Raw genomic sequence first — 57671 nt, 5'->3', positions numbered from 1 at the left:
ACACTGTCGTTACCCCACACCGCGATCATTGTCGGCGCATGGGACATCGAAAAAGCGGTGAGCAGGGCACCCGAAATCGTGCAGTGGGTCGAAGCTGCGGCAGGCCGAATGGCACGGACAGCCGCGCTCTGCTCTGGAGCATTCTTTCTGGCTGCCGCGGGGCTGCTGGACGGAAGACGGGCAACGACGCATTGGGCAGTCGCGGACGCACTGAAAGAGAAATACCCCTCAGTGCGCGTCAATGCCGACTGCATCTTCATTCGTGACGGCCGTATATGGACTTCGGCCGGCGTGACGGCCGGAATCGATCTCGCGCTTGCGCTCGTTGAGGAAGATTTTGGTCTGGATATCGCACTCGCCGTTGCCAGAGACCTCGTCGTCTATCTCAAACGGCCTGGCGGTCAGTCACAATTCAGCGCCCATCTCGTCAGCCAGGCAACGCATCATCCGGGTATCAGGGACGTACAGGCCTGGATTCTCGCCAACACGCAAAAAGAGCTCTCCCCGTCCGAGATGGCGGAACGTCTGTCGATGAGCGTGCGCAGCTTTAATCGCTGTTTCAAACGGGAAACGGCCATGACGCCGTCGACTTTCCTGACGCGCGCTCGTATTGAAGCCGCTCGCCGGATGCTGGAAGAAGGAAACTCGCCGGCAAAGACTATCGCTGCACGGTGTGGCTTCAAGACATACGAAGCAATGAGAAAGGCGTTTCACCAGACGCTGGGCGTCACTCCACTCGCCTACCGTGATCACTTCGGTCTTCATCATGGCGACGACCAGGCAGAAGAGCATCTGAGGTGACGGCTTGTCCAGGCGCTGCTATTACGTCGACCGCCGCAAGCGTAGCGTCCCCAGCCAGGCGCTGCCTCGCGATGCGATGGGTCGCCACACGCGGCTTAGCGAATTATTCGGGTTTAAAGCAGTAAACCGCCAACTTGTTGCCATCCAGATCACGGACATAGGCGGCGTAAGCATTCGGTGCCCACCCGCGCGGACCCGCCGCGCCCTCGTCCTTCGCCCCCTCTGCTAGCGCAGAGTCGTAAAAGGCGCGGATCGAAGCGCGGTCCGGTGCTTCGAACGACACGGTAACACCATTGCCCACCGTCGCCGGCTGGCCATTCGCAGGCTTCAGCACAAAAAATGACGGGGAATCCTTGCCCCAGATAGACCCATTATCTCCAAGGTCCGCCAGTCGCAGCAGGCCGATCTTAGCAAGGATATTGTCGTAAAAAACCCGGGCTGTGGCGAGATCATTGGTGCCTACCGTGACGTGGGTGAAAGCTGTCATATTGCCTCCTTTAAAGAACCTACCCGGCTCCCGCGTTGCGAGCGGTTCGAGGTTCCGCTCATTCATCCGGGTGCCATGTGTTGCTACTCAACGCGTTGCGGAATCAGCAGACGCGGTTGAGAGTCGTGGCGTGATGTCTGATGTGATCTTCGACGAACGTTGAGATGAAGAAGTAGCTATGGTCGTAGCCTTCATGCCGACGCAGCGTCAGCGGTTGGCCCGCAACCTTGCACGCGGCTTCGAACACCGTTGGGTTCAATTGCGCCACGAGAAACTGATCATCCAAGCCTTGATCGATCAGAATCCCTTCCGTAAATTTGCGCGTCGCCTTGCCGACGAGCTCGCTCGCGTCATACTGCTTCCAGACTTCGCGAGCCGCGCCGAGATAACCGCCGAATGCCTTCTCACCCCATGGACTGTGCATCGGCGCGGCAATCGGTGCGAAGGCAGATACCGACCGATAGATGTCCGGATTGCGCAGCGCGAGTATCAGCGCGCCGTGTCCGCCCATCGAATGACCGAATATGCCGAGTCGTTCGCCATCGACGGGCAGTTCATTCACCACCATCTCGCGTAGTTCGTCCCGCACGTACGAGTACATCCGGTAATGCTTCGACCAGGGCTCCTGCGTCGCATCGACATAGAAGCCCGCGCCGACACCGAAGTCCCGCGACTCGCTCTCGCCCGGCAGGCCTGCGCCTCGCGGGCTGGTGTCGGGCGCGATCAGTGCGATGCCGTGCTGCGCGGCGAAGCGCTGCGCGCCTGCCTTGATCGGGAATGTCTCTTCCGTGCAGGTTAGCCCGGCAAGATAGAACAGCGCCGGCACCTTCTTCTGCGACGCCTCTTTCGGCATGAAGACGGAAAAGCGCATCGGCAGTCCGGTCGCCTTCGACTCATGCTTATAGATGCGCTGCGTGCCGCCGAACGACGCGTGCGATTCGATCAGTTCCAGCATCGCGCGCCCCTTTAGTAGATGACGACCGAGCGGATCGACTCGCCCTTCTTCATCAAGTCGAAGCCTTCGTTGATCTGGTCGAGCTTCAGGTGATGCGTGATCAGGTCGTCGATATTGATCTTGCCTTCCATGTACCAGTCGACGATCTTCGGCACGTCGGTGCGGCCACGCGCGCCGCCGAACGCCGAACCCTTCCACTCGCGGCCCGTGACCAGCTGGAACGGACGCGTGCTGATTTCCTGACCGGCCGCCGCCACCCCGATGATGAACGACTGCCCCCAGCCCTTGTGCGTGCACTCCAGCGCCTGACGCATCACCTTCGTATTGCCGATGCACTCGAACGAGTAGTCGGCACCGCCATCGGTGAGCTGCACGATGTGATCGACCACGTTCTCCACCTCATTCGGGTTGATGAAGTGCGTCATGCCGAACTTCTTCGCGAGCTCGATGCGCCCTGGGTTCAGATCGACACCGATGATCTTGTCGGCGCCCACCATCCTGGCGCCCTGGATCACGTTCAGGCCGATGCCGCCGAGACCGAACACGACGACGTTCGCGCCCGCCTCGACCTTCGCCGAATACACGACCGCACCGACACCCGTCGTCACGCCGCAGCCGATATAGCAGATCTTGTCGAACGGCGCGTCTTCACGCACCTTGGCGACCGCGATCTCCGGCACGACGATGTAGTTCGAAAACGTGGACGTGCCCATGTAGTGAAACAGCGGCTTGCCATCCAGCGAGAAGCGCGAGGTCGCATCGGGCATCAGGCCGCGGCCCTGGGTCGAGCGGATCGCCTGACACAGATTGGTCTTGCGCGACAGGCAGAACTTGCACTGGCGGCATTCCGGCGTGTAGAGCGGAATGACGTGATCGCCCTTCTTCAACGTGCCGACGCCCGGACCGACGTCGACAATCACGCCTGCGCCTTCATGACCGAGAATCGCCGGGAAGATGCCTTCCGGATCGGCGCCCGACAACGTGTAGTAGTCGGTGTGGCAGATGCCCGTCGCCTTCACTTCGATCAGGACTTCACCGGCGCGCGGCCCTTCGAGGTCGACTTCTTCGATCGTCAACGGTGCACCGGCTTTCCACGCGATTGCTGCTTTCGTCTTCATATTTCCTCGACACTCACTTTACGACTGGTAGCAATCATCGACTAAGGTCCTGAACGAGGAGTTTCACTTCCCTCGGATTGACTAAAATCGAGTGCATATTGGCCCAAAGTCGGTGGCCTCAACCGATGAAGAAAGGGCGCTGCGCGATCTGACTTGAGCTCGCAAGGACATGAAGTATCAGCGACGCGTCAGGCCAAGCAACGGCTGTTATCGAGTCAGCCCCGCCGAAGGGACAAGATGGTGATGCAGGAATATATCGACGCAGCGCATGCCTGCGGCACACGCGTGGCTAGTCGTGACGGCAAAGTCGGGACTGCGTCGCACGTCAGTGCGCTCTGCCCGCGATGATCGAGGCGTTGATGGCGCTGCGCGGTATCAGTCTGCTCGCGGCTGTAACGGTGATCGCAGAGCTGGGTGATTTCGCACGGTTTGCGAACGCGCGCTAACCCCAACTACCTGCCTGTCCAGGTCTCGTGCTGTGCCCAGTGAACACTCCAGCGGCAAGCGCGAGGGCCGCGGTGGAATCACCAAGACCGGCGACAGCCACGTTCCGCGGGTATAAGTTGAAGCAGGTGGACCTATCGTCATGCTGCCGCAAAAGACCGCAATTCTGCAGCGGCTCGCGGACCGCACGGCACTCGAAGTCCAGGTGATCACGTGATCGGCATACAAGCGCCCGCGTCACAGTTTCGCGAGTTGATGGCATGCGGCAAGATCAAGAACCAAATCTGTGCCGCCGTTGCGCGGGTGCTCGTCGGCTATATCTAGGCTATTGGGCCACACATTCGTCGACACCAGACTGGGGGCAGCTGCCCGACGTTTCGTTTGTCATGAGGTAGCCAACCCGCGCATATCAGAATGATCAACTGTCGGATAACCGCCTCGTCCTGGCCTGGCAGCCTGTTGTTGACGACCATCGAAGACGCCCGGTTTCGTATGGTCGTGAGCGCGCATACGCTCACGACCAATGCATTGCATGGAAACCGCGTCACGACAGGCTTTGGAGAACCGATTTTGATACTTGACACGGCCCATACATATCAGCGTCGCGCCCGGCAAATACTGAAAAAAATCGATGCGCAACGCGACGACTTCTTGCCGGCAAGATCTCGCTAACGGCCCAAACTTTGACTCAGGACGCGAAGATAATTTTCGCCCCTAATGCGCGGCCTTGGGCAAAGCAGAGCGTCGGCGAACGCTATCGGGTCTTGTTAGAGAGGTGTTCGACCGCATCCCAGTCGACAGCGACTCCAAGACCAGGCCCTGCGGGCACCTCGATATTCCCGTCTCGATACACAATTTCCGTCGAGAGGATATCGGAGCTCATCATCAATGGTCCGGGTAACGCGGCTCCGTAGGACATGTCCTTAAGTGCGGACGCAGTCTGGAGATACGCCGCGGTCCCGAGCCCGGTATCCATCATGCAGCCCATGTAATACGACAGACCCGCTGCGTCCGCGACTGTAGCGCTTTGCAATGTCGCCAATATGCCTCCGGCCTTCGCCAGCTTCAGCGCAATCATGTCTGCCGAAGCACTGCGAATAATGTTGAGAACATCGTTCGCGTTCATTGCCGATTCGTCCGCCATAATGGCAACACGGCTCTGCTTTTTCAGGCGTGCCATTCCGGCCAGGTCCCATTTTGGCAAGGGTTGTTCGAGGACCGTGATGCCCAGATCCTGCAGTCTTGGCAGTGCCCAGTTTGCGGTCATCTCGTTCCAGCCTTGATTCGCATCGAGGCGGATCTGGAAATCTTCGGGAACATTGCTAACCAATGTGCGAACCCGCTGTATATCTGCTGCGGCTTCAAGGTGGCCAACCTTCACCTTGAAGCGAGAAATTCCAAACCGCTCGTTAACGTCCCGGGCCTCTTCGATTTCCTGTTCAACAACGCCTGATGCCAACGACCACACCATCGGCACACTCGAACGCCGCCGGCCGCCCACTAGTTGTGCAACAGGTACCCCAAGCGCCTGACCGGCGACGTCAAAGCATGCCATCTCGATCGCCGCGCGAGCGAAGGGATTGCCACGAACCGTTTTGCTCATGACGGCGGCAACATCCGAGCACTGAAGAGGATCCCGTCCGAGGATGGCAGGAGCGAGGTATTCTTCGATCACGGCACGTGCAGAGCTGACAGACTCCTCACTCCACACGGGCCCACCTGGAATCGACGCTTCGCCTGCCCCGACCAATCCCTCATCCGTTTGCAAACGGACGATGACGGAGTGAGCACCATAAAGCGGCCCGGAACTCAAGGTATGGTTCCGTCGGTAAGGAATACGAATTTCAAATGTTTCTACAGCAGCTATCTTCATAGTTAACCTCAACGTTTTCGTCCTGCATATCGGGGCTCACAGTCCGAGCCGCGAGGACCGAGCATGGCACCGCATCTTTTCGAGCAACGCCTCACAGGATCTTCCCGCGCCTCTCTGCCACCGAAGTTCGGTCGCACAAATCAAAACCCGTCGTCACCAGCTCGCCTTTCCCGCCCGATCCCCATGCTCGTCAGTTCGCTAACCCCGAAGCGTGCCCCGATGTGGTCTGTTGCGTGGCAACTCGCTCATGCTTCTCAGTAGCGTAGGAACAGCAATCAAGGAAATTTCCGGTCCGACAAAACGGACCCGTCCTGATGGTTCTCACAGGCGAGCCACCCAATACGGCGTCTGGAGAACATCGGGATCACTCAAAGATTACTGCGTGGGAGTCACATCCATATGGAAAGTCGGCTCCGAAAGCCTCTTGATTGTACCGTCCGCCTTTGCGGCACGAATAGCCTGATCAAACATCGCTTTCAGTTGTGTGTCCCCCTTGCGGAGCCCCACCGCAGATCCCTGCCCAACTACACCGCCCGCAAAGCATGCACCGGCCAGCACCATGTTTTCATTGCCTGGTTTCGCAGCCGTTCCAATCAGTGAATCCTTCGAACCGAGCACCGCATCCACCCGGCCGGCTACCAAATCCAGGTCACGTGATTCCTGCGTCTTATATTGCCGAATAGAAATGCCCTTCAGATGGGTGTTCGCAAATTCTACCGACGTCCCAGCCGCTATCGTGCCTACCACTTTTCCCGATAGCGCAGCCCTCACTTCCCCAAGGGCTTTTTCGGACGCGGCTGCATCGCTCAATGAAAACGTTCTGTCCTGCAGCGGCAGTTTTTTGGCGACGTCACTGCCTTTCAGTGTTGCGAACGTATAGCAGAGCGTCGCGTACGGTATCGAGAAAGCAATCGATTCTTCGCGCTTCGGTGTAACTGCGAGATCATCCATGATTGCGTCGTACTTCCCTGCGTTCAGCGCCGGAATCATGCTGTCAAAGGACTGCGCCGTAATCGTGCATTTGACCTGCATCCGGTCACAAAGATTGCGCGCCAGATCGATTTCAAAACCGGCCAGAGTCCCGTCGGGTTTAGTATAGTTCCACGGAACGAACCCGCCCTCGGTGACAATTCTCACCTCTTTTTGAGAATTCTGGGCATTCGCCTGTCCGAGCCCCAAAGCGACGATGCCTGAGGCCATCATGGCGAGTAGGATGAAGCGCGAGTGGTATTTCCTCAAACTATTCATTTTCACCCTGCAAAAGTTGTTGATTGCGCACAAGCGAAGCCTATCGGGCCAAAAACTGCTGAAGACGCACGGAACGCCCGGAACCGAACACTTCATCCGGTGTTCCTTCTTCCTTTACTGTTCCTTGATCTACAAACACTACGCGGCTCGAAACTTCCCGAGCAAAAGCCATTTCATGAGTAACGATCAGCATAGTTCTGCCCTCCTCTGCAAGCCGACGCATCACCCGAAGTACCTCACCAACAAGTTCCGGGTCTAATGCTGATGTGGGTTCGTCGAAAAGCATTAGCAAAGGATGCATCGCCAGTGCGCGGGCTATCGCTACACGTTGCTGCTGTCCACCTGAAAGATGGGACGGATAGAAGTTCTCCCTATTCGTTATTCCAACCTTGTTGAGGAGTTCCCGCGCTTCTTCGACGCATTCCTTGCGCGGTCGACCATGAACATGGATGGGTGCCTCGATGACGTTCTCAAGCACCGTCATGTGAGACCACAGGTTGAAGCTCTGAAAGACCATGCCAACATTTGCGCGAATACGGTCAACCTGTCTATGGTCGTAAAGTCGTTGCCCTGCCGCCCGATGGTTTGACATCTTAATCTGCTCGCCAGCGACCGCAACTTCCCCGACGTCAGGAACCTCAAGCATGTTGATACAACGAAGTAGCGTTGATTTGCCTGAACCTGAAGAGCCGAGTATCGAAATCACCTCACCTTCGCTCGCCTCGAGCGAAATACCCTTGAGGACCTCAAGAGTGCCGTATCGCTTACGGATGTCCGTGAGTTGCACGGCCTTCGGACGTGCCCCACTACTCGCGTTCATATTGTCTTTTCCCTCAAGAAGCCTGTTTGTTCATCGCCGGAACACCTAGATGAGGATCGAGACTTCGCTCAATCCACAGCACCAGCCGAGTCAGAAGTAAGTTAATGGCAAGACAGATAATTCCTGTCGACACACAGGCTTCGAACGGGGCGTTCCATTTCAGTGACAGTGGTCGACGCGATACCAGTTACATCCATGAAACTTACAAAGGATGCCAAAAACATAGCCTTTACCATGGCGATGATTTCGCTTACCGTTCCCAGGAAACGTCGGTCTGGCTGCAATCGGTACGGCAATCCATTCGCATCAGCAACAATCTCCGGGGAATCCCCCAGGCGGATCATGCTTCGAATTCCGTCTTACGAACGGACCACGACGCGCCACGAATGATCTCGCTCGGAAGCCTACCAATACGATTTCCGTAGGAAAAGCCATAGAAACATCTACCTGTTCCTGACGACCGGCCCTGACGGCGACTCGCCAGAACGAATATCATCAATCCATGCATATAAGAATAAAAGTATTCATTCATCTATGGAAGAGAGTTAACCCTGAAGCGAGTTGCCGACCTTGCGCAGATGGAATGAGAGCATGAGGGCACCGCACGAAAAGGTTAGCGCACCATCGAGCCACGAAGGGATTGCTGTGGTTCGTGCGGGGCTACAACCGTCCGTGGGCGTTTGCTGCCACGTCTCACCGGACCACCCGCCGTGCGCGGGCACATGCCTCGATGCTGAAGAAAGGGGCTAATGCCGCTTAAAGAAGCCGCACGAAAAGCTACTGAAGCAGACATAGCGTGCGGGCAGAAGGTCGATAACTGTCGCGCCATGCCAATCAATGTAAGCACCGGTGGGTAACGTAGACGATCCCGCAGGGACGGTCGCCGCCTCAGCCTGTGCAGAAAGCGCTGTTGCGAAAACAGGCCCTCATGCCCGATCATCAGGTGGTTGATATGCACTGCCTGAAACAAGATAACGATCGGCGACCACCGCCTGCTTGACCCGTACCGACGACGTCGACGGGGACGGCGGGGCCCCCCGTTTGCCAAGAAAAGCTTGCGTTCCGACGGTTATGCTAGATCAGTTGCATCCTTATTCGGCCCGTTGAAATGGCCCCGGCCTTGAAGGAACATGCCGGCAAGGTTCTGATCTGACACGGGAACCTCGGCAAGACGTTGACCGGGGGCGCAGTGCCGATGCCATTGGCCGATCTACTCGATCTGACGTTCACGAAACACGGTAACCCCGATGCGTCGCCGGCGAGAGCAGCCCAAGAATGGGGTGGCGCCGCAGATAAGGGGGGCCGGTGAAGGAAAGCCGTTGCCGTCCTGCACTCGGGCTGATAAACGGCCTTCTACACGCTTGACTGCAGAGGTAGAGGCGTTCCAGCTCGCTGCTGTGCAGGTCACCAAGCAGTCGAAGTGGCGGCGCCCTCGAAAAGTTTACACGACGCCAGTCGGACACCCGCACCAGTTTCGCCTGAGCAATTGCAGCCTCGATACGGCACCTCTCGCACCAGACTATCGCGTCAACCGTCAGGCGGGGCCATCGGACGATCTCTCTCGCGTCGACAAGCCCACGATGTGCGACCAGGCATCTATCCGCAAAAACCCGAACCAGCAATATGCATGCATAATTTCATTCTTGCATTTTATTTATGTATTGTTACCATCATGCGCATTGGCCCAGCGGTTGACGCTGGACCGGTGGCCCAGACGGAATATTACATTCACACAACATGAGACAGGTTTTCTATGAAAGCCTCGAGAGAACGCGTTGATCGAAACGATCCCGTTCCCTCGGGTCGGGGGTGTCATGCTCGATTTGTATTCCTTTTTGTCTGAGGCAGGAGTTGACCGACGTCTCACATGCGGTTCGCCCGCAAGTACCTCGGTGTGGACCTTTGTAGCGTTGTCGTCAGTTTTTGATCTATTATAAATTTGGAGTACAAATGAATAGTTATAAGGTCATTCTCGTCGCTGCTGGGTCGTTTGCAGCCTGCTCTCCCGCATTCTCTCAAAGCTCGGTTACGCTCTACGGAGAGCTGGATGAATCGATACAGTACGTGCACAACACCGGAGGCCAGCACTCGCAGATAAGCCTTCAGGGGGGGCAAATTGGAACCAATAAGTGGGGGCTTAAAGGAGCGGAAGACCTGGGCGGCGGACTCCAGGCCGTATTTCGGCTGGAGAACGGCTTTGACATCAACAACGGCAAAGCTAAACAGGGTGGCGCATTGTTTGGTCGCTATGCCTATGTCGGCATGAAGTCGGATTCCTATGGAACGATCCTCGCCGGACGTCAATATGATACGTTGATGGACTTGGTGTACCCCGTGCAGCCAAACAATTACCTCTATTATTTCACCACTCCGGGAGATGTAGACAACTCTGACGGAAACGCACGTATCAATAGCCAGGTGAAATGGCTGAGTCCAGTTTGGTCAGGGTTTCGAGTGGCGGCAGCGTATTCGTTCGGTGGAGTTGCTGGCTCCATGGGGTCTGGGCAGACGTATAGTTTCGCGACTTCGTACACTGCCGGGCCACTCATGTTGGCGGCAGGCTACTCCCACGCTGACCAGGGGAACCCCACCCTTTCTACTCGTGGAACATCAACATACGGCAGCTTGTTCCTGAGCCCTGTCAACGAAGCTTATTCGACGGCAAAAGCGATCAACATCGCTCGCGCTGGGGCAAAATATTCGATCGGTCCCGTGACGCTTGGTGGATATTATAGTTATTCGGAATATCTGCCCGACGCCTACTCCAAATTCCGAATCGCTGAGCGATACAACAATGGCTCGATCTACGCAAATTGGAATATCACACCATTCGTGCTGGTACAAGTGGGTTACGATCTCCTGAAATCTCATGGTGATTCGTCGGCCACGTACAACCAGGTAACACTCACCGGCGATTATCTGTTGTCGAAGCGTACCGATGTTTACGCATCCGCGTCATACGGACATGCTTCCGGTCATAACGGATTGGGGGTCGCACAAGCGGTGATTGCTGATTCGTTTCCGGCCGCTGGCAACGCTAGCCAGACACTCGTTTTCTTAGGGATGCGTCATCGCTTTTAATAGTGCCGAATGAAGGCACGCAGACGCAGTAGGCCCGCTCCCGGGGCGGCGCCGGCATGCGCCGCCGCGATCTCGCGCGTGACGTCGCCGCCCTTCCTCCACGGCGACCCCACCAGATTTGCGCCGCGCAGCCCTGTCTGCCGCGCGATACACATTCCGTCTGCCTGAGTCATCGGCGCAGCACCGGCAGCTTCAGGTCCGCTTTACGCGCCGTCTGGTGTGCGAGATCTTAGCCAGCGTCTTCATGGCGCGCCACGCCCGTCGCCGGAGCGTTTTGCAGTACGCAGCTCAGACGCTTGTGCCCCGCCGCCGTGCCTTCGGCCACATTCACTACGCCTCCATGCTCGATGGAGTGCACGCCCACGGCGCCGCCGTGATGCAGCGACGCCCACGACACCCCGCCCGTCGGGTTCAGCAGCGACCAAGGGTCCGTTCCGCTGGGTGGCACTCTCGGGCGATCCTGTAGATGTACACCGGCACGAAGCGTGGGAAATCAAACCCGCTATCCACCCTCCATTTCCAGTGGCACCTGGTGGATGTTGTTGTCGTAGTCAAGCCTGGCCGCGCCGCGCTCCTGCAAAGTCAGCATGGCACGCACCCGATTGGCCAATAGACTACATCGCGGGCTTGATAATGGCCCCGCGCGCGACTTTGCGAACTTCACGCCGTTGCTCCACCGTCAAGCTCTGCGGCAGGTAGCTGTTGATCGGGTCGTGCGCGCTCGTGTGGTCGGTCACGCAGCCGGGCGCGATGCCGCACTTCACGAATTCGGCAAATGTGTCCGCGGCGTTGCCCAGCCGCCCAACAAGGCCGACTTGCCCGTGCGCTTCGCCCGCCTCGACGATGGCAAGCGCCTCACCGATCGCCTTCGCCTTGCGGTCTACGCAGCGCGTTTTCAGGCGGAGTCGACACACGTCTCGTGGTATTGCACCGCGATCATCGAAAAGCCCGCCATGGTCGTTGCGAGCGGCTGCGCGCACTGATGCCGCCGAGACGGCCCGTCAGGACCCAATGGCCTTCCGGGTCGCCGTTGAAGCGCTGGCTCACCACGAGTAGAACCTCTCGTAGGCACCCTGCACGATGCCCTGTGAGCGGATGTAGATCCAGCTGCCCGCCGCTATCTGGCCGTACGTCATCAGGCCCTTGCGGTCCGGCTCGTGAAAATGCTCCCACGTATTCCGGTGCGGCACGGGGTTGGAGTTCGCGAGCAGCACGCGCGGCTCATCAGCGTGCGTGCAGAACACGCGCACGGGCTTGCGCCGACTGGATAAGCAGCATCACATTCTCGTTCTAGTCCTTCAGTGACGCTGGGGACTGGTCGACGCACTCCCACTTGCGCGCAACGCGACCAATGCCGCCGTACACCGCGGTGCGTGCGTATGCTCGACGACTCGGGATCCAGATTATCCTGGATCATCCGGTGGGCGTTTTCCGCGAGTCAGGTCTTAGCGATACCTTCTGAGCACCGCGCCGCGCGCCAGATTATGCACGTCGGCCAGGGGTGCAGGATATGCTTTGGACGGTTCATCGCCGGGTTCCTCAAGCGCCTGCCGCCTGTGATGCAAAAGCAAACGGAGCATGCGCTGCAATCTCACCGCTTCTCACAATCGTGCCGATGGCCGCAATGTCAGGGGCAAAATAACGGTCCGCGTCATAGTGAACAGCCTTGCGGCGGATATCGCGGATAACCCGTTTAAGGGTGGGGCTCGTCTCATGCGGTGCGCGCAGGTCGACACCTTGTGCTGCGGCAAGCAGTTCGATGGCCAGAATATCAGCCACGTTTCCGGCGATATCGCCCAGCCGGCGCGCTGCGAACGTGGCCATGGACACGTGGTCCTCTTGGTTCGCCGAGGTCGGCAGCGAATCTACCGAGGCAGGATGCGCCAACGTTTTGTTTTCCGAGGCGAGAGCCGCCGCAGTAACGTGGGCAATCATGAAGCCCGAGTTCACGCCGCCATCCTTCACGAGGAACGGCGGCAGGCCCGACAACGTCGAATCAATCAGCAGCGCCACACGTCGCTCTGCGAGAGCGCCAATTTCCGAGGCGGCAATGGCGAGGTTGTCCGCAGCGAATGCGACCGGTTCCGCGTGGAAGTTGCCGCCCGAAATGACCTCGTCGGTATCCGGGAAAATAAGCGGATTGTCCGAAACAGCATTGGCCTCGACATGCAGGATACTGGCTGCATGCCGGATCTGGTCCAGACATGCCCCCATGACCTGGGGCTGACAGCGCAGGCTGTACGGGTCCTGCACCTTTGAGCAATCGACGTGGGACGCGTTGATTGCCGAATCTTCAAGAAGCGTTCGGTAAGCGGCCGCGACGTCAATCTGGCCGGCATGACCGCGCAGCGCATGAATCCGCTCGTCAAAGGGTTTGACCGAGCCCAATGCGGCGTCCACTGAGAGCGCACCGGCCACCAGCGCAGTGCGAAAGGCGTCCTCAATCTTGAACAGGTTATCCAGCGCAAGAGCGGTGGACGCCTGCGTGCCGTTGAGCAGTGCAAGCCCCTCCTTCGCCTGCAGCGTCATCGCCTTCAGGCCGGCCAGTTTCAGCCCTTCCGTTGCGCTCATGCGCTCGCCCCTGGCGATCACCTCACCGACACCCAGCAGCACTGCCGACATGTGCGCAAGGGGAGCCAGGTCGCCCGATGCACCGACCGACCCCTTGACCGGAATCACCGGCAGGACATCGGCATTGAAAAGCGTGAGCAGCGCGTTCATTACCTCAATGCGGATCCCCGAGTGGCCGCGACCGAGGCTCGACAGCTTCAAGGCGATCAGAAGCCGGACAACCGGACGGGTCATCGGCTCGCCGACGCCGACAGAATGCGAGAGCACGAGGTTGCGCTGGAGTGACTCCAGCTGCTCTCGCGGAATGTGAGTGCTCGCGAGCCGCCCAAACCCCGTATTGATGCCGTAAGCGGGAGCCCCCTTCGCTGCTATCTCGGCAACCGTGCGGGCCCCCGCATCGATCGCCTCGTAGCTGTCGGGATCCAGCTCGATCGAAACATCCTCACGCGCTACACGGCGCAACTGGCCCAACGTCAATTTTCCCGGCGTCAACTTGATCATCGCAATTTCCTTTGCATGAATGGCCAAGTCACTATACATGAATGTATATTTTCATTCAATTAGCCTGCTGTGTTTTTTGGCACGGCTACCGCGCGCGGCTCGTCCGTGCTGCCGCATGGCATTCCGGGAAAGACCTCGAACCAGTATGCCCTGCACGACGCCGCAGGGCAAAAACCGGTTGCCACCTTGAATGAATTGTTTTATTCTTTTATCTGCATCGCAAATGAAAGCTTTCATCCAACGGAGTATCCATGTCATCTGACCTGCTCGAATTTCATGCACCGGGCCCGGACATCAAGTTCCGCGTGCAGCTTCTGGCGCAAGACAATCCCGACGTCGTAGCACAAGTCCTCAACCAACTGCCCCTTAACAGCGTGCTCGGTCACGTCGTCATTTCGGGCGAGGCAATCTGGATGCCGACGAAGATCGTGCACCTCGGCAAAACGAATATGGTGAAGCGCTCGCCTGGAGCGGTCTACCTCTACGCGCCGGGCCAGACCATCTGCCTGACGTATGGCGCGATTACTGAGAGCGCACTGGTCAACAAGTTCGGCCAGGTGCTCGAGAGCGATCTGCCGCAACTGGCCAAGCTCGGTGAACATGTCTGGGAGCAGACGGTTGCAGAGCCGCGAAAGAATCTCGTTAACACTACGGTCCGGAGGGTCGCTTAAATGTCTGCAATCAGGAAATTCGAAGGACACTGGCGCGAGGCGAAGCAGGAGATCGACCGCCAGATCGACCGAGTGTGGCTTTCGGAGCCCGATGAAATCCAGAAAATCCGTTGGGGCATCATCGATAGCGGCGCTGGTAGCGGTCAGCAGTCGTTTAGCGTGCTGGTACACCTTGAGGCGTATCTCATGCTGGTTGGCGCCGACGTCATGTACCGCTTCCTGAAGGTTTCACAGTATCCGGACATGGAACTTTCAACGCTGGTGAAGATGACGCGTGAGTTCCTCACGGGTACGTTCAACGTCTTCGAATTCATGACTGACCTCGGGCTGACCAACATGCACGAGATTGGCCAGATCTACAGCGACGCGATGGACACGCTGGAGACGAAGGAGGAGTACGTTCAACTCACCGGTGCCATGATGACCTACGTCGTCCGCATGCATCGCTGGATTCACTTCATCTTCCCGTGGAACCTTGGGGTCGCTTTCCCGCACCGCAAGCCTGAAGAAGTCGCCGCGATTTCTGCGGTGCTCGCCAAGGTCTAACCGTTTGAGCGTAGCCGCTGCCTTTGACAGGTTTGTCGGGGGCACGCGCACGAACTCTCCGGCCGCAATGGCCGTCTGGCCGGAGAGTGCAAACACATATACCGTTACCCTCCCCCTTTCAATTCGCCGGCCAGTCAGGTTTCGGAGCACCAACCATCAAGGCTTTCGGGTAACATGCCAACTTTGTTACACTTCCCTGTTCGAATCACGGAGGCCAACTTGGCTGGCGTAGCCCGCGAAACGCGTTCCAAAAAATCTTCCGCGTCCAACTCGAAGGACACATCTGCTTCCGGGTCCTTGCGCGGCGAGCTGGAACGCCGGCTGGAAGGACAACGCCTGACACCCGCCCACCGCCGGATCACGCAAATACTGGTGGATCACGCAGCCGATATCGGTTTTCTCACCAGCATGGAGCTGGCTGGGCTCGCGAACGTCAGCCAGCCCTCGGTATCCCGTTTCGCCGTGGCGTTGGGATTCGACGGTTTCCAGGAAATGCGCCGCTCGCTTCGCTCGTTTTCGGATCCGGCGATTTCAGCCAGCGCAGGTGCAAACGCAAACAAGTTCCAGGCCGCGGCCGCTGCGGAAGCAAGGAACCTTGCCGAGGTGTCGGAGCAGCTCGCGGACATCGAACGGATCAAGGCGTTCGGATATGCACTTGCCGAATCGTCCCCGCTCGTCGTCTATGGAATTCGTGCCTCCGCCGGCCTTGCGACCCAGTTTGCCTATTTCGCATCGAAGGTTCACCCTGATGTCCGCCTTATCACCAATGGCGGATCTCTCGCTGAGGACCAACTGGAACAGGCCTCGACTGCAGGAGCAAAATGCATCCTGGCATTTGCAATGCCCCTATACCCGCGAGAGACGATTCAGGCCCTTCAGTTCGCCCGGCAGTTGGGCCTCAAGCTAGGCGTTGTCTCAGATCCGGCATTCTCTTCCCAAGGGATCGCTCCCGACTTCAGTCTGGCAGCACGCATCCACTCGACGCTCGTCTTCGACTCTTCGGTCGCCAGCAGTTTTCTCGTCACAGTCCTTCTCGATGCGATGTGTGACGCGATACCAGAGCGCGCCGAAAAGCGCCTGGAAGCGGGCGATCGTTCTTCGCGCCGCCGCAAGGTGTTCATTCGCTAATGAGTTCGTTTTCGCCAGCGCTTACGCGTTATGCGGACCTCCAAGAACGAGCACATGACGGCGCGTCGTTTCAAGCAAGGCGTCATGATTTCCGTCCGCCAGGTGCCTGACCATATCAAAATGCTCTTGCGCGGCCCCGGCCAGCATGAATGACGTATTGTTCTCGCGCCTCACTGCCACTGGAATCCGGTCGCGCAAGTCAAAAATCATCTTGACCAGTTCGCTGTTGGGGCAGTGGCGCAGCAACCGGTGATGAAATGCTCTGTTGCATTCCTCCTGCTCGGCCGCTGTTCCCAAGGTGATCGCATCGGAAAAAGCCTGCGCCAGCTGGTTAAGAATGCGAATTTCGTTGGCGTCTGCTTTACCGATGACGGACTCCACCGCTGAGACCTCCAGAATCGCTCTAATCTGTCGGACGTTGTGCAGTCGCTCCTGTGTGAAGACCTGAACCCGATAGCCGCGGTTAGGAATAGATTCAACGACGTCACGTTCGACCAGGTGTTCCAGGGCCTGCCGTACGTCGAGGCGCGAATGGCCGTATACCTCCTCGAGCTCTATCTGCTTGAGCCATGCGCCTGCACCAAGACGCCCCGAGGTAATGTCCCGCTCGATCATGCTCGCCAGCTCGCGGGCCCGGAAGCGTGCCCCACGTTGTCCGTTGCTTGATAACTTGTTCATGCTTCTCTGTTTGCGCAAGAGCTAATATCGTGAAATGTTCGGGTCCGTTGAAAAGAATGCTCCCGATGTTTCTTGCAGGGAGCCATCCAATGTGGCGCCTGGAAACATCGGGAAAACCCAAAGATTATGGCGTCGGCGTTACATCCATATGGAAAGTCTGCTCCGAAAGCCTTTTAATTGTACCGTCGGCCTTCGCAGCGCGAATAGCCTGATCGAACATCGCTTTCAGTTGTGCGGCCCCCTTGCGGAGCCCCACCGCAGATCCGTGGCCAACAACACCGCCCTCGAAGCATGCCCCAGCCAGCACCATGTTTTCATTGCCTCGCTTCGCGGCCGTTCCCATCAGTGAATCCTGCGAACCAACCACCGCATCTACCCGGCCGGCCAGCAGGTCCAGATCACGTGCCTCAGGACTCTTGTACTGCTGCACCGAGACGCCCTTGAGGTAGGTTTTTGCAAACTCCACGGATGTACCCGCGGAGAGGGTGCCCAACACCTTCCCCGCAAGCGCAACGCTCACCTGTTCGAGGGCTTTCTTCGACGCTGACTCGTCGTTCATCGAAATTTTCCTGTTGTCCACCGGCAGCTTTTTCGCAATGTCACTGCCCTTCAACGTCCCGAACGTATAGCAGAGAGATGCGTAGGGTATCGAGAACGCAATTGCCTCCTCGCGCTTTGGCGTAACTGCGAGATCATCGATGATTGCGTCGTACTTCCCTGCGTTCAGCGCCGGAATAATGCTCTCCAGGGACTGCGCCGTAATCGTGCACTTAACGTGCATCCGGTCACAAAGATTGTGCGCCAGATCGATTTCAAAGCCCGCCAGAGTCCCATCAGCTTTTGTGTAGTTCCATGGCAGGAATCCGCCCTCGGTCACAATTCGTACCTCCTTCAGCGCGGTCTGGGTATCGGCCTGTGCAAGCGAAGGAGCGACGAAACTCGCCGATACTATTGAGAGGACGACGGTGAGCGAGTGGTATTTCATCCAGCTTTTCATTTCGTATCCTTTAAAATCATTCATTGCGCACAAGCAAAGCTAGCCGGCAAGGAAGCGCTGAAGACGGAGAGAGCCCCCTGATCCAAACATTTCGTCGGGTGTGCCTTCTTCGTTCACCGTCCCCTGATCCACAAACACCACCCGATTGGACACCTCGCGCGCAAAGCCCATCTCATGCGTGACGATGAGCATTGTGCGGCCTTCTTCAGCCAATTTCCGCATCACGCGAAGTACCTCGCCGACCAGTTCCGGATCCAGGGCCGACGTCGGTTCGTCGAACAGCATCAGTGAAGGGCGCATCGCCAGCGCGCGAGCTATGGCTACACGTTGCTGCTGTCCACCTGAAAGATGGGACGGATAGGAGTTATCCCTGTTCGTTATTCCAACCTTGTTGAGGAGTTCCCGGGCCTCTTGGATACATTCCTTCCGCGGTCGACGATGCACATGAATGGGCGCCTCGATGACATTCTCGAGCACGGTCATGTGGGACCACAGGTTGAAACCCTGAAACACCATGCCGACACTTGCACGGATACGATCGACCTGCCGATGGTCGTAATGTCTCGCACCGCCCAGCTCAGGATTCGACATCTCAATACACTCACCGCCCACGGCAATTTCCCCCGCGTCTGGCACCTCGAGCATGTTGATGCAACGTAGAAGTGTAGATTTGCCCGATCCCGACGAGCCAAGAATCGAAATGACCTCGCCTTCGCTCGCTTCGAGCGAGATGCCCCTGAGCACCTCGTGTTTTCCGTATCGCTTGCGAATGTCCGTCAGTTCAACCGCCTTCGGCAGAGGCGTGTTAGTCGTACTCATATCGTCTTTCCCTCAACAAACGAATCGGGTTGTATGACCGGAGGACGCAGGTGAGGGTTAAGGCGGCGCTCAGTCCACTGCACTCCGCGGGTCAGGAGATAGCTGATAATCAGATAGATAACGCCAGCTGAAACGTAGACTTCGACCGGGCGATACGTGTCGTTGGCAATTGAGGACGCGATACCGGTCACGTCCATCAGCGTCACCAGCGACGCCAGCGAAGTCGCTTTCACCATTGCGATGATTTCGTTTCCATACGCGGGAAGTGCCTGTCTGATTGCGATGGGTATGACGATGCGGCGCATCAGTAGAGGTCCTGACATTCCACACGCGTACGCTGCTTCCAGTTCTCCCCTGCGGACTGATCGCAATCCCCCGCGAATAATTTCGCTCGAGTAAGGAGAATCGTTGATAATCAAGGCGATGAGTGCACACCAGTGCGGCTGCCGCAGGATCGGCCATAAAAAGCTTTCCCGAATAGCATCGAATTGACTCAGGCCGTAGTAAATCATGAAGAGCAGCACCAGAAGCGGCACACTTCTGAACAGCAGTACATAGAGCCAGGCGAAGCCCCTGGCTGGCGCCCAAGGCGACATCCGCAGCAAGGCAATGCCGAACCCTAATAGTCCACCCAGCACCACGCTTAATGCAGCAAGCCCGACGGTGAGCGGAATACCCGGTAGCAGTTGGAGAAACGTCTGATAGATAAAGGACAAATCCATTACACCCTCGCTGTGAGGCCACGTGCCTGATTCCGCTCGACTCGCTGGATGGCGAGAGTCGATAGGGCGCACATTGCAAAATAGATAAGCGCCGCAGCCGCATAAAAATCAAATGGCAGCCTTGTAGACCCGGATCCGACCTGAGCCTGGCGCATGAGTTCTGCCAGACCGGTCACAGACAGCAATGACGATTCCTTCAGTGCACTGAGCCAGACGTTACCCATTGCAGGCAGCGCATGTCGCATTGTCAGCGGCGCGACGATCCTGCGGAAACGCAACCCACGTCTCATTCCGCAAGCGCGTGCAGCCTCGATCTCCCCTTTGCTAACGGCGTTGAAACCACCTCGTAAAACCTCCGTGCTCTGTGCCCCCGACGTAACGGCAATTGCAATGGTACCGGCGAGGAACCCGGGGAAATTAGCGAAGCCGGATGACCCGAACAGCGGCTGCAACCACGTCAGCACGGCGCTTCCACCAAAGTAGATGATGTAGATGATGAGCAGATCCGGTAGTCCGCGGATCACGGTCGTGTATGCGTCAGCAATGCTGGCGAGCGGCCTGCAGTTCGACACCTTCGCCCATGCGCCGAGCGTTCCGATAAGCATGCCGAACAACATTCCACATAGCGCTACCGCCAGAGTGACGGCCGCCCCGCCGAGCAAGGTCAAGCCCCAGCCGTTCGGCCCGAATCCAACGACCTGAAAGAAGTTCAACTGATTCACGATGACTATGTCCTAATAGACGTCCGAGCTTCGCCGACCTGGCGCCACCCGGGATAACGCGGGCGGCGCCAGAGGGTTACAGCAAGGCGGGGTCAAGCCCGTAGATGTCCACCGCTGCGGCCTTCGAGATTCGTTCTTCCTTGAGGTCACGAAGCACGAGTTCACGGGAGCGCCGCTTGGGGTCTCCGTAGCCGCCACCACCCGCCGCCACCATTCCAACTGCCTGGCCGGCCTGGAGGACACTGTTACGTCGCTCGAGTGGCGGCGCGTCTTTCGGCATTTCGACGCGGGCAGGCGTTCCGCCGTGCCCGCCAAAGATGCCGTATGGTGACAGGAGGCTATTGGTGCCGCCGGCAGAGATATTTGCCGTATGGTCAAGCACGCGAACCCTGCGCCTCATTGTCATCCCACCGCGGTATTCGCCGGGGCCGCCGGAGTCCTGCACAAGCTCGTAGCACTCCACACGGACCGGATGCTCCGTCTCCAGTGCTTCGATAGGCAAATTAGCCGTGTTGGTCGTATTCACCTGAACACCGTCGAGTCCATCCTTGGACGCCCGTGCGCCCATGCCACCACCCTGCATTTCGTTGTAGACGTAGAAGCGGCCGGTACGCGGATGCGTGCCACTCGTCGTTAGCAGAATCCCACCTGTTGAAGCAGCGACAACCCGTTCTGGCACGACGGGAGCCAGAGCGGCGAATATCATGTCGACCAGGCGGCCTGCAAAGTCCGTACGGCTGTAAACCGCTGCCGGTGGCGTGGAATTCAATGCACTGCCAAGCGGCGCGGAAATGTGAATCGGTCGGTGAAATCCGGAGTTCGCCGGGATATCAGGGTCCACCAACGCCTTTATGGCGAAGAATACGGTCGCCTGCAAAGCCGTGAAAACCATGTTGACCGGAGCCCGGTACTGCGGCGGTGCGTCGGGAAAATCCACATACAGCTCTTCGCCTTGCACGGTTACCCGAACCCTGAGATGAACGATGCCGTCAACCAGATTTGTATCGAAGTCGTGCTCAAATTCATACACGCCGTCTGCGATCTGAGCAATGCCGGCGCGCGTCCGTCGTTCGGTGTAGTTCAGGATCTCCACGGAAGCCTGCTCCACAACATCGCTTCCATAACGCTCGCACAAATCCTGGAAGCGCTGCACACCGAGGCGATTGGCTGCCATCTGCGCCCGAAAATCGCTCCTGCGCTCATGAGGCACCTGACAGTTGAGCAGGATGAGATCCATCACATCGTCCTGGAGCACCCCCTCCTTGTATAGCCGTACGGGCGGGATGCGAAGCCCTTCCTGAAAGATATGGGCGTGGCCGCGGTCGACGAAATCCGAGTGATGCGCCAGATTTGCGACCCAACCAACCAGCTCCTCCCTGAAAAACACCGGCTCCATCAGCACGATGTCATTTAGATGCGTGCCGCCCCCCGTGTAAGCGTCATTGCCGATGAACACGTCCCCAGGCCGGATTGTCGACATGTCGTGGTGCTCGAGTACATACCCGGCGATACCAAGGAGCGACCCCAGGTGAATGGGGATATGCTCGGCCTGGGCAATCGTATGGCCAGCCCTGTCAAACAGTGCCGTGGAACAATCCTGCCGCTCCTTGATGTTGGTCGAATAGGCTGCACGAATGACTGCCTTGCCCATCTCCTCGGCAATAGTAGATAACGCGCTGCCGATCACCGCGACAGTGATCGGGTCGAGCTTCGAAGTTTGAACGTTGGCCGACGTGGCGACGGCCGACTCGCTGCTGTTCATGCGCGCTCCTCGATGATCAGGTTGAGGAAAGAATCGACGCGTGCGGTCTGGCCCGGTAGAACCAGGGTCGTCGAGTCCATCTGATTGATAATTGCCGGGCCGTCGACAGTGTGTCCAGGTCCGAGTTTTTCGCGGTCGTACAGCGGGCAATCAGTCACGCCACCCGCCTCGGGGATCCATACTTCGCGTGTACCGACGATTGCATCGGCTGCCTGCGTAACAGCGTCCGGCTGTGGCCGGAACTCGGCCTTCTTGACGCGGCCGACAGCACTGACCCGCAAGGTCGTGACATGAACGGCTTCGTTGCTCGCAACATAACCATAGGCGAGCTGGTGAGCATCCTCGAACAATTTTCGAAGCTGTTCGATTGCCTGCCTGTCGAATTTGCCGCCGGGGCAAGGCACGGTCAGTTCGAATCCCTGACCGCCGTAACGCATATCCAGCGAGCGCGCGACGACCCTGCGCTCCTCCTCAATTTCCTCTTCCTCAAACCACTGCGAGATCTGTTGCTCCAGTTCGTCGAAGCCTTGCTGAAGACTTGCGCAACTCGCAACGTCGAGCGGCAGAAGGCGGCTCAACGACGTGGAAGTGCGCAGGTCGGTCAAGAGGAGACCAAGTGCACACATGATGCCGGGGAACTTCGGGATTACGATCTTTGGCATGTCAAGCGCGCGAGCGAGTCTTGACGCGTGAATCGGGCCTGCCCCGCCAAATCCAAACATCACGTAGTCCCGGGGGTCGTGACCTCGCTCAACTGAAACGACACGGATCGCTTTTGCCATGTTGGCAATGACCACGCTGATGATGCCTTGCGCGGTCTCCATCACGCCAAGTCCAAGACGCTCGCCCAGCTTCGCGATGGATTCCTTTGCCTTAGCCTGGTTGACTGGCAACCGGCCGTTCAGCAGCGCAACCGGATTCAGAACTTGAAGGACGACGTTTGCATCCGTAACCGTGGGTTCATCGTTGTTGCCACGCTCGAAGCAGATAGGCCCCGGATCGGCAGCCGCGCTCCGAGGTCCGACCTTCAGCAGTCCTCCAGCGTCAACGTAAGCAATGGAACCGCCGCCCGCGCCAACCGTATGAATGTCGAGCATCGGAAGCTTGAGCGGATGTCCATGCACGACAGCCTGATTCGACATGATCGGCGCACAGTGCTTGATAAGAGAGACATCCGTCGACGTCCCCCCCATATCAAACGTAATCAGGCTCGGGAATCCCGCGGATTCCGCGATGGCGAGCGTGCCCATCACCCCCGCAGCCGGCCCTGAAAGTACAGTACGTGCCGGGAAGCGCTGCGCCGACTCGGACGAAATGATGCCGCCGTTCGACTGCGTGAGGTGCACCGGCGAATTAACACCAATCTCGTCCAGACGCGGCTTGAGCCGCTGTAGATAGTTCTTGATGATCGGCCCGAGGTAGGCGTTCACGACCGTCGTGGAAAACCGCTCATACTCACGGAACTCGCGCGCTACCTCGTGCGAGACACTGACGTACGCGCCGGGAACCTCTTCCTCGACAATACGTCTCGCCCGCAGCTCGTGCTCGGGATTCACGTAGCTGAACAGGAAACATACTGCGATCGAGCGGATGCCTTCGCCTCCGAGCTTTCGTGCGGCCGCGCGAACGGCGTCTTCGTCGAGTTGCGTAAGAGCAGTGCCATCAAAAAGCATGCGTTCTGGGACCTCAAGGCGCCGGTCCCGCGAAACGATGGGCTTTGGCTTTTCGGTCTGCAGGTCATAAAGCGCGTCGCGCTTTTGCCGACGCAGTTCCAGCACATCGCGAAATCCCAACGTCGTGATAAGGCCAGTCTCCGCCCCCCGGCCGACGATGAGCGCATTCGTTGCAACGGTCGTACCGTGACCAAAGTAGTGCACCTCGGTCTCGCGCCCTGACAGCCGGGATACTTCGTGCAGTCCCTGCTCGACCGCATTGGCGATGCCAAGCGAGGGGTCCTGCGGGGTGCTACTCACCTTCCAGACAAAGATGTCACCCTTGGCTTCATCAAACATGCAGATGTCAGTGAAAGTGCCACCTGAATCGACGCCCACCCGAAGGCGCAGGCGGTCCTCAATCGTGCTGAGCATGAATAGTGCGCTCCATAAAGATTACATGAAACTGACAGTCAACAAATGGCGTCCAAATTGGCGCCATTATTGGTTCAAAAAAATCCGCTATTCCCGCGATAACCTGCGCCCATTTTCCTGGAGCGCCACGGGCGCATGCGTTTCCGTCAAGCATCCGCGGCTTGGTGTTTTTCGCAATCAGGTCTTGCCCTTCCATCGCCTATTCCTCCTTGCTTCGCTGGTTCCGGTCCGTTTGTCGGGCGCCGCCAACAATCGACGTGGTTGTTGGAATTTCGTAACTGTTCTCGTCCTGAAGTCATGCCCGTTGTTGAACGCGCCTTTAGTGTCACGCGCCGCTGTGCTGCAGAAGTGCCGCTGGCGGAGAAACAGAACGGGCGAGCAAACTCTCTTCATACGAATGTCGGTCCCCTCAGCGAACGTCGCAATCTGACAGTCAGCTTTTTCCGGTCCGGTCATAGAATAATAACTTTCTAAAAGCAAATATAAGAATATCTTTATTCATTCGCGATCGAAAGAGCGTTAACCCTGATCGCAGGGGCCGTCGCGTCGTTCACTGAACTGCCGTCCGTGCATTTTCAGAAGCAGTGCCCGCTGGCCCCTGTGCCTTCCGCCCCTCCCTTGCCAGCAGGTACCGCCTGCGCCGCAGCATCTCGTTGGAAGGGGAAGCGGCGGCACCGCTCCAGGCGGCGACCGTTCCCTTGCGGAATCGCCGAGACGGTGAGGCTTGATCGGATGATTGAACGCGACGCAAAGGCCAAGACTTGCGAATCGGATTGATCGTATTTGCACGAGTGAGGCGAAAAAAGTCACCACTTGTGCCGAGCGAGATAGGGCGCGGAGCATGAGTGTCGCTTCTTGGACGCGTTGCCACGCTCGTAGATCTCCCGTTCAGATCTCGCACCGCACCGCCGCATCATAGGCTGCCAGGGCGAAACGATTTGTCGTCACGCCGTTTGCGGAAAAATCTGCGCTGACCGCGTCTCCAACGGCGCGAAGAAGTTCGCCCTGTCAAGCCATGACCGAGAAGTGCTCCTAGTGCAGAAGGCCGAGCGGTGACCGCCGAGACGCTTGACAAGCGCTCGATTCTCCGCAGGTTATGACTATCACATTTGGCGATCAGTCGACGCCCGGATGCAGGTAGGCTGCCGACCAATTGCCCTACTTAGAAGGTGCCGAAGATCTTGACGTCGTCGTCGACTTCGAGCGACTCCGGCGTGCATCGAATTAATGTTCGCCCTCTACCTCTTCGTCCGAACTCTGTCAGGTGGATCAGTGGCCGCACTTGCCAATCATTGGATCGACGATCTGCGCGGGCAAGCCCACGGCTCTATGCAACTATTGATCTTTCCATAAATCATGACATCACCACAACGTTGCCTGAATCCAGCACGCGGCGATAATCGACGGCTGGCGCTGAGCGCTCTTGAGCTTGTTGCGGGAGATGGTTTGCAACTCGTTGAGGTTGTCGGAGTAGAAGTTTGCTATCGCGTGGCGCTTCAGCCATGCCCACAGGTATTCGACGGGATTGAGTTCCGGAGAGTACGGCGGCAGGAAGGCCATGTGAATGTGTCCATCGAGGAAATCCAGATATTCGCGGACCATTGCAGCGCGATGTGGCCTGGCACCATCCCAGATGATCAGCAGCGGTTGCTTCAGATGCGCTTTGAGCGCCTTGAGAAATTCGACCACCTGTTCTTTCCTGACGCTGCCTTCGTACAGCCGAAACAGATAGTTCGTGTGACTGAGGCCGGCGTTCGCCGAGACATGGTTCCAGTTGAAATGAAACTGGATGACTGGCGTTTGCCCCTTTAGCGCCCAGGTACGAACCCGCGTGGGGCGCTCGCTGATGCCGGTCTCGTCGATAAAGACAATCAATCGCCCTTCGCGCTGGGCTTTTTTTAAGCGCAGGCCAAGTGTGCCGCTTCCAGTGGCGTACAGCTTGCTCGTCGCGCTCGATCGCACGCCACTGGGGTTTTTGCGCGCTGAAACCCAGCGTCCCAAGCAGGAGCCAAACCTGCGTTCGGCTAAACTCGACGCCATACATGCGCTTGATGAGCATACCGACGCGCTTGAGCGTCCATAGTTCGGTACCAAAGCCATGCCCGGTCGGGCTCTGCAGTAGCACGCGTCGCAGTTGCGCCAATTGCTCCCCATCGACCCTGGCGGGGCGGCCCCGACCTGGCACCGCCCGTAGCGCATCAATTCCGCCTTCATTAAGCAGACCCTTCCACGTGTACACCGTTTGTCGGGCTACCTCGACGGCCAACGCCACCTCCGCTGGCCGCTTGCCCGCCAGCAGCATCCGACCCGCTCGCAAGCGTTTCTTCGTTGCATCGTCTAACGGCTTCTTCGCCACGGCACGCATCTCCAATCATTCCACCTGAGATATAACGCACCAGAATCGAATCGGTTGTCATGTTTTTTGTAAATCTCACTAGTTCGTCGACATGTACGCGGCCAAGTACTCGAAGGCTGTCGAGAAGCTCACGAAGGATCGAGGCGGACTGCTCGCGTTCTACGATGTCCCTGCCGAGCACTGGCAACGTATGCGAACCACGAATCCGATCGAATCGACGCTTGCAACAGTACGCCATCGCCCAAACCGCACGCGCAACTGTCGCACTCGACCTTGCTCGGGATGGCGTTCAAGCTGAGTGAAGCGGGCGAGCGGATCTGTAGGAAGACCCACGGAGCCGAAAAAATCGATCAGCTTCTGAAGGGCGTCCCCTTTAAGGACGGAACTCCGGTGATTGAAAGCACACCGGCTCCTCAAGCGGTGGCTGCCTGATCATGTCGCGCCCCGTGTACGCCAATGTTGATTAGGATTCCTGAAATGGTCCATAAATCAACGACAGCCCCCGGATGAAACGCCCCAGGGTTACCCACGAGTTGGATCATTCGTTGTGCCGGGAGATGCGATATATCTCGGTGACTTCGTGAATGCAAGGAAATCACGCCACATAACTGTGGTGCGGGGCGGGAGATCGGCCCAACGGTTTAGGTAACCGTCGAGATAGGCGATGCAGAGCACGATCTGCTCCAATGACGGCACGTTGTCTGGTGGTCTGGTCGTGCGATGCACGCGGCAATACAAAGCCTGCGATTCGTTGGGTTGCGTCACTACCTCGCAAGGGCCGTGGCCATCATGTTCGCGTCTACTGCCTCCGTGAAAAAATGCCGGCGACGAGCGGCGTGATCACGGCGACCGGAAGAGTCGACGCAAAGCATCGCGTCGGCGAGTCGCAATGCTCCGTCAACTCGCGCGCGCTTCCCTCGGGACCGGCTGAACCAGGCTCCGCCGCGCCGCTTCCATGACCAGTGCGCTGATCGTCGCGAGCGGCTCGGGCTCCTGCTCCCAGTGATGCCAGTAAAGATCGATCATCAGGTCGTGCCCGGGGGCGAGCGCCACGAGTCTGCCGCCACTGATCAGCGGCCCGGCCTGCATGGCGGGGACCAGCCCGTAACCGAGGTCGTCCAGGATCGCATTGAGCAGCGCCGCCGGCGAAGGAAAATAGTGCCTGGGGTACCTGCCGACCGTCACACCGAAATGCAACCCGAAAAACTCATCGTGCAGGGCGTCCTTCCGGTCAAACAGGATTGCTGTGGCCTCGAGCACGCCCGGCAAGGTCAGACCACCGGCGAAATGTTCGCGCGCGAACCCGGGGGTGGCCACACACTGATAGCGCATCTGTCCGACCGGTTCCGCCACGAAACGATCAACGACCGGTTTCGGTTGCGTGGACAGAAAGCCTTTGACGTCGCCGCGCGCCAGTGCCTCAAGCGTGTGGTCCTGATCGTCCACGACGATCTCGAGCACCACATGGTGTTGCGCCAGCTCACGCGTGACCGGCTCAAACCAGGTGGCAAGCGAATCGGCGTTGACGGCAAGGGCCAGCGCTGTCGTGGCCGCCCTCCCCGGCATGACACGCCGAAGCAGGTCATCCTCCTGAAGCCGGACAGTCATGAAATGACGAAACACGTCTTCGCCCGCTTTCGTTAGCATCACCGTCGGTTCGCGGACCAGGAGTAGCGCCCCGATCGACTGTTCGAGCCGCTTCACGCGGCGCGTCGCTGCAGCAGAAGATATGTTCAGCGCAACCGCCGCCTGCGTGAAACTGCGATATTCGACCACCGCGGCAAACGTCTCCAGTTCGATCATGTTCAACGTCGTGCTCACTTTCACCCTCACTCCTCGCTCTTCGATAGCGCATCTGACGCGGGAACATCAATGCCAAGAAGCCGTTGTGCAACGAGGTGTTAATGTGCCCTTTTGTCCAGTCGCCGGTCGCCAAGACCAGCGCCTTTGACAAGAAACACTCGTGCCGGAAACTTTGTCTCCGATCTCATCGGTAGGGAAGACATGGCAGTCCGCTACGTGCTACCGGCTTCATCATTCTCGGATGAGGGGCTCAAAGCCTGATCCATCAGCCCGCTTGGCCCCGCTCCCCCAACAGAATTGCGTGCAGGATGACGTTTGGATTGCGTGCGGAGCGCCCACGATCACAACGCTCTCTCCGTTGAAACAGGTGAGCCACCAGGCTCCACTGTTCATCGGTAACAGGACACTGAAGCAAAGCGAATCCCCCGGATAACAAACCGCGTGCACGCCATCCTCCGGCCGTGCCTGACATCCGATCCTCCCCGGAACCCATCTTCACAACAACGCGGTAAACGGGTACGCGCATATCGATACTTCAGCCGCCGATTCTGACAATAGTCGGCTCTGCGGTAACACCCTCGCGGAACAGCAGCGGTGAAGGCCCGTTTCATCAACGTTTCTCAGCAATGTTTGACGCAGAAGGACTTGAATAGAGATAGCCCTGAAGGCACGTCGCCCCGCACTCCCGCGCCTGTTGCGCGTCGTCCTCAGTCTCGATGCCTTCGACGATGACGCTCGCCGCGTAAGTCTTCGCGAACTGGACAAGCGGACGCAGACCCAGGGGACTTTCGGTGCGGCCTTCCTGTCGGAGGCAACGCAGATCGATCTTGACGATATCGACGCCAAGCCCGATCAGGGCAATCAGATTGTTGTGGCCTTTCCCCAGGTCATCCAGTGCGATCTGGCAGCCGAGAGCCTGGAACGTCTTGACGAAGTTCCGTGCCTCTGTCGTCGAAGTGAATGCGGACGTTTCCGTAATCTCGATCGTCAGCCTCGAAGCAAGGCATCTGTCTGCATGCAACTGTGAGACGATGGAGGCCCACCATGCATCGAGTATGGCGCTATGCGCGGACACATTACATCCGAGTCGCAGCGCAGGATTGCGGCGCAATGCGGCGATCGTCGCGTCGACGACCCATTCGTCAAGCCGCCTCACCATTCCCAGGCGCTCAATGGCCCCCACGAGACTACCGATACGGATGCGCTGGCCGTTTCTCATCTCGCAAAGCAGTAGCTCGTAATACGTCACATCCTGCGAATCGCCCGCCGCGCAGACGGGTTCCCGATCGAAATCGAGCCTGTTCTCCTCCAGTGCCGCGAAGACACTAGCGGCTACCACCATATCGGCCCTGTAACGCTCACACCAGTGATGGCCCACAGTCGCCAGGTTTGACGCATCGATGAAATCCTGAAATGGTTGATACCCGGAGCGCATCGCTGACGCGCGTACCACAGGCATGATGGCCGCGTCTCCCAGTGGTACGGCGTGCGCGCCAAGTACCTTGACTACCCGATGCTCGATGATGGCCCCGCAAAACTGCTTCGATGCGTCGCCCTTGTAGGACAGGTAGGACAGGCCGAAGATAAAAACGATATGCGCACCGGTTGTTGCAACGGTAGCCCTCCCTGATCGTGAGAGCTCCCGGGCCCGCTCATAGACGGCATGCCGCACGCCAAGTGCAGTCGTCTCGCCATACACCTGCTCGATCTCGTGCAGATTTGCGATCGTCGCGACGACGCAGACCTCCCCGACCGATCCGGCAGGCTCCGCCTGCGCGTCGGTCCGAGCGGGCCTCGACCCCTGGTAAGAACGTGGACGATCTTCCGTCTGTCGCTGATCATCGAAACTCTCCTTCCACGCTTCGCACTTACTATCATCGCCCTCCCGCCCGGCAGGCCGAATCGACGCGGATCTGAGCAGCTCGTGAGCAGGATTTTTGGATGCCATAATCACCTCGGTATGCTAAACGTCCACACGTACTTTTTACTGCACGCCGCGCCTGGCGCGGAACAGGCATTCACCGGTTCCCGGCCGGCACGAGTTCGATGATCGCAGCGAACTCGCCACGCAACCACGAATCAGAACGTGGCAAAACTGAGCACCATCAACGACGTTCACCCACAGCACGCGATGAAAGTGCCTGGCGCAGTGTCGGTGGCGCCCACCGTGCTCCGGATGTTCCGCCTAACGCTTGTTTTCACCCTCAGTCTCGGACATGCAAAATCTCAGCGATGCGCATGGTAGGCCTCTCTGGATCGGGTGGAAAAACGCACCAAGTGCCATCACGATGACGAAAAAAGAACATTGCAATAGTGTTGGCCGCGCACACTGACTCGACGCAAACATAGCGACCGTTCTTCGATCGCCCGAACCGACTAACCCTAACTCGGCCCTCAGGGTTCGGGGCCATCCAATCCTCAACCATTGATCTAAGCGACGTCGCCGCAGTGGCCATTATTTCCCCTCCTGATGTGAACACCGCACTGCTCGGGACGATATGAACTGCCAATCACTAGGCGTGTCTTCCCTGGTCGGTGTGTCCAGATTTTTGAGCGCTCAATCGCCATAGACAGCTCGCGTAAGCGGTACGCAAGCGCGTCGCACGCGAGGATCTCCAGCGGCGGCGCAACCCGCGCTGCGCGCGCTTCGTTGTATGCGTACGGGCGCGTCTCTTCCATGAGGTGATCTGCGACAGTTCGAGCTGCACGGCCTGCACTCCGGTGTCGAGCAGCGCGCGATAAGCGGTCGCTGCGTCTATCTGGCCCGGGTGGCCGCGCAGTTCGTAGACGCGTGCCTCGAAGGGCTTCACCGAGCCGGCTGCCGCATCGATCGACAGCGCGCCCGCGACGACCGTGGTACGGCACGGTTCTTCGATCGCGAACATGTTGTCGAGCGCCAGCGCCGCCGAGGCCTGCGTGCCGTTCAGCAGAGCGACGCCCGCGACACGCAGACCGTCGGTCGCCCGATGCGCCGACGGAGCCCTTCACTGGGATCAGCGGCAGCACGTTGGGGTTGAACAGCTTGATCAGCGCGTCCATCACCTCACGGCAGATGCCCGAGTGGCCGCGGCTCGACAGCTTCAGCGCCATCAAAAGGCTCTCCGACAAGCGCGGCATCGGCTCGCCGACGCCGCACGCGTGCGACAGCACCAAGTCCTTCTGCAGCAGTTCGAGCTGGTCGGGCGGGATGCGCGTGCTGGCTCGGCGGCCGAAACCGGTGTGGATGCCGTACGCCGGCTCGCGCTTCGCGGCGATGTCGGCGACGGCCCTCGCGCCTACATCAATCGCAACCGAACTACCAGAGTCGAGTTGCAGTGAGACTTTGTCGCGCGCGATGTCACGCAGTTGAGCAAAGGTCACCTTTCCCGGAGTCAGTTGCATCATGCTCACCAAGAATTAAATGCTTCATACTATACATGGATGAAACTATTCATTCAAGCCCTTCAAAGAGCAGCGACTGAGCCCGGTGCTGCAGACAGGCGGCGAGGCTTGTCGCCGCCTGCAAGCTCATACATCCAACGTAACAGGCACTGGTAGCAAGCGTAAGCGACCAGCAAAGCCGTCTTGACGGATTGGGCAAGGGTGTGTTCACACCATCTACTAACCAGTGCATAAGTAAGCGAACATAAATCGACGCCGTGATCTAAGCTTTAAGGGATTTAGGGAGAGGCGAGATGCGAGAGGACGACGGCCGGCAGCTTTCACATGCAACGCTTGAAGAGATCCGTATTCGGGCGGTCAAGCGCATCGAAGCTGGCGAGTCGCCGGAGGACGTGATCCGCACGCTCGGATTCTCGAGGGCGCGTATTTACGAGTGGTTGGCGGCCTGGCGTGACGGGGGATCGAGGCTTACGAGCCAAGGCAATCCCTGGTCGGCCGATGAAGCTCTCGTCCGAGGCTATCCGCTTCGTCTATCAGACGGTCACAACGAAGAACCCCATGCAGATGAAGTTCGAGTTTGCATTGTGGACGCGAGACATGGTGCGGGAGTTGATTCGCGAACATTTCAACGTCAGGCTCTCCGAGGTGTCGGTCGGTCGACTGCTGCGCAAGCTCGGGCTTTCACCCCAGCGGCCGCTTGCGCGTGCTTACCAACGCGACCCCCAACTGGTCGGGTCATGGATGCGGGACGAATATCCGGCCATTGCCGGGCAGGCCAAACGCTGCGGGGCACAGATCTTCTTCGTCGACGAATCGACGGTGCGATCGGACTATCACAGCGGCACGACCTGGGCACCGGTCGGTCAAACACCGGTAGTCGAAGTCACTGGCGCGCGCTTCGAGGTGTGCGATTCACAGACATTGTTTCACTTTCTTGAAGATCGCTTTGCAGTCCTGCTTGAGTTCGTGCCTCCGGTAGGAGACACGAACTCAAGCAGCCGCCGACGATGTTCGGCAAGGGTCCTGTCGATTCGCCATTCGCGGTGCCGGATTCGCTCTTTCGACTCGTCGTAGACGCTTTCAACCTGCTCCACGAGAGGTGTATTTTCGCCCACTTCTGCGATGCGATCGACCGGAGTATTACCGCCGAGTGAGCCGTGCGGACTGCGCCAGTTGTAGTCGAACTGCCACTCCTCAATTCGCTGTTCAATCTCTTTCTCGGTTGGGCCATGGTGGGACCAGAACTCGTTCAGGTCAGTAAGCTGGGAACGCTCGACCTTGCCATTGAGATGTGGAGAGCGCGGCGGGATTGGCCGGAATTTGATGCACTCGCTCATCAAGCGACGCTGCACTGATTCGGCGAAGAACTCGCCGCCCTGTCAGTCTGGATATGCTGGATCGGAAACGGCATCTCCTCAATGAGCCGATCAAGAAAAAGCAACGTATTTCGGGCGTTTCTGCGCGGGTAGACACCCAGTACGCGGAAGCGCGAGCAGTCATCGATGGCCGTATATTGATAGACGCTTCGGGCGATTTTCATCGTGTCCATTTGGACCCGATCCCCCGGAACCGGGCGGCTATAGCGTCTGGGATGTGCCGGTCGCCTGAAACGCACTAACGGCTTCACAGATGACTTGCTAAGCACCTTCTGAATTGTTGCGAGGGATAGTTCTCGTTGTTCGTGGAGCCGCAGCTCGTTCTGGATCCGGCGTGCCCCCTTGTGTTCGGAACGCAGCCGGAGAATCGTTGCCCGATCAGCCTCGAAAACCTTCCGGTTTGGACTGTTAAGAGGGCGACGACTTTGAGAGCGAAGACCTTCTTCTCCAGTATCCCGATAGCGCCGTAGCCACTTGCGAAGTGTCGGTCTCGAGATGCCGCACCGAGCGCATACGAGACCGGCATTGCCGGTCTCGTGATACATCAGCACCCAACGTAATCGAGTCGCAATCTCTCGGTCCATCGCCTCATTTTAGTTGAAACGATGTGTGTGAATCACACACTTTGAGGTGAACCTGATCTCAGCGATCAGCCCGCGTGGTCAACTTCGTTTCATGTATTTCGAAGGCAGCTTCACGATCCCCGTGTACGTCGACTTCGTCAAACGGCTGATGCTCACCGCCAATGCGTCTGTCTTCCTGATTGCCGATCGCCATCCGGTACATCGTTGCAAAGCGATCCGGCAGGTTGCCGCAGAATCGAATGGGCGCCTTTGTCTGTTCTTCCTTCCTGCTTACTCGCCCGATCTGAACCCGGACGAGTTGGTACGGGTTATCTCAAACATCACAGGATCGGCAAGCTTGCCATCAACGGTCCGGAGCATCTCAAGCAGCGTGTCCGAGCAGTTCTGCGCTCGTTGCAGAAGATTCCGGCCTTGGTCCGATCCATGTTTCAACATCCGTCAATCCGCTACGCGGCTTGACCCATGTCCGGTTACTTTGTTTCGGCTTAATAACATCGGGGAAACGACCCCACCTTGAGGCGTTCCCTGCTCACTTTCCAGCCGCTTACCGTGCTCTCGGATTGAGCCCGCATATCTACTCGGAGGAGGAGATCGACGCGTTGTTGGATACTGCGCGACGACTTCCGCCCGCCGGTAGCCTGCGTCCAGTTACCTGTGAAACCGTCTTCGGTCTGCTTGCGGCCACGGGTGTGCGTATCTAGTGTCTTGAGTTAAAAATTCATTGAATGATGCCGATCACGTACTAAAGTGTCCTGTGTGGCACTTGATACGAGGAGGCGACGATGAGCGGACGGCCCAAAGGGGAACTCGTGCTGAGCGAATCGGAGCGCGAAGAACTGCAAGCGCTGTCGATGCGACGCAAGACCGCACAGGCCCTGGCATTGCGGGCGCGCATCGTGCTGGCCTGTGCCGATGGCATGGACAACAGGACAGTTGCGGCGAAACAGCGGGTCACTCAGCAGACGGTTTCGAAGTGGCGGGCGCGGTTCGTGATTCATCGTCTGGACGGACTGCTCGATGCACCTCGGCCCGGCGCGCCGAGGACGATTGATGACGCGCGCGTCGATGCGGTTATCGCGAAGACGCTCGAGTCCGTGCCTCCCGGAGCGACTCACTGGAGCACGCGCACAATGGCTCGCGAGATGAAATTGTCGCAAACGGCGGTCACGCGGATCTGGCGTGCTTTTGGATTGCAGCCGCATCGGCAGGAAACGTTCAAGCTCTCCAGCGATCCGATGTTCGTCAACAAGGTGCGAGATATCGTCGGGCTTCACCTGGCCCCGCCGCTCAAGGCCATGGTGCTGTGTGTGGACGAGAAGAGCCAGATCCAGGCGCTCGATCGCACCCAACCCATGTTGCCGTTGGCACCGGCATCCCTGAGCGACGCACCCACGATTACATGTGCCACGGCACGACCACCCTGTTCGCGGCGCTGGACATCGCTACTGGTGAAGTGATCGGCGAGGTACATCGGCGCCATCGCAGCAGCGAATTCGTGCGCTTTCTACGCACTATCGAAGCCAGCGTGCCGCCTCACCTCGACGTGCATCTGGTGATGGATAACTATGGCACGCGCAAAACGTCCTCGATCAAAGCCTGGTTTGCCCGTCATCCCCGCTTCCATGTTCACTTCACGCCCACCTCGGCGTCGTGGCTTAACCAGGTCGAACGCTGGTTCGCTGCGCTCACTGAAAAATACCTTCGACGCGGTAGGCATCGCTCGACCCGTCAACTCGAAGACGCAATCCGCCATTACCTGGACGTCTATAACGCCAGTCCCCAACCGTTTGTCTGGAGCAAGTCGGCTGATGAGATCCTGGCCAGCCTGGAACGGTTTTGTGTGCGGGTCCGGAAAGCTGCGGCAGGAGCATCATGAATATCAATACCGATGCAATTGATGAGGTCGCCCTGGCACTTCTCTACCTGACCCTGCATGACCGATACCGCGCGTGGAAGGGTTTCGACTGGGATGTGCTGAACCGGCTCTACGAACGGGGCTTCATCGAAGACCCAGTCAACAAGACGAAGTCCGTGATCTTTACCGAAGAAGGATTGCGCGAGTCCGAACGGCTCTTTAATCAGCACTTCGTCATTCAAGGAAGACCGGGAAATTGATTCAACGAACTTCTAACTCACGACACTAGGAAGCGTTGGCCTTTCGGCGCTCGGACGTGGACTTGGAACGTGGCCTGCTCACGATCCGTCAGAGCAAGTTTCGGAACTATGCCGCGTTCGAGGCAATGCCGATCAGGCTGGGACGCGGACCGCAAAGTGCCGGCAATGAGCCTAGCAGGACGATGTTCACGAGTCGTCCGGATCGGCATAGCTTCGATGGCTAAAGACCTTTAAGAAACGTTGCGAGCTTACTATCAGGTCGGTATCGTACGGGCTTGCCATCATGTGGCGCATTGGCGAGAATTTTCTCCTTCAACTCCAGACTGGCGTCCAGGTACATCTGGGTTGTCTGGGGGATTCATGGCCCAACCACATGGCAATGTTGAATGGATCCACGCCGCCTTGCAGTAATTACATGGCTGCCGTATGCCGATTATATCGTTGGGTAGATTATCGGCACGCGACTGCCATGCACCTGCTTCAGGCTGGCGTTGACCTCACGGTCATTGCGCTGTCGCTGGGTACGAGAACCCAGCGACCATGCACATGTACATAGAGGCAGACCTGGCCATGAAGGAAAAAGCCCTCAGTACGCTTCAATTGCTCCACAGCAGGCAGCGGTGCTACCGGCCCACCGACCGCGTGCCGCAGTTTCTCGAGGGCTTGTGATTTATGCTCGGCCACGTGAACTGACCCGATCGGTGAGCCCTGCAATGCTCACGAATTCAAAAGCGCGCGCGGCACGGTCCCGTACATCGATTCATATCGGCACCCACGCCGCACACTCCGTTGTCCTCAACGACAAACCGTGCATAATTGCGGGGCGTCCATAATACGTCTCCTCGATGACCACCAGTTCTTCGCGATGCGGCGCCATTGCGGCGCGGATCTGCAACGCGTCGTTGGGCAACCGCGTCTGATAGACGATGTGGTCCACCTCATCGCTGACCACGACCACACCGTTGTTCGAGTGCAGGTCAATTCCGCTAAACTTTTTCATGCCGGCCTCCTGTGCGTCACGTCGGTGTCGCAACCCTGACTCTACCCCAGCCGTCCTACCGGAACGGCGCGAGGCCGGCTATATGATTATCGGAGCCTCACCAGCCGCACGGCGCCAGTGCTTGATCAAACAAAGAAGTCAGACGCCTGCCGCCGCGGCGAAGTCGCGCTGGGCGCGCCGTCGGGCCAAGGACTACGAGTTGCTTCGCCTGCGGTAGACAGAGATATGACGTTGGGATTGTTCGGTAAACGCACCCCTCGACCAGTCTCCCCATCGATCCGCTAGCTCCAGTCCTACGCATTCGGCCATGGTATCGAGTTCCTGGTGATAGACATAGCGACGGCGTTGCGGCAAACGCCTGACCGAGGTACCAGAAAACCAGAGGAGAGTTGAAACTAGGTTCTGGTTTAGCGAATCGTGAACAGCCACATTTACGATTGTATTTTCATGATTCACTAGCCGCGCCGATGTAGTTTTCTGCCCGCCGACAAAAGGATTCCAGCCTGGTACGTCCACTTCTATTACCAGAACCCCTTCATTATCTAGGGCCTCCGCAGCAGCTCGGAGGCAAGCTATTTGCGCTTCGCGCGTCGAGAGCAACGTGAACGTGCAGTAAACGCAGTAAACGACACTGTAACGTTGCTGTGATTTGAATCCGGCAATATCACCTTGCCAAGTCTTGACTATACCGCTGCGTTTCGCGACAAGCTCTAGCATACTGTCCGAATTGTCGATACCTTCGACCTTGACGCCGCGCTCGCTCAGAGGTACCGCCACGCGTCCGTCGCCAATACCAAGTTCAAGCGCATTTCGGCCGCTGCAATATCGCTCAAGAAAGGCGACAGTCTGGTCAACCTCAGCGACTTTGCCTCGCAGAGTGGTGTACTCCTCATAGATCGGCGCATAAATCTCGCCATAAATCAACTCGTCAGACATGTCCTGCTCTCCTTTCCATCAAATTCAGCAATTTGCCTGGTTTAACTCCATCCCCTTTTCGAAGGGGCAAGCGCCCGGCGACATGGTCAATAGGGCTTCGAACGCGCTGTTGCTTGGTACCCTCGCCGTTCACACGCAAGACCGGTGCCAACCAGAAGAAGCGTGCTACTTCAGACACACTGGCAGTCTGGTCTTATTCGGACTGTCGGCTGTGTCAGACTTTTGTCGGACATTATTGACAAGAAGCGGATTGAGAGCTAACCCGCGTCTCAGTTCATGGCCGTGTAGCTCCGTCATTCGAATTCCACCCTCCCAGATCCGGGCGAGCGGGATTACCAGCACTCGACCCTTCGCGACAGTGGCCTGCGTCATATCTGCCTTTGTCCAACTCGGCGTGTATTAGCCTGGACTGCACGTAACCGCAGTCGCAAACCGGTCTCGACGCCTCGGGCGATGTCCAGTGCCTTCGCCGAGAGCATGACCGTTTGCATCACGGTCATCCCCCGCCGTTGGTGTTCAGTCACAACATCGTCGTCGACTCCGCGACATGTTCGACAGTCAGCCACTCGCCTGTCGCATGCCGTGCGCGAAGATGCGAAGCAATGTGATAGGCAAGCAGTTCAGCGCGAGCGCGCAAGTCCATGTTCAGCGGGTTGCTCATCACAATGGCGATCCTCCGTCGCGGCATTGTAGTCGTAGTCGGCCACCACCGGCCGTACGCACCATTGCAAACGGGAAGGCCGTTCCGTTGGGAACGCGTGAAGCGCGGAACTCGGAGCCGTGCGCCTGAGCTATCCTTCCGCCGCCTATCGTCGCGTCACTTCCGGAGCACAAAGATGGAAGTATCCAGCGCCAGATAGGAGCGCCGCCTGGCTAGTATCGGCATCCGTCGCTACCAGCGACGGGTCAGCACGCGTTTTCGGGCGGGGCTCGCCATTCTGGCGGGCCGCTTCCCCGGTTCACTCAGGATCGTGAAGAAAACGTCCGCGTTATCCGCTGACACGACGCACACCACGAAAGACAACTCATTGCGCAGTTGACGCGGCTGTGTCGGAGGCACCCTTTGCGGCATGCGAGTATGCCGGTTCGTCGATTTGGCGCCTTTTGAGGTGGATGTCGAACCACCTGTCCCACCAACGTTGGGCGCGCTCATTCCTGCACAGCCATGGCACGCACCATTCGCACCACTAATGCCAGCCCGCGGCGCTTACACTGGTGCCACCGCCGCCCGCGCCCTAGGCGAATGAGGTAGTGACCAACGCCGGCACCCATACCGAGCGACGCACTGCTCTCTTTATCGTCTTCATGATTGCGTCCTTCAGTAAGACGACCGCCGGATATCCCTGTGCGCAGGCCGGCGTCCATGACGAGGATTTTCGGATATCGCCCAGCGGCAAATCCTCTACGCTGCGCGTCGATGACCAGTACGGGTCGCGGCTGTAGTCCTGATGGACCGTGGTACCCGACGTCGCATCTGCCATTGAAGGCCGGTGGTCCTTGTCAAAGCCCGGGTCGTTCTTGATGCGTTATGCATCGATGCTGACACGAAAACACTTCGCGTCCTTATCCAACGTGAGTGCGTTCCACGGTATCGCATGCAGGATGGCGCCCATGCCAAGAAAGCCGCCTTCGGACAGCACTGTATATGCAACCCTGCCGCTGCGCACGTTGAACATGATGTCCGAAATCTGCCCGACGTCTTCCCCGTCCGATGAAAAGACCGGCTCGTCTAATGGCTCATGGGCTGTTGCATTTGTTGCGACTGTCCGGTTTGCGACGCGATACATTCGACACACCGCCCGGCGCCCCGCCGAACTAATCGTTCAGTGGGTATAGGAAATACGACTGTCTGGCTCTTTTCAGAGACTGGCGCGGATTTTGCGTCTTCTTGGCGAAGCAACAGAAACGGCAACGAATTCAAAGGCGGAAGAGCAACGTTCCTTTGAAGACTTCGATACCGTTCACTGCTTTAACCGAGCCAAAACTTTTTCCCCTGTGACCACATGCAAGGAGTCGCCAATGCCCCCCAAAGAAGGACTCGAGTTTCATGCGCCAAGCTTAGGCCACTCGTTCCGCGCAAAGCTTTTAATGGACGATAACCCGGATGTTATCAAGGAAGTGCTAGCACAACTGCCTCTCAGGAGCGTCCTTGGACACGTGGTAATTTCGGGCGAGACGATATGGATGCCGACCCGGATCGTTCACTTGACACGGAACAATATGGTCCCTCGTCATCCCGGTGCCGTCTATCTCTATGCTCCGGGGCAGTCGATTTGCCTGACCTACGGGCACATCACAGAAAGCGCACACGTCAACAAATTTGCGGAAGTATTCGAGGAGGACATTCCAAGCCTCCATCGGTTTGGTCGCATTGTCTACGAACAGACAATTGCTCAACCACGGCGGAACACCGTTGAAATAGTTGTGCGGAGGACCGCCTGATGTCTCTAACGTCAAAATTCGAAGGCGACTGGCGCGAGGCAAAGGCAATCATCGAGAAAGAAATCGATCGCATCTGGCTCGACGAGCCCGAGGATGTCCATAAGATCCGTTGGGGCATTATCGACAGCGGAGCAGGAAGCGGAGAGCAAGCGTTTTCTGTACTCGTCCATCTCGAGGCGTATCTCATGCTGGTAGGCGCTGAAGTCATGTATCGCCTGCTCAAGATTTCGAAATATCCGGACTTGCCCCTCGCAACTCTCAATAGAATTACCAAAGAGTTTCTGACAGGAACCTTCAACGTCTTTGCATTCATGACGGATCTCGGATTAGCCAACATGCATCACATCGGTCAAATCTATTCGGACGCCCTCGACGACCTTCAAACGGCGGACGAATATGTGGAGCTCACCGGAGCAATGATGACGTATATCACTCGCATGCACCGGTGGATTCACTCGATCTTCCCTTGGAACCTTGGCGTTGCATTTCCACATCGCACGCCGACAGAAGTTGCGAACCTTGCCAAACTTGTGTCCATGCAAGGCGAGATTTAGTCGTCGAGCTTTCTGGCAGCTACGCAAAGAAATATTGCGACGCGATTCGGCGATATGTGCTGATGGACCGATGGTATCTGTGCCGAATCCGGACTTATCACTGAACGCCCCGTCTGAGGACAGAGCCAATTTATCTGAGATTTCTCGCGCACGATCAGCTCTATATCCAGCACCCGCCAAATAAATAATTGGTGGGCCGATTGTTCTATTAATGTAAATACCCGGGAGTCCCCCATGTCCTCTACAGAAATGCACGGTGTCCGAGTAGGGAGCGGAAAGTGTTCGTCTCATCCGACCGCAAGTGTTGATTATATTCGGCCTCCCCGCGTAACACGTTTGCAGGCTCGACTGACCGATGATGGTATTGACGTGGTCGTATGCTTCAAACCGGAGCACAGCTTCTACATCACAGGCTTTAGCCCGATCATTTATTCACAACCGATGATTGCAATCCTTACCCCCAACCATGAGCCAATCATGCTTGTGCATGCGCTCCGAGACGAACACAGCCGCTCCAGCTCATGGGTACGGGACATACGGTTATTCGGCGCTTGGGGGGACAAGAAAACTGCGGGGGCAGACTGGCAAACTGCACTCACTTCAATCCTCCACGAGCTGGGCGTTGCGGACAAAAAGATTGGAGTCGAAGAAGAGTTCATCTCCATCACATGTCGCCGCCAACTCGAAGACATGTTACCGAAGGCAGAATTCGTCGATGTGAGCCAGCTCATAGAACGCTGCCGGTTGACAAAAGACCCGGACGAAGTTCTCCACGCACGGGTTGCGGCCAGGATTGCCGATGTAGGCATGGAAGCAGCGATCGCAGCACTCCGCGAAGGTGGCACCGAGCGCGACGTCTGCGTGACTGCAATGCACGAGATGAATAAGTTCTGGGCGGCCCGCTACCCCAATGTTGAGGTGTGCGATTTCGGCTCTTTCGAGGGCGGCGTTCACAACGGTCTCTGGGTTTGGGCACTATCCGGTCCGCGTACGTTTCTAAATTGTGACAATCCGACCCAGCGCCGCCCCCTTCGCGGCGAAACCGTTTCGCTGCTGAGTTGGACGGTTGCCAACGGCATGCACGCTGAGATCGAACGTACTGTTGCCATTGGGCCGCTACCGGACGTCAGCAAGCGCGCGCTTGACATCATCCTTGAAATTCGAGAGGAAGTCGACGAACTGATGAAACCCGGCACACCTTGGAGGGACCTGTTCGAAAAGACTCGTGAAAGGCTAGAGTCGCTCGGCTACGGTACCCACACTCCAGGCAGAATCGGTCATAGCATTGGGCTCGGCGCTCACGAGCGAGCCTCGATTGACGCGAAGTCCCGGTTGGTACTGGAACCGGGTATGATCGTTACACTCGAACCGCATATCCGAATACCAAGCGTGTGCCAAACGCAGATTTCCGATACCGTTCTCATAACTGATACCGGCCGAGAATATCTTACTATTGCTACCGGCGGCTACATAGAAATCTGAATTCTAGGCCACCACTTTGATCGAAGGCGTTTGGGTCTTCCGGCTAGGTCTAAACACGTCTATGCGGGTCGCGCGTATATTACAACGAGCATCTGCGGGTCGAACTGCACTGACATCAAGCATGTGTCCCATCAATCAACTGCTCCGGGTCATTGCCGAGGTGACGATCCACCGTCCGCGAAAGTGACGACCAAGCGACTTTTCGAACCAACCGAGCATCGTCTCGCTACTCCTGGTGAGTTACAACTCATTGAATTATTTTTGCCGCGTACTAACGTGCTATGTGTGACACAGACAGGAGAAGGCGGCGATGAGCGGGTGGCCCAAACTGGAGCTCGTGCTGAGCGAATCGGAATTCGAGCAACCCAAGGCGCTGACGATGCGGCACAAGACAGCACAGGCCTGGGCGTTGCAAGCGCGCATCCTGCTGTCCTGCGCCCAAGGTATGGACAACAAGACAGTTGCGGTGAAACTGCGGCTCACGCGCCAAACTGTCGCTAACTGGCGAGCGCGATTTGTCGCAGACCGCGTCGACGGACTGCTTGACGCACCACCCCCGACGCACCCAAGACAATCGACGACACGCATGTCGACGTGGTTATCACGAAGACGCTCGAGTCCGTGTCTGCCGGGGCGACGCACTGGAGCACACGCACGATGGCCAAGGAGATGAAGCTCTCACAGGCGGCGGTGTCGCGCATCTGGCGCGCCTTCGGGCAGCAACTGCATGGGTAAGAGACGTCTAAGCTCTCTAGCGATCCGTTGTTCGTCGACAGTGCGCAATATTGTCGGCCAGTATCTAGGGCGATGGTGCTGTGCGTTGACAAGAAGAGCCAGATACAGGCATTGGACCGCCCACAGCCCATATTGCCGTTCGCTCCAGGCATTCCCGAGCGACGCACTTATGAATACCTGCGTTACGGTGCGGCCACACTATTTCCTGCGCTCGAAATTGTCACCAGCAAGGTGATCGGCGACGTGCACCGGCGCCATCGCAGCAGCGAATTCCCGCTTTTCCCGCGCACCATCGAAGCCGGCGTGCCGCCCGACTTGGATGTGCATTTGGGTGATGGACAATTACGGCACACACAAGACTCCTCGATCAAGGCAGGGTCCACTCGTCATCCCCGATTGCAGGTTCACTTCGCACCGACTTCGGCCTCGTGGCTCAATCACGTAGAGCGCTGGTTCGCCGTGCCTACCGAACGGTACCTTCGTCGCGGCACGCATCGTTCGACTCGCCAACTGCTCGAAGGCATCGAAGTGGGCCGGCTGATTGCCGTTGCCGCAGGGCCGAAAATGGCATAATCGACCTCCCTCGCAAGGGAGAGAGCCCGCGGTGGGCGTCCGATTGGGGTCAAGCGAGCAATTCGCGCAGCGCCGCGACGACTGCGTCGCATTCCTCTTCGGTTCCGATGGTGATGCGCAGATGCTGGTCGATTCGTGGCTGCTTGAAATGCCGCACGAAGATGCTTTGATCTTTTAAGCGTGCGACAAGCATTGCAGCGTCGTGCGAAGCATGACGCACGAACAGGAAGTTCGCAGTAGACGGTACCACGTCGAAACCTTGGCTCTGGAGCGCCCGCTTCATCCGCTCCCTGCTCGCGATCACGCGCTCGCACGTCATCCGATAGTGGTGATGATCCGCGTAAGCAGCCTGTGCCGCGACCTGCGCGAGACGGTCCAGAGGGTACGAGTTGAAGCTGTCTTTCACGCGATTGAGTGCTTCGATGAGCGATACGTGGCCGAATGCAAAGCCGACGCGCATGCCAGCGAGCGAACGAGCCTTCGACGTTGTCTGAACGACAACTAGGTTGGGATAGTGGTCAATCAGAGGGACCGCGGATTGCGCACCGAAATCGACATAGGCCTCGTCAATTGCGACCACCGACGACATATTTCCGGCGACAATTCGCTCTATGTCCGCGAGCGGCAGAGCGCGACCGGTGGGTGCGTTTGGATTCGCGAACAGCACGCTGCCCACGTCGCCAAGGTAGTCGTCCATGCGGATCGACAAGTCGCCGGCGAGCGGAATGGCCCGATAGCGCACGTTGTAAAGCCGTGCGTAGCTGCGATAGAAGCTATATGTGATGTCGGGAAAACGCAGCGGCCGCTCATGCTTCAGCAGCGACGCAAAAGTGTGGGCAAGCACTTCGTCCGAGCCGTTACCGACAAACACCTGCTCCGGCTTCAGGCCGTGATAGGCAGCGACGGTTGCGCGAAGGCGTCGCGCGAGCGGATCCGGATAGCGGCGCAGGGTCTCACCCGCGCTACCTAGCTCGCGGGCAATGGCCGCTAGTACCAGCGGCGACGGCGGGTACGGGTTCTCATTTGTGTTCAACTTGATCGGATGCGCACTCGCCGGCTGCTCGCCCGGCATATATGGCATGAGACGCTGAACGAGGTCGCTCCAGTAACGACTCACCGCCTAGCCCCTGACAGCAAAGAGTCAGTGCTGACCGCATCAGCCATAACAGGAAGTTGAGTATATGGCGATTCGGGCCCACGTCCCCCGGGGACCAAGGCGTCGAGCGTCATTTCGTCCGTGCTTCGTCGCGCTCGCCGGGCGCGCGTAGCTAGGAGTTCTCGCGTGGCTGGCCGTAAGGCGCGTCCTAGAGCAAACCGGCTCTTGTCTGCCCCGCGACGGCTCCCCCAACCAGAGGTGACGCTGCGGCAGTGGCCGTGCAAAACGCTGAAAGACTGCAGCGGCGACGGTTCTTCATGACCGGCACTGTGGCTCGTGAAAGTCCGCACATTGGTTCGAGCGATAGTGGAGTATCGGCGAGGCAAGTTAGTTTGCATTTTTGAATGGTCTCGTTAATGCATGGGTAAGCCAGTCCTACTACAAGATGAATCAGTCACAGAAATCGGAGCCCAACCTAGACGCTCCCAGATTCCGGAAGCCGGCATGGAGTGGTAGATACAACGAGCCCGTCAGTGTCGCGCTCGAATGCAATCAAGCACGGACCGCGCCAACCAAGCATTCTTCTCAAAGGCATCAACTGCGGCCACCGTATTCATCTCGTCCCGGGCCCAGGTGGCAGGGCGCCGCGCGGCCGGGATCGAGGAGATGCCGCACAAGTTCGCCATCAGAAACGAGGGTGTGAAATCCTGACCAATGATTGACTGGTGTCGATTTGCTCCTCGGGAACGCTCCACCGCCAAGCCGCCAATCGCCGCGTCTAACCCGAGCGACATTCGCTGCACGACGCCGTCGAGGCTTGTCGGAGGTCGAACGCCTCCCGGCATGATCTACGCACAGGCCGACGAATTGAGTCTCGTGACTCGTGAATCGCAGCACGGCAACGAAGCCACTGAGCAGCGCAGACACCCAGATGGTCCATTTCGACGAAAAGTCCGCAAGCGGCGATAGACTGCTAAACAGCGCGGCGTTAACTACAAGCAGTCAACTAAATCCATAGCCATGCAGTACACGCGACGTCACGGTGCACATGGACATCTCGCTAAGAGGCCAGTTCAAATACCCCTGAGGGGGCTGTTTGCTTTCTCGGCAAGCAGTTAACCTTGGATGTCTGAACAACGGAACCCAAGGGATGGAAGCGCCGATCATTGATGACGAATTGTGGACACTGATCGAACCGTTACTGCCGCCGCCCAAGCCCCGGCGCAAAGAGCATCCTGGTCGCCCGCGCGTATCGGATCGGGTGGCGTTGAGTGGCATCCTGTTCGTGTTGAAAACCGGACTGCGATGGAACCACCTGCCGACCGCATTGGGCTTTGGCTCCGGCGCGACCTGCTGGCGACGACTGAACGACTGGCGCAAAGCAGGCGTATGGGATCGACTGCACGAACTGCTGCTCGACAAGTTGCGCGAGGCCGGGCAGATCGATCTTTCATACCCTGCCGCCGATTCCTCGTCGGTACGAGCTGTTGGGGCGGGCGAAAAACTGGCCCGAACCCCACGGATCGCTCGCGACGCGGTTCCAAGCACCACATCCTCGTAGACGCCAATGGCGTTCCCATCAGCGCCATCCTGACCGGCGCGAACCGCAACGACGTCGCCCTGCTGCTGCCGCTCGTCGACGCGATTCCCCCGATCCGCGGCGCGCGCGGCCGACCACTTCAGAAACCCACGGTCACCTATGCCGATCGTGGTTACGATTCCGATCCGCATCGTCAACGATTGCGCGAACGCGGCATCAAACCGGTGATCGCAAGGCGCCGCACTGAACATGGCAGTGGTCTGGGCAAATTCCGTTGGATCGTTGAACGGACTCACTCGTGGCTCCACAACTTCCGTCGTCTTCGCATACGCTTCGATCGTCGAGCTGACATTCACGAAGCATTCTTGAAATTCGGCTGCGCCCTCGTCTGCTGGAACATCTTCAGGCGTATGGAGCAGCCTTTTTTAACTGACCTCTATCCCCAGCCACGCGGTGAGCTTCGACGCCAACTGATCGCCTGTCTGCGCCACGGCCACAGCACGCGTATGTCACACGAGCGGGGCACTGCCCAGCGCGGCCAGATCGCCGACATGGTGAGCATCCATGTACGCCCGCCTGAGGTCGGCGACCGGGTGATGCCAGGTCACTGAGAGGGCGACTTGATCAAGGGCGCTGGCAACCAGTCTTCCGTCGGTGTGCTGGTTGAGCGTACCAGTCTGGTGCTGCTGGCTGGCGAAGATGGAAGACGCCACCGCCGCCTCGACCCTGGCGGGCTTTACTGCCAAACTGAATTCCATCGCCGCACCACTGCGCCGGAGCTTTACCGACGACTAGGGTAAGGAAATGACCCGGCATCAGGAACTCAGCGCCGCCACCGGCATGCGGGTGTACTTCTGCGATCCGCACAGCCCATGGCAACGCCGTACCTGCGAGAACACCAACGGGCTGCTGCGGCGGTAGTTGCCCAAAGGCACTGACCTCTCCATCTACAGTCAGGACGAACTCAATGCCATCGCTGACAGCTCAACAGCCGACCTCGCGCTACCCATGCATTTCATTCACCATTCGAGGTCTTCGAACGTATGCTCGCAACCGCTTCGATGACCTCAGCCTCCATTCAGTAGGCCCCTATTGCGCTTCACTCTTGAAACCGCCCAGTTTCAACGCCGCATTTGACGCTGTTGTTGTCCGACAATGTCGTACATGCGACACGGTCCCTACCGCAAAAAGACGGTTAAAAAGCCGTTCTTGGTTGGCGCAATCCGTGCTTACTTGGTGACGCCGGTGGTAGAGTCCACCGACAGGTTGAACCGCGACTTATCCGCTAGAGGGCGTTTCCGTGAAGACGCGCTGGCGACCGACGAGTCGGCGCGGGTCAACGGGACTATAAGCGCCGACGGCAGATCCAGGAGATAGCTCCTTCTCCATCGACCGCCGGAAGCTTGTGTTGCGGACAATTCAGAAATGCAAATTTCATCCACTATGCATCTTCACTATTCCTCCATCGCGCAAACTATAGCCCAGGCCTTCGCGAGCCGCGGTGCCAATCTTATAGAAGTCGCAACCGTTCAGCCCGCTGATCCATTCTTAGATGTTATGGGCGAACAACAGCGCAGCGCTCTCTTCCTGACAGAAAGCGAGGATCAAGAGATGCTGTGTCTCAGACCAGAGTTCACGGTACCGGTGTGCCTGGAGTACATTAGATCCGGAGCTCCGAACCCTCGGCGTTATGTGTATATCGATAAGAGTTTCTGCAAGGAACCTTCAAGTCGAAATGGCCTCTTGCAGGCAGGTCTCGTTGATTTTGGTGATTCAGATGTTCCGACTGCCGACGCACGGTCGATCTCCGATGCGTACGCCCTCGTCCAACTTATGCTGTCGGGGCGCGAACTGGTTACGGTGATTGGCGACCAGGGACTATTCGAAGCCGTGCTCGCTGCCCTCGAACTCCCTCGTCGCTGGCAGAAGCGCCTCATTCGGGCCTCCGGCTTACGTCTGCGCTCGGGTGCAAATTGCACTACCGTCGGGCACCCTTTGCGTAGCAACCACCTTGATTTTGTGGTCCGGGATTTCCTCGCGAGAGCCGATTGGACAGCCATGACCGCCTATGTTGCGAATGTGATGAGGCAAGGCGGGCTTTCTCCCGCTGCGGGACGCACACCTCAGGAGATTGCTGCACGGCTCATCGAGACGACCGAACTTGCCAATGCCCAAGTGCCACAGAGCACCTTTGATGTTGTGAACAGTTTCCTAGCCATCCGCGCTCCTCTTTATCAAGCCGTTGACGAAATTGCTGGGCTCGCGAAATCTGCAGGATTGACACTTGGCATAGCGTTCGACAACTTTGTCCGACGATCGGAGGTGCTCGCCAGAGAGAGTGGCCCTCCAGATCAATTAACCTACGATGCATCCTTCAGTCGGCACCTTGACCACTATACTGGGCTTCTGTTTGATATCCGCGCGCCAGGAGTTGACAGGCCACTTGCTAGCGGTGGACGGTATGATCGATTGCCCAAGCTGCTCGGAGCAGATCGCCCGATTCCGGCGATTGGCCTATCCGCATTTGTTGACCAAGTGCAACTTCTGCAGGGAGCATTGACGTGACAATTTCACTCGCGATTCCGTCAAAAGGACGGCTGAAGGAGCAGACCTTTGATGCCTTAGCTGTGGCCGGGTTGCCGGTTGAGCAATCCAACGAACGAAAATACACGGCAGGCTTTGTTGGTAGGAACGAAGTTGAGGTAGTTTGCTTCACGGCTTCTGAGATTCCGGCCAAACTGGCGCAAGGCGTCGTCGATATAGGAATCACCGGTGAAGACCTGTTATTGGAAAGTAGAGACGACTGGCAGGAAAGGATGGAAGTCATCGCACGGCTGGGCTTCGGGAGAGCTGACATTGTCGTTGCCGTCCCACAGGCCTGGGTGGATGTCGAGACGATAGCGGACCTTGACGATGTCGCGGCAGACTTCCACGAACGTTACGGTCGGCGGCTCAGGATCGCAACGAAATACCGACGGCTGACCCAGCGATTCTTGTCCGAGGTACATGGCATGCGTGCTTACCGCATCATTGAGAGCCTCGGTGCCACCGAAGGAACTCCCGCAACGGGTTCGGCTGATGCCATTGTAGATGTCACAACGACGGGGACGACCTTGCGGGCCAATCATCTGAAAGTGCTTCAAAACGGGCTTGTCCTTCGCTCTCAGGCGTGCCTCGTGGCGGCGCGAAAGAGACAACGAGAAATTGATCAAAATGTCATAGATGAGATTGCTACCAAACTAACGTCTAGACGCGACCGTTGCTTTTAATAAGATCGCTCAACTGTATTCTCACGAAGCAATCCCTCCTGCAAACAGCAATTCGTCGAGAGGCTTCGCTTTGTCAGATATCCCGTCTCCGCACCGCATCCGCGATGTACTCGGCTTGGCGGATGGCGAGAGCGACGATCGTGAGCGTCGGGTTCTCTGCGCTGCTCGTGGTGAGTTGACTGCCGTCTGGGACGAAAAGATTCGTCACCTCGTGCGCCTGCCCCCACCTGTTAACGACGCCGTCACGGAATTTTTCGCTCATCCGGTTCGTGCCCATGTTGTGGCCGGCCGGGTACGGCGGCAGATCCATGACGCGCGTGGAGCCGCATGCCTCGTAAATCATTTTGACCTGAGCGTAGGCATGGTTGCGCAACGCGTTGTCGTTGACATGGTCCTCCTTGGATACCGCGGGAAGAGGCAGCCATGTGCTCATACTTATCCAACGCCGACGTGACTTCCCGGCCCCAGTCACCCGCACAGTGCGGCTTTTCTCTTCATTGATTTCGACCTGCAGTTTGGCAAATTCTTCCCGAAGGCGTCGGGTTACGGCCCCGAGCAACCCCGCATGACGCGGATGGACATAGATAAGCACGACAAGATCGTCAGCAAAACGGGCATACTCGACGTAGGTGTACGTCCCATTGCGCGTGGTTTCTTTCGCTCGCTCCAGCATTTGATCCCCCTCTGTGAGGTAGATATTGCTGAGTAGCGGCGAAATCACGCCGACCAAAGTTACCTTTTGCGTCCATGGCGTGACCATACCACCTTGGGGTGTACCACGTGTCCGAAACTGCACCTTTCCATCTGGCATCTGCACCGGAGCCTTCAGCCAGCACTCGATGTACATCGCAACCCAGCGTTCGCTGATGTGGCGATGTACCGCCATCAGTAGAAGGTCCCAGTCGATGTTATCAAAGAACCCTTTGATGTCGACCCCTACTACCCATGCATATTTCCGGCAGCGCTTACGCGTCCAAGCCAGCGCCTGCCACGCCGATTTTCACGATCTATAAGCATGGGACTCCTTATTAAACAGCAACCCCACCACCGGCTCCACGACCTGCTTGATCACGTGTGCGCAATTCTGTCCGACACGGTGGGGACGGTCATCGCGAACTGCACACGCGCCCAACGACCATTTGGGTTGGGTAAGATCTGTCACCCATTTCACCCACTTACTGCAAAACACATTTCTCAACGTATCCATATTATAGATGAAAGGCATCAAAACAATCGATTTTACAAATCAATCCTTGTGTTGCACAGTGAAACCCGTCGTTGCGGAAATGGAAATCGAAGTTGATTGATCGAATACTTCGTATTTGTAAACCTAAGTAGTACGACAGATTTAGGCATGTCTCCATGATGCCCACACTTTTGGATGTATCTCTCGACACGCCACCTAAGCTTACCGAAACCGTGCCCGTCGCGGCCTACCGGATGGGACGATCTACTGTGGAGCGGCTTACTGGCTCGATAATTGAACGAAACGGGCCAGATCTGTGAAGGTCCTCGATTCCGTATCCGAGGTGCGCGACGAGTGCCACGATCGCGCCGGACGTCGCGATGTCTACTTGACGTTTGACGACGGTCCTAATCCACTTTGCACACCGGACGTCCTCGAGGCGCTGGCAGAACACCGGGTGCCAGCAACGTTCTGCGTCATCGGCGCGTACGTAGAGGACCAGCCGAAGCTGATCGAGCGAGTGATCGCCGAGGGACACGAGATTGCCAATCGCACGACGACTCATCCGGATTTGTCTGGATGCGAACCTGATGAAGTACGACGCGAAATATTGGACGCGAACAGGATCATCGGGATGGCATGTCCCCAAGCCGCAGTTCGGCATATGCGTGCCCCTTACGGAATATGGACGGACGAAGTGGTCGCTGAAGTGGCAAAGGCGGGTCTGACGGCTCTTGACTGGTGGGTAGACCCGCGTGACTGGTCTCGCCCCGGTGTCAATGCGATTGTCAGCGCAGTGCTGGCCTCTGTCCGGCCTGGCGCAATTGTGCTCTTGCACGACGGATGTCCTCCCGGCGAGTCAGGACGGTGCTGTCATGCTGGGCTGCGCGACCAAACCCTCATGGCGCTTTCCCGCCTGATTCCAGCACTGCATGAGTGCGGATTTGTAATCAGCTCGCTACCCCAACCACACTGAACAAACCGACATCTATGAATGCCATTGCCACAATCAGCACTGCCCCCGTTTTGTTGTATGCACTACTCTCGACTGTTTACAAAAGCGTACAGGCTCTCCATGGCCTACCGACGAGTGGTCCGCTGAAGTCGCCCAATGCCGCCGCCCCCAACTTTCTGCCGGACGTGGACGTCATCGTGCCGTGCTTTAACGAGGACCCGCACACGCTTCGGAGGTGCCTGGAGTCCATCGCGGCTCAAGACTATGCAGGATGTCTGGACGTCTATGTGGTCGACGACGGCTCTGGCAATCTCGACGCCGTGAGGCCGGTATACGATGCGTACGCGCGAGACCCGAGATTCAACTTCATTACGCTTCCCCAAAATATGGGAAAGCGCAAGGCACAGATCGCCGCGATACGCTCTTCATCCGGGGAACTGGTACTCAACGTCGACTCGGACACGACGCTGGCACCCGATGTCGTCAAGAAGCTCGTATTGACAATGCGAGATACGACGATAGGCGCCGCCATGGGGCAGTTGACGGCCAGCAACCGGAGCGACACTTGGCTGACCCGCCTGATCGATATGGAGTACTGGTTGGCTTGCAACGAAGAACGCGCGGCACAGGCTCGCTTCGGCGCTGTTATGTGTTGCTGCGGTCCGTGTACCATATACCGACGGTCCGTGCTTCTTTTGCTATTAGACCAGTACGAGACACAGTTTTTTCGCGGGAAACCGAGCGACTTCGGCGAGGACCGCCATCTCACGATTCTCATGCTGACGGCAGGTTATCGGACCGAGTACGTTCCGGACGCCATTGCGGCGACAGTCGTTCCGGACAGACTGGGGGCGTATCTGCGCCAACAACTGCGCTGGGCGCGCAGTACGTATCGGGACACGTTGCTTTCGCTGCGCCTGCTGCCCTGTCTCGATCGCTACCTTACGCTGGACGTGATCGGACTGAACCTGGGCTCGCTATTTCTCGCCTTATCGGTTCTAGCGGGGCTCGCGCAGCTCGCATTGACAGCGACAGTGCCGTGGTGGACAGCCCTGATAATCGCATCATTGACCATGATCCGCTGTAGCGTGGCATCGGTTCGCGCTCGCCAGATTCGATTTCTTGGCTTTTCTCTTCACACACCCATCAACCTCTTTCTCTTGCTCCCCCTGAAAGTCTATGCGCTGTGTACATTGAGCAATAGCGATTGGCTGTCCCGTGGCTCTGCAGGCAACGTATCGAACGTTCGTGAAAAACAGGTCCATACTCCGAATCCGGCTACAAAGCCGAACGCGACTTCAGCGTCAAGAGCTGCGACTCCGCACCGTCGGCAGGATCACGCGTGTGAGTCTTCAACATTAGCGACGTCTGACGAAGCATTCGATGACAATTAGTTAATCCTACATATAGATCTCGAATATTGCGCCAAACGAGCACCGCCCACCATCGGCAGTGGTCCGCATGAGTGCGATCGTCTCACGCAAAGGCTCGATTGTCGTCTTCCCAACGCCAGTGCATTCACCGAAATCCTGGTACTCCATTGTCAGTAACTCTCTCGCTTGGCAGGCAAGGATCTTCCATCGACCAAAACGTTTTCGATCGGGCCGCAGCAGCAGAACGGCTTCCTTTTCTCTAAGATGAATGCGTAATTTTCCTTCTTATCTCCATGTCCAAAGCAGCAATCAGCTTCACCGGCGTAAGGAAGTCATATGGCAACAAGATAGTAGTCGACGGATTATCGTTCAGCGTCGCGCCTGGAGAGTGCTTCGGTCTGCTAGGGCCAAATGGCGCGGGCAAGAGCACGACGGTGCGTATGGTTCTCGGCATGGCGCCGCCCGACGCAGGCAAGATCATCGTGCTCGGGGAGCCAGTGCCGGCTCGCGCTCGCTCGGCACGTATGCGCATTGGCGTGGTGCCGCAATTCGACAACCTCGAGCCCGGGTTCACCGTGCGCGAGAACCTTCTGGTGTTTGGCCGCTACTTTGGCATGAGCACACGTGAAATTGAAGCGGTCGTGCCGTCGCTGCTCGAATTCGCCCGCCTCGAAAGCAAGGTCGATGCGCGCGTCACCGAACTATCCGGCGGCATGAAGCGGCGGCTGATGCTGGCTCGCGCGCTGATCAATGATCCACAGTTGTTGGTCATGGACGAGCCTACAACGGGTCTCGACCCGCATGCTCGCCACCTGATCTGGGAACGGCTGCGTTCCCTGTTAGCGCGCGGCACGACGATCCTCTTGACCACCCATTTCATGGAAGAGGCCGAGCGGTTGTGCGACCGACTGTGTGTGCTGGAGGAGGGTCGAAAGATCGCCGAAGGCGCGCCTCGCGCGCTGATCGCAGAACAGATCGGGAGCCACGTGATCGAGATCCACGGCGGCAATCCGCATGAGCTTCGCACGTTGATCGCGCCGCACGCGCAGCGTATCGAGGTCAGTGGTGAGACCCTCTTCTGCTATGTGTCCGATCCGGAACGGGTGTGCATACAGTTGCGCGGGCGCACGGCGCTGCGCCTTTTACAGCGTCCAGCAAATCTCGAGGATGTCTTTTTGCAGCTAACCGGGCGTGGGATGAAGGAGTGAACGATGAGAGAGTTTTATGCAGCGGCCCTGCCCGCAAACGTGTGGAACTGGGTTGCAGTGTGGCGCCACAACTATCTGGCATGGAAAAAAGTCGCGTTTGCCTCGATTCTCGGTAACCTTGCCGATCCTATGATTTATCTGTTCGGCCTCGGCTTTGGTTTCGGGATAATGGTAGGTCGCGTCGATGGCGCATCTTATATCGCGTTTCTCGCGGCGGGTATGGTCGCGACGAGCGCAATGACCTCCGCGACCTTCGAAACGATTTACGCAGCTTTCTCTCGCATGCATGTTCAGCGCATGTGGGAAGCGATCCTCTGTACACAGCTCACGCTCGGCGATATCGTTCTCGGTGAACTGGCATGGGCCGCCACCAGGGCCTTTTTTGCCGGCATTGCCGTCATGGTGGTAGCCACCGTGCTGGGTTATGCAGCGTGGTCATCCATTCTCTATGCATCGCCTGCCATCGCCCTGACTGGCCTCGCCTTCGCGAGTCTGGCGATGATCCTCGCGGCGCTTGCACCCAGTCACGATTACTTCGTGTTCTATCAAACGCTCGTTCTCACGCCCATGGTGCTCCTGAGCGGCGTGATCTTCCCGATCAGTAAGCTACCTGCCGTTTTTTGCGACGTAGCGCGCTTCTTACCGCTGGCACATTCCGTCGACCTTATCCGTCCCCCGATGCTCGGACGCCCGGTGAGCTATGTTGCCCTGCATATTGGCGCTCTCTGCATTTGCACGGTGTTGCCGTTCTTCCTGTCAGTGGCGCTGTTACGTCGACGCCTCATGTCTTAATGCTGCTATGGCCAGTACGAATGAGTGGGAAAACACCATGTCGTATCAACGCGAACGCTTCGTGCATCCGCGCACGCGCCTCATGCGTCGACAATATCCCCGCAACCCGATATGGCAACGGAAACGAGTCGCGATGTGGGCGAACAGCAGCGCCAGCGCGCTGCTGTTCGCGTACGACCTGTAGTTATGCTCGGCGAGCCACACCTCGTGGTAGCCGAACGTTCGGGCGGCCGGCGCATTACGCACAGTTTGCGTCAGCGCATCGCGCGCGTCGCCGTCGGGGTTCTCGACGTTGAGGAAGAGGCCGTAGCGTTGTGCGGAATCCGACATGGCAGGCCCTCTCGTGGAAAGACCACGTCAAAGGCAAGTTTTGCGCCCACATCTCGCGGTACGTAAAGTCTTGACGACGTCAGCCATGCCTCAGGCAGAAGCGCGATGCTGCGACCACGTCGCGCGGCTGGGCAGGCCGAGCCCGCAACACGCCCGCGATGAAGCTCGTCACGCTCGACGAACGCAAAGCGGACCACGGCGCGCGGTGACGCGCGCACAACCGCCGCAGCGCGACCAGGGAGTCCGGGTCGATCAGATCCAATGGGCACAGCACCCGGTAGGCGCCTGACAGCAAAGCCTCGAAGCCTTCGGCACGGCTATCGTCGTCGATGGTCCCGGTGTGATGAACGAACTCGCCTCCCGCCGCATCCACCAGCGCACGCAGCACGGCGTTGATGCTTGGCCGCCCGCCCACATAGACCCATCGACGCCCGCTCAATGCGCGCGTCAATGCGCGGTCGTCGAGCAACGCCTGCTCAACCGCGAACAACTCGTGCTGCAGGCTCGCGACATGTGCCCGCGCGCGCTCCAGCGACAGGCTCGCACTGCTGTCGGGAAGGCATGTGCCGCGGTTCTGATTCATGACGGGCTGCGCTTCGGATCGCACCGTTACGGCAACGGCAGGCGGCATGGGTCTCATGGCGAGCGCCTCGTGGCAAGGCCCGCAAGCCGTTCGCCCGCTGCCGGAGTGAGAAACCAGCTACGCACCGTGTCGTACGTGTAGCGCGTCCGGCCGGCATGACGCGCGTGCGGCGCCAGCCGATGCTCGGACAGCGGCTTCGCCCAGCCCCAGAAGTCGGCGCGCAGCCCGGGCGGGAAACCGACGTCCTCGAACGCGTACCAAAGTTGAACCAGCCAGGGTTCGCGGCCCTCTTCGTCAAGCAGCAACGGCGGCCTGGAGCCCGCCTGCAGATGCGCATGCCGCTCGCCGTAAGTAAGCACCTCGCGACGGCCGTCCGCAACGCGGCGCCCGCGTGAGGCATGATCGGGAATCGGGTTACGTGTCAGCAGACGCCGATGGGCCAGACTGCCGAGGCAGCTTCGTGGCCACGTTCCAGGGCAACAGTTCGTCGATGCGGTTAATGGGATGGTCAGCGATATGGGTCAGGACGTATTCGAGGTAGGCGCGCGGGTTGATCCCGTTGAGCTTGCATGTGCCGATCAGACCGTACATCGCGGCTGCCCGCTCGCCTCCGCTGTCGGAGCCGGCGAACAGGAAGTTCTTGCGGCCCAGACTCACACAGCGCAGCGCGTTTTCGGCCAGGGCGTTGCTGATCTCAGCACGACCCTCTTCGCAGTACAGCGCGAGCGCGTCCCACTGGTTGAGCGAGTAACGGATCGCTTTGGCCAGTTCGGATTTCTTCGACAGCGTTGCGAGCTTGTCCGTCATCCACGTCCTGATGGTCGCGAGCAGCGGCACGCTTTTCTCCTGCCGCAGGCACAGCCGTTCAGCAGCGGGTTTGCCACGGATGTCCGCCTCGATGCCGTAAAGTCCACCGATCAGTTCGAGCACCTCTCGGGTCGCCTCGGTAGGCGTTCGGGCATGCACGTCGTAGAGGTACCGTCTCGCGTGGTCCCAGCATGCAGCTTCACGGATCTTGCCGCTCTCGTACAGTTCGTTGAAGCCACTGTAGGCGTCGGCCTGCAGGATGCCCTCGAATCCAGCGAGATGGGTCTGGGGGTGGATGCCTTTGCGGTCGGGCGAGTAAGCAAACCACACCGCGGCCGGTTCGGTCGAGCCCGAACGGGTGTCATCGCGCACATACACCCACAGTCGCCCGGTCCTTGTCTTCTTCCTGCCCGGTTCGAGCACCGGGATCGGCGTGTCATCCGCGTGCAGCTTCGACGGTGCCATCGTGTGGCGGCGCAGCGCCTCGGTCAGCGGCACGCAAAGGGCCTCGCACTGGCCGACCCAGCGTCCCATGCTGGCCGGATCCAGCTTCACGCCGTCGCGCGCGGCAATCTGCGACTGCCGGTACAACGGCGCGTGGTCAGCGTACTTCGAGACGAGGATGTCGGCCAGCAGGCTCGGATGGGCAATGCTGCGCGTGATCGGCAGGCCGGGCATGGACGGCTGCGAGAAGTGGTGGCCGCACGGACAGACCGTCTTGCGCCGGATCGTGCGAATCACCTTGAACATTGCCGCGACGCGGGCGAGCTGCTCGGACACGTCTTCTCCGAGCGGCTGCATGGCGCTGCCGCACTTCGGGCAGGTCGCGTCGGCGTCGAGTACGCGTTCTTCGCGTGGCAGATGCGGCGGCAGCGCTTCTTTCGGCGATGCGTCGCCCACAGGCGTGCTCGCGCCTGATTCGTGGGCGCGTCGCACATCAGCGACACCACGCTCACCGGTCAAGTCCTCGAGCGCGGTTTCGAGCCGCGCGACCTCCCGGTCCAACTGCTCGGACTTGCGTCCGAACTGCATGCGCTTGAGCTTGTCGATCTGCGCCTTGAGCTGCTCGATCTCCAGATCGCGTTCGGCAAGCTGGGCACGCGCCTCGACCAGCAAGGCCCGCAGGGTTGCAACATCGTCAGGAAGTTCAGCGCCGTTCGACAT

The 57671-nt window shown here is 58.2% G+C and carries 45 protein-coding genes and 11 pseudogenes (1 of these 56 cut by a window edge); 25 read left to right on the top strand and 31 right to left on the bottom strand.

The features are described from left to right. Positions 1-801: the 3' portion of a GlxA family transcriptional regulator gene (locus OKW44_RS17465; protein WP_018423091.1), read on the top strand. 204 nt of this gene lie to the left of the window's left edge; 801 of the gene's 1005 nt are visible here — the last part of the coding sequence; its start codon lies off the left edge, out of view; the stop codon is at positions 799-801. A 103-nt stretch (positions 802-904) separates the two neighbouring features. On the opposite strand, the gene OKW44_RS17460 is transcribed toward OKW44_RS17465, so the two are convergent. The 6 genes from OKW44_RS17460 to OKW44_RS17435 form a co-directional block, all read right to left on the bottom strand. After that, the gene (locus OKW44_RS17460) at positions 905-1288 is read right to left on the bottom strand and encodes a VOC family protein (RefSeq protein WP_018423092.1); all 384 of its coding nucleotides are present in this window, start codon (positions 1286-1288) and stop codon (positions 905-907) included. 103 nt (positions 1289-1391) lie between these two features. Further along, positions 1392-2243 (bottom strand): S-formylglutathione hydrolase, encoded by an 852-nt coding sequence (gene fghA, locus OKW44_RS17455; protein WP_018423093.1) that lies wholly within the window; start codon positions 2241-2243, stop codon positions 1392-1394. 11 nt (positions 2244-2254) lie between these two features. Then, positions 2255-3361, bottom strand: coding sequence for an S-(hydroxymethyl)glutathione dehydrogenase/class III alcohol dehydrogenase (locus OKW44_RS17450; RefSeq protein WP_018423094.1), 1107 nt, complete (start codon positions 3359-3361; stop codon positions 2255-2257). 1198 nt (positions 3362-4559) lie between these two features. Further along, entirely contained in the window at positions 4560-5678 is a 1119-nt protein-coding gene (locus OKW44_RS17445) for a muconate/chloromuconate family cycloisomerase (protein WP_051103833.1), read from the bottom strand. Positions 5679-6053: 375 nt separating this feature from the next. Next, positions 6054-6926: a transporter substrate-binding domain-containing protein gene (locus tag OKW44_RS17440; RefSeq protein WP_085952364.1), complete on the bottom strand. Its 873-nt coding sequence runs from the start codon at positions 6924-6926 to the stop codon at positions 6054-6056. Positions 6927-6966: 40 nt separating this feature from the next. Beyond that, the gene (locus OKW44_RS17435; RefSeq protein ID WP_018423099.1) at positions 6967-7746 is read right to left on the bottom strand and encodes an ABC transporter ATP-binding protein; all 780 of its coding nucleotides are present in this window, start codon (positions 7744-7746) and stop codon (positions 6967-6969) included. A 1950-nt stretch (positions 7747-9696) separates the two neighbouring features. On the opposite strand from OKW44_RS17435, the gene OKW44_RS17430 reads away from it, so the two are divergent. Beyond that, positions 9697-10827, top strand: a complete 1131-nt coding sequence (locus tag OKW44_RS17430; RefSeq protein ID WP_018423100.1) for a porin — start codon at positions 9697-9699, stop codon at positions 10825-10827. A gap of 229 nt (positions 10828-11056) precedes the next feature. Here the strand turns inward: OKW44_RS17430 and OKW44_RS17425 are convergent. The 3 genes and pseudogenes from OKW44_RS17425 to OKW44_RS17415 form a co-directional block, all read right to left on the bottom strand. Further along, a pseudogene (locus tag OKW44_RS17425) lies at positions 11057-12355 on the bottom strand (urocanase-related protein). An 11-nt stretch (positions 12356-12366) separates the two neighbouring features. Continuing rightward, complete coding sequence (hutH, locus tag OKW44_RS17420) at positions 12367-13899, bottom strand: histidine ammonia-lyase (protein ID WP_204357162.1); 1533 nt, start codon at positions 13897-13899, stop codon at positions 12367-12369. Between the two features lie 51 nt (positions 13900-13950). Then, positions 13951-14136 (bottom strand): hypothetical protein, encoded by a 186-nt coding sequence (locus tag OKW44_RS17415; protein ID WP_162634063.1) that lies wholly within the window; start codon positions 14134-14136, stop codon positions 13951-13953. 14 nt (positions 14137-14150) lie between these two features. On the opposite strand from OKW44_RS17415, the gene OKW44_RS17410 reads away from it, so the two are divergent. From OKW44_RS17410 to OKW44_RS17400, 3 genes are all read left to right on the top strand, one after another. After that, positions 14151-14570 carry a DUF3830 family protein gene (locus tag OKW44_RS17410; protein WP_018423106.1) on the top strand — a complete coding sequence of 140 codons (420 nt, stop codon included), beginning with the start codon at positions 14151-14153 and terminating at the stop codon, positions 14568-14570. Then, positions 14571-15116, top strand: coding sequence for a cucumopine synthase-related protein (locus OKW44_RS17405; protein WP_018423107.1), 546 nt, complete (start codon positions 14571-14573; stop codon positions 15114-15116). Between the two features lie 219 nt (positions 15117-15335). Next, on the top strand, positions 15336-16244 hold the full coding sequence (locus OKW44_RS17400) for a MurR/RpiR family transcriptional regulator (protein WP_204357163.1): 909 nt from the start codon (positions 15336-15338) through the stop codon (positions 16242-16244). Between the two features lie 21 nt (positions 16245-16265). On the opposite strand, the gene OKW44_RS17395 is transcribed toward OKW44_RS17400, so the two are convergent. The 9 genes from OKW44_RS17395 to OKW44_RS17355 form a co-directional block, all read right to left on the bottom strand. Beyond that, complete coding sequence (locus OKW44_RS17395) at positions 16266-16922, bottom strand: GntR family transcriptional regulator (protein ID WP_018423109.1); 657 nt, start codon at positions 16920-16922, stop codon at positions 16266-16268. 124 nt (positions 16923-17046) lie between these two features. After that, entirely contained in the window at positions 17047-17919 is an 873-nt protein-coding gene (locus tag OKW44_RS17390) for a transporter substrate-binding domain-containing protein (protein WP_018423110.1), read from the bottom strand. A 39-nt stretch (positions 17920-17958) separates the two neighbouring features. Next, complete coding sequence (locus OKW44_RS17385) at positions 17959-18738, bottom strand: ABC transporter ATP-binding protein (protein ID WP_018423111.1); 780 nt, start codon at positions 18736-18738, stop codon at positions 17959-17961. Beyond that, positions 18735-19460, bottom strand: coding sequence for an ABC transporter permease (locus tag OKW44_RS17380; protein WP_018423112.1), 726 nt, complete (start codon positions 19458-19460; stop codon positions 18735-18737). Before OKW44_RS17380 ends, OKW44_RS17385 begins: the two co-directional genes overlap by 4 nt. Then, positions 19460-20182 (bottom strand): ABC transporter permease, encoded by a 723-nt coding sequence (locus tag OKW44_RS17375; RefSeq protein WP_018423113.1) that lies wholly within the window; start codon positions 20180-20182, stop codon positions 19460-19462. Before OKW44_RS17375 ends, OKW44_RS17380 begins: the two co-directional genes overlap by 1 nt. A 76-nt stretch (positions 20183-20258) precedes the next feature. Next, complete coding sequence (locus OKW44_RS17370; protein WP_018423114.1) at positions 20259-21944, bottom strand: hydantoinase B/oxoprolinase family protein; 1686 nt, start codon at positions 21942-21944, stop codon at positions 20259-20261. Beyond that, positions 21941-24031, bottom strand: coding sequence for a hydantoinase/oxoprolinase family protein (locus OKW44_RS17365; RefSeq protein WP_018423115.1), 2091 nt, complete (start codon positions 24029-24031; stop codon positions 21941-21943). Before OKW44_RS17365 ends, OKW44_RS17370 begins: the two co-directional genes overlap by 4 nt. Continuing rightward, a complete protein-coding gene (locus tag OKW44_RS17360) occupies positions 24015-24227 on the bottom strand; it encodes a hypothetical protein (protein WP_162634064.1) in 213 nt (70 codons plus the stop codon). Before OKW44_RS17360 ends, OKW44_RS17365 begins: the two co-directional genes overlap by 17 nt. A gap of 1166 nt (positions 24228-25393) precedes the next feature. Further along, positions 25394-26387 (bottom strand): IS630 family transposase gene (locus OKW44_RS17355; protein ID WP_113062009.1). Its coding sequence is split into 2 segments (ribosomal slippage): positions 25394-25931 and positions 25930-26387, totalling 996 coding nucleotides; the frame shifts between segments, so codons are not numbered across the junction. Between the two features lie 82 nt (positions 26388-26469). Between OKW44_RS17355 and OKW44_RS17350 the strand changes: the two are divergent. Continuing rightward, positions 26470-26819 (top strand): annotated as a pseudogene (locus OKW44_RS17350) (transposase); the annotation flags it as partial. A 465-nt stretch (positions 26820-27284) separates the two neighbouring features. Here OKW44_RS17350 and OKW44_RS17345 read toward each other — a convergent pair. The 3 genes and pseudogenes from OKW44_RS17345 to OKW44_RS17335 all read right to left on the bottom strand — a co-directional run. Beyond that, positions 27285-28190: an HTH-type transcriptional regulator ArgP gene (locus OKW44_RS17345; RefSeq protein WP_035471970.1), complete on the bottom strand. Its 906-nt coding sequence runs from the start codon at positions 28188-28190 to the stop codon at positions 27285-27287. Between the two features lie 610 nt (positions 28191-28800). Then, entirely contained in the window at positions 28801-30138 is a 1338-nt protein-coding gene (locus OKW44_RS17340; RefSeq protein ID WP_018423119.1) for an EAL domain-containing protein, read from the bottom strand. Between the two features lie 775 nt (positions 30139-30913). Then, positions 30914-31574 (bottom strand): annotated as a pseudogene (locus tag OKW44_RS17335) (aromatic amino acid lyase); the annotation flags it as partial. Between the two features lie 290 nt (positions 31575-31864). Here OKW44_RS17335 and OKW44_RS17330 point away from each other — a divergent pair. Further along, positions 31865-32020: pseudogene (locus OKW44_RS17330) on the top strand (helix-turn-helix domain-containing protein); the annotation flags it as partial. A 49-nt stretch (positions 32021-32069) separates the two neighbouring features. Continuing rightward, a pseudogene (locus OKW44_RS17325) lies at positions 32070-32309 on the top strand (helix-turn-helix domain-containing protein); the annotation flags it as partial. 188 nt (positions 32310-32497) lie between these two features. Here OKW44_RS17325 and OKW44_RS17320 read toward each other — a convergent pair. Further along, positions 32498-33531 (bottom strand): annotated as a pseudogene (locus OKW44_RS17320) (IS481 family transposase). Between the two features lie 46 nt (positions 33532-33577). Here OKW44_RS17320 and OKW44_RS17315 point away from each other — a divergent pair. From OKW44_RS17315 to OKW44_RS17305, 3 genes and pseudogenes are all read left to right on the top strand, one after another. Further along, positions 33578-34048, top strand: a complete 471-nt coding sequence (locus tag OKW44_RS17315; RefSeq protein ID WP_162634065.1) for a transposase — start codon at positions 33578-33580, stop codon at positions 34046-34048. A gap of 265 nt (positions 34049-34313) precedes the next feature. After that, positions 34314-35407: pseudogene (locus tag OKW44_RS17310) on the top strand (IS630 family transposase). Further along, the gene (locus tag OKW44_RS17305) at positions 35404-35646 is read left to right on the top strand and encodes a DUF6429 family protein (protein ID WP_018423125.1); all 243 of its coding nucleotides are present in this window, start codon (positions 35404-35406) and stop codon (positions 35644-35646) included. Before OKW44_RS17310 ends, OKW44_RS17305 begins: the two are co-directional and overlap by 4 nt. A gap of 760 nt (positions 35647-36406) precedes the next feature. On the opposite strand, the gene OKW44_RS17300 is transcribed toward OKW44_RS17305, so the two are convergent. The 3 genes and pseudogenes from OKW44_RS17300 to OKW44_RS17290 all read right to left on the bottom strand — a co-directional run. Continuing rightward, positions 36407-36646 carry a hypothetical protein gene (locus OKW44_RS17300; protein WP_018423128.1) on the bottom strand — a complete coding sequence of 80 codons (240 nt, stop codon included), beginning with the start codon at positions 36644-36646 and terminating at the stop codon, positions 36407-36409. A 192-nt stretch (positions 36647-36838) separates the two neighbouring features. Further along, positions 36839-37582 carry a class I SAM-dependent DNA methyltransferase gene (locus OKW44_RS17295; RefSeq protein ID WP_018423129.1) on the bottom strand — a complete coding sequence of 248 codons (744 nt, stop codon included), beginning with the start codon at positions 37580-37582 and terminating at the stop codon, positions 36839-36841. A gap of 1391 nt (positions 37583-38973) precedes the next feature. Continuing rightward, positions 38974-39369 (bottom strand): annotated as a pseudogene (locus OKW44_RS17290) (PRC-barrel domain-containing protein); the annotation flags it as partial. 232 nt (positions 39370-39601) lie between these two features. On the opposite strand from OKW44_RS17290, the gene OKW44_RS17285 reads away from it, so the two are divergent. The 6 genes and pseudogenes from OKW44_RS17285 to OKW44_RS17260 all read left to right on the top strand — a co-directional run bounded on the left by OKW44_RS17285 (position 39602) and on the right by OKW44_RS17260 (position 43368). Further along, a complete protein-coding gene (locus OKW44_RS17285; RefSeq protein WP_018423133.1) occupies positions 39602-40024 on the top strand; it encodes a hypothetical protein in 423 nt (140 codons plus the stop codon). Continuing rightward, the gene (locus OKW44_RS17280) at positions 40024-40578 is read left to right on the top strand and encodes a cucumopine synthase-related protein (protein WP_018423134.1); all 555 of its coding nucleotides are present in this window, start codon (positions 40024-40026) and stop codon (positions 40576-40578) included. Before OKW44_RS17285 ends, OKW44_RS17280 begins: the two co-directional genes overlap by 1 nt. Positions 40579-40812: 234 nt before the next feature. Then, positions 40813-42060 (top strand): M24 family metallopeptidase, encoded by a 1248-nt coding sequence (locus OKW44_RS17275; RefSeq protein WP_204357164.1) that lies wholly within the window; start codon positions 40813-40815, stop codon positions 42058-42060. A gap of 310 nt (positions 42061-42370) precedes the next feature. Next, a pseudogene (locus OKW44_RS17270) lies at positions 42371-42571 on the top strand (IS630 family transposase); the annotation flags it as partial. Between the two features lie 83 nt (positions 42572-42654). After that, the gene (locus tag OKW44_RS17265) at positions 42655-42795 is read left to right on the top strand and encodes a hypothetical protein (RefSeq protein WP_239499309.1); all 141 of its coding nucleotides are present in this window, start codon (positions 42655-42657) and stop codon (positions 42793-42795) included. 72 nt (positions 42796-42867) lie between these two features. After that, the gene (locus OKW44_RS17260) at positions 42868-43368 is read left to right on the top strand and encodes a transposase (protein WP_239499211.1); all 501 of its coding nucleotides are present in this window, start codon (positions 42868-42870) and stop codon (positions 43366-43368) included. 49 nt (positions 43369-43417) lie between these two features. Here the strand turns inward: OKW44_RS17260 and hisC are convergent, their stop codons facing one another. Further along, entirely contained in the window at positions 43418-44485 is a 1068-nt protein-coding gene (gene hisC, locus OKW44_RS17255) for a histidinol-phosphate transaminase (protein ID WP_026226285.1), read from the bottom strand. Between the two features lie 1129 nt (positions 44486-45614). On the opposite strand from hisC, the pseudogene OKW44_RS17250 reads away from it, so the two are divergent. The 4 genes and pseudogenes from OKW44_RS17250 to hisG all read left to right on the top strand — a co-directional run. Beyond that, positions 45615-46429 (top strand): annotated as a pseudogene (locus OKW44_RS17250) (IS5 family transposase); the annotation flags it as partial. A gap of 9 nt (positions 46430-46438) precedes the next feature. After that, positions 46439-47089 (top strand): annotated as a pseudogene (locus OKW44_RS17245) (IS30 family transposase); the annotation flags it as partial. 340 nt (positions 47090-47429) lie between these two features. Further along, on the top strand, positions 47430-48569 hold the full coding sequence (locus tag OKW44_RS17240; protein WP_018423141.1) for an ATP phosphoribosyltransferase regulatory subunit: 1140 nt from the start codon (positions 47430-47432) through the stop codon (positions 48567-48569). Continuing rightward, positions 48566-49273: an ATP phosphoribosyltransferase gene (gene hisG, locus OKW44_RS17235; protein ID WP_018423142.1), complete on the top strand. Its 708-nt coding sequence runs from the start codon at positions 48566-48568 to the stop codon at positions 49271-49273. The genes OKW44_RS17240 and hisG overlap by 4 nt, the downstream gene beginning before the upstream one ends. A gap of 73 nt (positions 49274-49346) precedes the next feature. Here hisG and OKW44_RS17230 read toward each other — a convergent pair whose 3' ends face one another. Then, positions 49347-50180, bottom strand: coding sequence for a GMC oxidoreductase (locus OKW44_RS17230; RefSeq protein WP_239499289.1), 834 nt, complete (start codon positions 50178-50180; stop codon positions 49347-49349). A 595-nt stretch (positions 50181-50775) separates the two neighbouring features. Between OKW44_RS17230 and nodB the strand changes: the two genes are divergently transcribed. The 4 genes from nodB (at position 50776) to OKW44_RS17210 (ending at position 54787) form a co-directional block, all read left to right on the top strand. Continuing rightward, complete coding sequence (gene nodB / locus OKW44_RS17225; RefSeq protein ID WP_084754300.1) at positions 50776-51435, top strand: chitooligosaccharide deacetylase NodB; 660 nt, start codon at positions 50776-50778, stop codon at positions 51433-51435. A 14-nt stretch (positions 51436-51449) separates the two neighbouring features. Then, entirely contained in the window at positions 51450-52808 is a 1359-nt protein-coding gene (nodC, locus tag OKW44_RS17220; RefSeq protein WP_018423144.1) for a chitooligosaccharide synthase NodC, read from the top strand. A 272-nt stretch (positions 52809-53080) separates the two neighbouring features. Beyond that, positions 53081-53995, top strand: a complete 915-nt coding sequence (gene nodI / locus OKW44_RS17215; protein WP_026226288.1) for a nodulation factor ABC transporter ATP-binding protein NodI — start codon at positions 53081-53083, stop codon at positions 53993-53995. A gap of 3 nt (positions 53996-53998) precedes the next feature. Further along, complete coding sequence (locus OKW44_RS17210) at positions 53999-54787, top strand: ABC transporter permease (protein WP_018423148.1); 789 nt, start codon at positions 53999-54001, stop codon at positions 54785-54787. 45 nt (positions 54788-54832) lie between these two features. Here OKW44_RS17210 and OKW44_RS17205 read toward each other — a convergent pair whose 3' ends face one another. The 4 genes from OKW44_RS17205 to tnpC form a co-directional block, all read right to left on the bottom strand. Continuing rightward, positions 54833-55117 carry a hypothetical protein gene (locus tag OKW44_RS17205; protein ID WP_026226289.1) on the bottom strand — a complete coding sequence of 95 codons (285 nt, stop codon included), beginning with the start codon at positions 55115-55117 and terminating at the stop codon, positions 54833-54835. 79 nt (positions 55118-55196) lie between these two features. Further along, positions 55197-55700, bottom strand: a complete 504-nt coding sequence (locus tag OKW44_RS17200; RefSeq protein ID WP_113062011.1) for a DUF2325 domain-containing protein — start codon at positions 55698-55700, stop codon at positions 55197-55199. Between the two features lie 53 nt (positions 55701-55753). Further along, positions 55754-56059 (bottom strand): globin family protein, encoded by a 306-nt coding sequence (locus OKW44_RS17195; protein ID WP_348524886.1) that lies wholly within the window; start codon positions 56057-56059, stop codon positions 55754-55756. Positions 56060-56114: 55 nt separating this feature from the next. Then, positions 56115-57671, bottom strand: a complete 1557-nt coding sequence (tnpC, locus tag OKW44_RS17190) for an IS66 family transposase (RefSeq protein WP_280785274.1) — start codon at positions 57669-57671, stop codon at positions 56115-56117.

This window comes from Paraburkholderia lebeckiae, assembly GCF_050436325.1.
Lineage (GTDB): Bacteria > Pseudomonadota > Gammaproteobacteria > Burkholderiales > Burkholderiaceae > Paraburkholderia > Paraburkholderia tuberum.
Note: the sequence above shows the minus strand (reverse complement) of the source record. Positions and strands in the feature narration are given on the sequence as shown.

Coding starts and splice junctions, on each gene's coding strand:
- OKW44_RS17460 (WP_018423092.1), bottom strand. CDS start 1,288: ATGACAGCTTTCACCCACGTCACGGTAGGCACCAATGATCTCGCCACA.
- fghA (WP_018423093.1), bottom strand. CDS start 2,243: ATGCTGGAACTGATCGAATCGCACGCGTCGTTCGGCGGCACGCAGCGC.
- OKW44_RS17450 (WP_018423094.1), bottom strand. CDS start 3,361: ATGAAGACGAAAGCAGCAATCGCGTGGAAAGCCGGTGCACCGTTGACG.
- OKW44_RS17445 (WP_051103833.1), bottom strand. CDS start 5,678: ATGAAGATAGCTGCTGTAGAAACATTTGAAATTCGTATTCCTTACCGA.
- OKW44_RS17440 (WP_085952364.1), bottom strand. CDS start 6,926: ATGAATAGTTTGAGGAAATACCACTCGCGCTTCATCCTACTCGCCATG.
- OKW44_RS17435 (WP_018423099.1), bottom strand. CDS start 7,746: ATGAACGCGAGTAGTGGGGCACGTCCGAAGGCCGTGCAACTCACGGAC.
- OKW44_RS17430 (WP_018423100.1), top strand. CDS start 9,697: ATGAATAGTTATAAGGTCATTCTCGTCGCTGCTGGGTCGTTTGCAGCC.
- hutH (WP_204357162.1), bottom strand. CDS start 13,899: ATGATCAAGTTGACGCCGGGAAAATTGACGTTGGGCCAGTTGCGCCGT.
- OKW44_RS17415 (WP_162634063.1), bottom strand. CDS start 14,136: ATGAAAGCTTTCATTTGCGATGCAGATAAAAGAATAAAACAATTCATT.
- OKW44_RS17410 (WP_018423106.1), top strand. CDS start 14,151: ATGTCATCTGACCTGCTCGAATTTCATGCACCGGGCCCGGACATCAAG.
- OKW44_RS17405 (WP_018423107.1), top strand. CDS start 14,571: ATGTCTGCAATCAGGAAATTCGAAGGACACTGGCGCGAGGCGAAGCAG.
- OKW44_RS17395 (WP_018423109.1), bottom strand. CDS start 16,922: ATGAACAAGTTATCAAGCAACGGACAACGTGGGGCACGCTTCCGGGCC.
- OKW44_RS17390 (WP_018423110.1), bottom strand. CDS start 17,919: ATGAAAAGCTGGATGAAATACCACTCGCTCACCGTCGTCCTCTCAATA.
- OKW44_RS17385 (WP_018423111.1), bottom strand. CDS start 18,738: ATGAGTACGACTAACACGCCTCTGCCGAAGGCGGTTGAACTGACGGAC.
- OKW44_RS17380 (WP_018423112.1), bottom strand. CDS start 19,460: ATGGATTTGTCCTTTATCTATCAGACGTTTCTCCAACTGCTACCGGGT.
- OKW44_RS17370 (WP_018423114.1), bottom strand. CDS start 21,944: ATGAACAGCAGCGAGTCGGCCGTCGCCACGTCGGCCAACGTTCAAACT.
- OKW44_RS17365 (WP_018423115.1), bottom strand. CDS start 24,031: ATGCTCAGCACGATTGAGGACCGCCTGCGCCTTCGGGTGGGCGTCGAT.
- OKW44_RS17360 (WP_162634064.1), bottom strand. CDS start 24,227: ATGGAAGGGCAAGACCTGATTGCGAAAAACACCAAGCCGCGGATGCTT.
- OKW44_RS17345 (WP_035471970.1), bottom strand. CDS start 28,190: ATGATCGAACTGGAGACGTTTGCCGCGGTGGTCGAATATCGCAGTTTC.
- OKW44_RS17340 (WP_018423119.1), bottom strand. CDS start 30,138: ATGGCATCCAAAAATCCTGCTCACGAGCTGCTCAGATCCGCGTCGATT.
- OKW44_RS17305 (WP_018423125.1), top strand. CDS start 35,404: ATGAATATCAATACCGATGCAATTGATGAGGTCGCCCTGGCACTTCTC.
- OKW44_RS17300 (WP_018423128.1), bottom strand. CDS start 36,646: ATGAAAAAGTTTAGCGGAATTGACCTGCACTCGAACAACGGTGTGGTC.
- OKW44_RS17295 (WP_018423129.1), bottom strand. CDS start 37,582: ATGTCTGACGAGTTGATTTATGGCGAGATTTATGCGCCGATCTATGAG.
- OKW44_RS17285 (WP_018423133.1), top strand. CDS start 39,602: ATGCCCCCCAAAGAAGGACTCGAGTTTCATGCGCCAAGCTTAGGCCAC.
- OKW44_RS17280 (WP_018423134.1), top strand. CDS start 40,024: ATGTCTCTAACGTCAAAATTCGAAGGCGACTGGCGCGAGGCAAAGGCA.
- OKW44_RS17275 (WP_204357164.1), top strand. CDS start 40,813: ATGTCCTCTACAGAAATGCACGGTGTCCGAGTAGGGAGCGGAAAGTGT.
- OKW44_RS17260 (WP_239499211.1), top strand. CDS start 42,868: ATGGTGCTGTGCGTTGACAAGAAGAGCCAGATACAGGCATTGGACCGC.
- OKW44_RS17240 (WP_018423141.1), top strand. CDS start 47,430: ATGCAAATTTCATCCACTATGCATCTTCACTATTCCTCCATCGCGCAA.
- nodC (WP_018423144.1), top strand. CDS start 51,450: ATGAATGCCATTGCCACAATCAGCACTGCCCCCGTTTTGTTGTATGCA.
- nodI (WP_026226288.1), top strand. CDS start 53,081: ATGTCCAAAGCAGCAATCAGCTTCACCGGCGTAAGGAAGTCATATGGC.
- OKW44_RS17210 (WP_018423148.1), top strand. CDS start 53,999: ATGAGAGAGTTTTATGCAGCGGCCCTGCCCGCAAACGTGTGGAACTGG.
- OKW44_RS17205 (WP_026226289.1), bottom strand. CDS start 55,117: ATGTCGGATTCCGCACAACGCTACGGCCTCTTCCTCAACGTCGAGAAC.
- OKW44_RS17200 (WP_113062011.1), bottom strand. CDS start 55,700: ATGAATCAGAACCGCGGCACATGCCTTCCCGACAGCAGTGCGAGCCTG.
- tnpC (WP_280785274.1), bottom strand. CDS start 57,671: ATGTCGAACGGCGCTGAACTTCCTGACGATGTTGCAACCCTGCGGGCC.